General features: G+C 64.3%; 50 protein-coding genes. 30 read left to right on the top strand and 20 right to left on the bottom strand.

The window, feature by feature from the left end; genetic code table 11:
* Window positions 1-97: 97 nt before the first annotated feature.
* The 6 genes from IT350_04060 to IT350_04035 all read right to left on the bottom strand — a co-directional run bounded on the left by IT350_04060 (window position 98) and on the right by IT350_04035 (window position 8,313).
* Window positions 98-1,183, bottom strand: coding sequence for a hypothetical protein (locus tag IT350_04060; GenBank protein MCC6157203.1), 1,086 nt, complete (start codon window positions 1,181-1,183; stop codon window positions 98-100).
* Between the two features lie 388 nt (window positions 1,184-1,571).
* On the bottom strand, window positions 1,572-3,224 hold the full coding sequence (locus tag IT350_04055) for a dynamin family protein (GenBank protein MCC6157202.1): 1,653 nt from the start codon (window positions 3,222-3,224) through the stop codon (window positions 1,572-1,574).
* A gap of 94 nt (window positions 3,225-3,318) precedes the next feature.
* Window positions 3,319-5,820, bottom strand: a complete 2,502-nt coding sequence (locus IT350_04050) for a bifunctional YncE family protein/alkaline phosphatase family protein (protein ID MCC6157201.1) — start codon at window positions 5,818-5,820, stop codon at window positions 3,319-3,321.
* 86 nt (window positions 5,821-5,906) lie between these two features.
* On the bottom strand, window positions 5,907-6,377 hold the full coding sequence (locus tag IT350_04045; protein ID MCC6157200.1) for a thrombospondin type 3 repeat-containing protein: 471 nt from the start codon (window positions 6,375-6,377) through the stop codon (window positions 5,907-5,909).
* Window positions 6,378-6,391: 14 nt separating this feature from the next.
* The gene (locus IT350_04040; protein MCC6157199.1) at window positions 6,392-7,813 is read right to left on the bottom strand and encodes a hypothetical protein; all 1,422 of its coding nucleotides are present in this window, start codon (window positions 7,811-7,813) and stop codon (window positions 6,392-6,394) included.
* Window positions 7,813-8,313, bottom strand: coding sequence for a hypothetical protein (locus tag IT350_04035; GenBank protein MCC6157198.1), 501 nt, complete (start codon window positions 8,311-8,313; stop codon window positions 7,813-7,815). The genes IT350_04040 and IT350_04035 overlap by 1 nt, the downstream gene beginning before the upstream one ends.
* Window positions 8,314-8,449: 136 nt before the next feature.
* On the opposite strand from IT350_04035, the gene IT350_04030 reads away from it, so the two are divergent.
* The 3 genes from IT350_04030 (at window position 8,450) to IT350_04020 (ending at window position 10,726) form a co-directional block, all read left to right on the top strand.
* Window positions 8,450-8,812 (top strand): hypothetical protein, encoded by a 363-nt coding sequence (locus IT350_04030; GenBank protein ID MCC6157197.1) that lies wholly within the window; start codon window positions 8,450-8,452, stop codon window positions 8,810-8,812.
* 85 nt (window positions 8,813-8,897) lie between these two features.
* The gene (locus IT350_04025; GenBank protein ID MCC6157196.1) at window positions 8,898-9,788 is read left to right on the top strand and encodes a FecR domain-containing protein; all 891 of its coding nucleotides are present in this window, start codon (window positions 8,898-8,900) and stop codon (window positions 9,786-9,788) included.
* The gene (locus tag IT350_04020; GenBank protein ID MCC6157195.1) at window positions 9,785-10,726 is read left to right on the top strand and encodes a hypothetical protein; all 942 of its coding nucleotides are present in this window, start codon (window positions 9,785-9,787) and stop codon (window positions 10,724-10,726) included. Before IT350_04025 ends, IT350_04020 begins: the two co-directional genes overlap by 4 nt.
* A 9-nt stretch (window positions 10,727-10,735) precedes the next feature.
* Here the strand turns inward: IT350_04020 and IT350_04015 are convergent, their stop codons facing one another.
* From IT350_04015 to IT350_03995, 5 genes are all read right to left on the bottom strand, one after another.
* Window positions 10,736-13,426, bottom strand: a complete 2,691-nt coding sequence (locus IT350_04015; GenBank protein ID MCC6157194.1) for an Ig-like domain-containing protein — start codon at window positions 13,424-13,426, stop codon at window positions 10,736-10,738.
* Between the two features lie 10 nt (window positions 13,427-13,436).
* The gene (locus IT350_04010) at window positions 13,437-14,693 is read right to left on the bottom strand and encodes an outer membrane protein transport protein (protein MCC6157193.1); all 1,257 of its coding nucleotides are present in this window, start codon (window positions 14,691-14,693) and stop codon (window positions 13,437-13,439) included.
* Between the two features lie 239 nt (window positions 14,694-14,932).
* The gene (locus tag IT350_04005) at window positions 14,933-16,111 is read right to left on the bottom strand and encodes an acetyl-CoA C-acetyltransferase (GenBank protein ID MCC6157192.1); all 1,179 of its coding nucleotides are present in this window, start codon (window positions 16,109-16,111) and stop codon (window positions 14,933-14,935) included.
* 102 nt (window positions 16,112-16,213) lie between these two features.
* A complete protein-coding gene (gene mce / locus IT350_04000) occupies window positions 16,214-16,633 on the bottom strand; it encodes a methylmalonyl-CoA epimerase (protein MCC6157191.1) in 420 nt (139 codons plus the stop codon).
* Window positions 16,634-16,696: 63 nt separating this feature from the next.
* A complete protein-coding gene (locus IT350_03995; GenBank protein MCC6157190.1) occupies window positions 16,697-17,347 on the bottom strand; it encodes an MBL fold metallo-hydrolase in 651 nt (216 codons plus the stop codon).
* Between the two features lie 199 nt (window positions 17,348-17,546).
* Between IT350_03995 and IT350_03990 the strand changes: the two genes are divergently transcribed.
* From IT350_03990 to IT350_03895, 20 genes are all read left to right on the top strand, one after another.
* Window positions 17,547-18,626, top strand: coding sequence for an SMP-30/gluconolactonase/LRE family protein (locus IT350_03990; GenBank protein ID MCC6157189.1), 1,080 nt, complete (start codon window positions 17,547-17,549; stop codon window positions 18,624-18,626).
* 316 nt (window positions 18,627-18,942) lie between these two features.
* Window positions 18,943-21,588 (top strand): S8 family serine peptidase, encoded by a 2,646-nt coding sequence (locus tag IT350_03985; GenBank protein ID MCC6157188.1) that lies wholly within the window; start codon window positions 18,943-18,945, stop codon window positions 21,586-21,588.
* A gap of 11 nt (window positions 21,589-21,599) precedes the next feature.
* Entirely contained in the window at window positions 21,600-22,121 is a 522-nt protein-coding gene (locus tag IT350_03980; protein MCC6157187.1) for a hypothetical protein, read from the top strand.
* A 164-nt stretch (window positions 22,122-22,285) separates the two neighbouring features.
* Window positions 22,286-22,777, top strand: coding sequence for a hypothetical protein (locus tag IT350_03975; protein ID MCC6157186.1), 492 nt, complete (start codon window positions 22,286-22,288; stop codon window positions 22,775-22,777).
* Window positions 22,778-23,004: 227 nt separating this feature from the next.
* Window positions 23,005-23,433, top strand: a complete 429-nt coding sequence (locus IT350_03970) for a hypothetical protein (protein ID MCC6157185.1) — start codon at window positions 23,005-23,007, stop codon at window positions 23,431-23,433.
* A gap of 141 nt (window positions 23,434-23,574) precedes the next feature.
* Window positions 23,575-25,485 carry a DNA mismatch repair endonuclease MutL gene (gene mutL / locus IT350_03965; protein MCC6157184.1) on the top strand — a complete coding sequence of 637 codons (1,911 nt, stop codon included), beginning with the start codon at window positions 23,575-23,577 and terminating at the stop codon, window positions 25,483-25,485.
* Window positions 25,482-26,474, top strand: a complete 993-nt coding sequence (gene meaB, locus IT350_03960) for a methylmalonyl Co-A mutase-associated GTPase MeaB (protein MCC6157183.1) — start codon at window positions 25,482-25,484, stop codon at window positions 26,472-26,474. The genes mutL and meaB overlap by 4 nt, the downstream gene beginning before the upstream one ends.
* Window positions 26,475-26,489: 15 nt before the next feature.
* Complete coding sequence (locus IT350_03955; GenBank protein ID MCC6157182.1) at window positions 26,490-28,055, top strand: hypothetical protein; 1,566 nt, start codon at window positions 26,490-26,492, stop codon at window positions 28,053-28,055.
* A 16-nt stretch (window positions 28,056-28,071) separates the two neighbouring features.
* Window positions 28,072-29,022, top strand: coding sequence for a tRNA (adenosine(37)-N6)-dimethylallyltransferase MiaA (gene miaA / locus IT350_03950; GenBank protein MCC6157181.1), 951 nt, complete (start codon window positions 28,072-28,074; stop codon window positions 29,020-29,022).
* Window positions 29,019-30,110, top strand: a complete 1,092-nt coding sequence (hisC, locus tag IT350_03945) for a histidinol-phosphate transaminase (protein MCC6157180.1) — start codon at window positions 29,019-29,021, stop codon at window positions 30,108-30,110. The genes miaA and hisC overlap by 4 nt, the downstream gene beginning before the upstream one ends.
* The gene (gene aroA, locus IT350_03940) at window positions 30,107-31,402 is read left to right on the top strand and encodes a 3-phosphoshikimate 1-carboxyvinyltransferase (protein MCC6157179.1); all 1,296 of its coding nucleotides are present in this window, start codon (window positions 30,107-30,109) and stop codon (window positions 31,400-31,402) included. The genes hisC and aroA overlap by 4 nt, the downstream gene beginning before the upstream one ends.
* Window positions 31,399-32,091, top strand: coding sequence for a (d)CMP kinase (locus IT350_03935; GenBank protein MCC6157178.1), 693 nt, complete (start codon window positions 31,399-31,401; stop codon window positions 32,089-32,091). Before aroA ends, IT350_03935 begins: the two co-directional genes overlap by 4 nt.
* A gap of 224 nt (window positions 32,092-32,315) precedes the next feature.
* On the top strand, window positions 32,316-34,046 hold the full coding sequence (locus tag IT350_03930; protein ID MCC6157177.1) for a 30S ribosomal protein S1: 1,731 nt from the start codon (window positions 32,316-32,318) through the stop codon (window positions 34,044-34,046).
* Between the two features lie 22 nt (window positions 34,047-34,068).
* Complete coding sequence (gene sppA / locus IT350_03925; protein ID MCC6157176.1) at window positions 34,069-34,959, top strand: signal peptide peptidase SppA; 891 nt, start codon at window positions 34,069-34,071, stop codon at window positions 34,957-34,959.
* Between the two features lie 31 nt (window positions 34,960-34,990).
* The gene (locus IT350_03920; protein MCC6157175.1) at window positions 34,991-35,338 is read left to right on the top strand and encodes an integration host factor subunit beta; all 348 of its coding nucleotides are present in this window, start codon (window positions 34,991-34,993) and stop codon (window positions 35,336-35,338) included.
* A gap of 19 nt (window positions 35,339-35,357) precedes the next feature.
* Window positions 35,358-35,870: a metallophosphoesterase family protein gene (locus IT350_03915; GenBank protein ID MCC6157174.1), complete on the top strand. Its 513-nt coding sequence runs from the start codon at window positions 35,358-35,360 to the stop codon at window positions 35,868-35,870.
* The gene (locus IT350_03910) at window positions 35,867-36,367 is read left to right on the top strand and encodes an HIT domain-containing protein (protein ID MCC6157173.1); all 501 of its coding nucleotides are present in this window, start codon (window positions 35,867-35,869) and stop codon (window positions 36,365-36,367) included. Before IT350_03915 ends, IT350_03910 begins: the two co-directional genes overlap by 4 nt.
* Before the next feature lie 27 nt (window positions 36,368-36,394).
* The gene (locus tag IT350_03905; protein ID MCC6157172.1) at window positions 36,395-36,877 is read left to right on the top strand and encodes a hypothetical protein; all 483 of its coding nucleotides are present in this window, start codon (window positions 36,395-36,397) and stop codon (window positions 36,875-36,877) included.
* Window positions 36,878-36,884: 7 nt separating this feature from the next.
* Window positions 36,885-37,937, top strand: a complete 1,053-nt coding sequence (locus IT350_03900) for a tetratricopeptide repeat protein (protein MCC6157171.1) — start codon at window positions 36,885-36,887, stop codon at window positions 37,935-37,937.
* On the top strand, window positions 37,934-38,842 hold the full coding sequence (locus IT350_03895; protein ID MCC6157170.1) for an SUMF1/EgtB/PvdO family nonheme iron enzyme: 909 nt from the start codon (window positions 37,934-37,936) through the stop codon (window positions 38,840-38,842). The genes IT350_03900 and IT350_03895 overlap by 4 nt, the downstream gene beginning before the upstream one ends.
* On the opposite strand, the gene IT350_03890 is transcribed toward IT350_03895, so the two are convergent.
* The gene (locus IT350_03890; GenBank protein MCC6157169.1) at window positions 38,839-40,398 is read right to left on the bottom strand and encodes a phosphodiester glycosidase family protein; all 1,560 of its coding nucleotides are present in this window, start codon (window positions 40,396-40,398) and stop codon (window positions 38,839-38,841) included. The genes IT350_03895 and IT350_03890 overlap by 4 nt on opposite strands.
* Before the next feature lie 47 nt (window positions 40,399-40,445).
* On the opposite strand from IT350_03890, the gene IT350_03885 reads away from it, so the two are divergent.
* Complete coding sequence (locus IT350_03885) at window positions 40,446-40,826, top strand: septal ring lytic transglycosylase RlpA family protein (GenBank protein MCC6157168.1); 381 nt, start codon at window positions 40,446-40,448, stop codon at window positions 40,824-40,826.
* 4 nt (window positions 40,827-40,830) lie between these two features.
* Here IT350_03885 and IT350_03880 read toward each other — a convergent pair whose 3' ends face one another.
* The gene (locus IT350_03880) at window positions 40,831-41,223 is read right to left on the bottom strand and encodes a hypothetical protein (GenBank protein MCC6157167.1); all 393 of its coding nucleotides are present in this window, start codon (window positions 41,221-41,223) and stop codon (window positions 40,831-40,833) included.
* 152 nt (window positions 41,224-41,375) lie between these two features.
* On the opposite strand from IT350_03880, the gene IT350_03875 reads away from it, so the two are divergent.
* Window positions 41,376-43,667: an HDIG domain-containing protein gene (locus tag IT350_03875; GenBank protein ID MCC6157166.1), complete on the top strand. Its 2,292-nt coding sequence runs from the start codon at window positions 41,376-41,378 to the stop codon at window positions 43,665-43,667.
* 26 nt (window positions 43,668-43,693) lie between these two features.
* Here IT350_03875 and IT350_03870 read toward each other — a convergent pair whose 3' ends face one another.
* The 4 genes from IT350_03870 to pcnB all read right to left on the bottom strand — a co-directional run bounded on the left by IT350_03870 (window position 43,694) and on the right by pcnB (window position 49,738).
* Window positions 43,694-44,263 (bottom strand): VOC family protein, encoded by a 570-nt coding sequence (locus IT350_03870; protein MCC6157165.1) that lies wholly within the window; start codon window positions 44,261-44,263, stop codon window positions 43,694-43,696.
* Between the two features lie 95 nt (window positions 44,264-44,358).
* Entirely contained in the window at window positions 44,359-47,073 is a 2,715-nt protein-coding gene (gene secA, locus IT350_03865; GenBank protein ID MCC6157164.1) for a preprotein translocase subunit SecA, read from the bottom strand.
* Window positions 47,074-47,160: 87 nt separating this feature from the next.
* Entirely contained in the window at window positions 47,161-48,126 is a 966-nt protein-coding gene (locus IT350_03860; protein ID MCC6157163.1) for a M23 family metallopeptidase, read from the bottom strand.
* Window positions 48,127-48,241: 115 nt separating this feature from the next.
* Window positions 48,242-49,738, bottom strand: a complete 1,497-nt coding sequence (gene pcnB, locus IT350_03855) for a polynucleotide adenylyltransferase PcnB (GenBank protein ID MCC6157162.1) — start codon at window positions 49,736-49,738, stop codon at window positions 48,242-48,244.
* Window positions 49,739-49,903: 165 nt separating this feature from the next.
* On the opposite strand from pcnB, the gene IT350_03850 reads away from it, so the two are divergent.
* The 3 genes from IT350_03850 to IT350_03840 are packed head-to-tail and all read left to right on the top strand — an operon-like array spanning window position 49,904 to window position 51,774.
* The gene (locus IT350_03850; protein MCC6157161.1) at window positions 49,904-50,221 is read left to right on the top strand and encodes a DUF4398 domain-containing protein; all 318 of its coding nucleotides are present in this window, start codon (window positions 49,904-49,906) and stop codon (window positions 50,219-50,221) included.
* The gene (locus IT350_03845) at window positions 50,218-51,261 is read left to right on the top strand and encodes an OmpA family protein (protein ID MCC6157160.1); all 1,044 of its coding nucleotides are present in this window, start codon (window positions 50,218-50,220) and stop codon (window positions 51,259-51,261) included. The genes IT350_03850 and IT350_03845 overlap by 4 nt, the downstream gene beginning before the upstream one ends.
* A 15-nt stretch (window positions 51,262-51,276) precedes the next feature.
* Window positions 51,277-51,774, top strand: a complete 498-nt coding sequence (locus IT350_03840; protein MCC6157159.1) for an adenylyltransferase/cytidyltransferase family protein — start codon at window positions 51,277-51,279, stop codon at window positions 51,772-51,774.
* On the opposite strand, the gene IT350_03835 is transcribed toward IT350_03840, so the two are convergent.
* The gene (locus IT350_03835) at window positions 51,771-54,128 is read right to left on the bottom strand and encodes a heparinase II/III family protein (protein MCC6157158.1); all 2,358 of its coding nucleotides are present in this window, start codon (window positions 54,126-54,128) and stop codon (window positions 51,771-51,773) included. The two genes, IT350_03840 and IT350_03835, sit on opposite strands and share 4 nt — an antisense overlap.
* Before the next feature lie 154 nt (window positions 54,129-54,282).
* Here IT350_03835 and IT350_03830 point away from each other — a divergent pair, with 154 nt between their 5' ends.
* A complete protein-coding gene (locus IT350_03830; protein ID MCC6157157.1) occupies window positions 54,283-54,864 on the top strand; it encodes a hypothetical protein in 582 nt (193 codons plus the stop codon).
* Between the two features lie 102 nt (window positions 54,865-54,966).
* On the opposite strand, the gene ald is transcribed toward IT350_03830, so the two are convergent.
* Both ald and IT350_03820 read right to left on the bottom strand, forming a co-directional pair.
* Window positions 54,967-56,070, bottom strand: coding sequence for an alanine dehydrogenase (ald, locus tag IT350_03825; protein MCC6157156.1), 1,104 nt, complete (start codon window positions 56,068-56,070; stop codon window positions 54,967-54,969).
* Between the two features lie 49 nt (window positions 56,071-56,119).
* The gene (locus IT350_03820) at window positions 56,120-56,578 is read right to left on the bottom strand and encodes a hypothetical protein (protein MCC6157155.1); all 459 of its coding nucleotides are present in this window, start codon (window positions 56,576-56,578) and stop codon (window positions 56,120-56,122) included.
* A 201-nt stretch (window positions 56,579-56,779) separates the two neighbouring features.
* Between IT350_03820 and IT350_03815 the strand changes: the two genes are divergently transcribed.
* Window positions 56,780-57,671, top strand: an 892-nt coding sequence (locus tag IT350_03815; protein MCC6157154.1) for a hypothetical protein, incomplete at its 3' end; no start/stop codon positions are given.

Here is a 57,671-nt window from a genome sequence, read left to right as displayed (position 1 = left end):
ATCATCTGGGAGGCGAGTCGATCAATCACTTCCCGGTCCACATCATTTGGCAGTCTCGATCGCTCGGCGGCGGCCCTCATGGCGTCCTGCCGGTGTGTCATCCGGGGTCGAATAATTCTTCCGAAAATTTTTCCGAAGTCCGCGCACGACCCTGGGTGCGCGCGACTTTTATGCTCGCGCGGGGCACCGCGGGGTCGTTCGCGGCGAGCCTTCCTTCGGCGCGGCTTTGCTGACCGGACGAGGTCGCGGTGGAGTCAGATCCGTCAAACTCGGATTCGTCGAGGAACGGGGAATATGGCGCCGTCTCCACGAAAGCCTCGCCGAGCGGGTCATCGATCAGGAACCGCATGCGTTTCGCCAATTTCCGAAGAACGCCAATGCCCTTGAGATATGCCGCCAGAGTGTCATCGGTCACCTTGGCAGCCTTGCGACGTTTAAGCGCATTGTTCACAGCAACCAGCAAATCTTCGAAGCTGACTTGGGGCCCCTTCGCGATCAGATAGCTCACCGCCAAACGGCGGACGAGGTGCTGCGTCGACTCGATTTCGCCGGACGTGCGTTCTCGGCGTCCCCGAAGTCGGCGACCGACGGCGCGAATCAGGGAGTCCGCCCGCAGGTCTTCGGCGCCCAAAAACTTCTCCCAATCCGACTGGAGCATGGTCGTAAATGCCGGCGAGGTGATCCATGTCGGGTCGGCCGTCAGAAGGCGGAGCGCCTGTTGACGATCTCCCTGTCTCACCTTCTGAAGGTTCTCGCAGCGCAGGCGGAGGAGGACACGGGCGACCTCTTGTTGCATGGGGGGCGCAAGGCTCGCCATACGCTCCGAACCAAAGAGCGCGGACCGCGTGTTGACCAAAGCCCAATTCTCGTCGGTGCGATAGAACGCACGATCGGCAAGATGTTGAAAGTTGTCTTCCAGCAACAGACTCAGCGCGTCGAAAAACGCCTCTCCATATGACGTGTCCGAGAACCGCTGGACCGGCATCGGATCCTTGGTGGCGTACACATCCAGCGCCGCGTCGATCCATGCCGCCATGAACGCCTGCTGGTGCTCAAAGGCTGGGGCTCCCGCCGGCAAAGGAGATCGAGATTTGGTCGCCGTCGAAATTTTTCGTCGGACGACGGACTCTTTAAACGTCACCGGATTGCGAGGGTCCCCGACAAGCGAGATTCGATAGGCCAACCAAGAGTCCATGAGCTCTTTGCGAAGAGGTTCTCGGTAGAGCCATCTGGCCACCCCGCGCCGTGCTTGTTCCGGAGTGAGCGGCAGGTCTGGTAAGCGCTTTTCCATACGGCCAAGATGCGCACTTTCAGCGCACTGTCAATTGCCAGTTTTGCACGTCCTGAAGCGTCCTGAACAGCCCTCAAACGACCTGAAGCGACCTGAGGTCGAGGCGTGGAAGTCCTTGAAATCATTGGCAACATGGCGTAGTGCGTCGGTTATCGGTTTGGGCTACTTGGGAGCTTCAAATCCAGTCATCCCGACTCATTCCTCAAGGCTCGCAAGTGTTTGAACTTGCGAGCCTTTTCGTTGTCCTGGAACGCCGCTCGTTTCTCCGTCGCGTTTCCGGTCACTCGGAGGAGTCGAGAAACACCTCGTCGAGTGTCGCGAGCGCCGTTCGAATGGCGTCCGCGCGATCAGGCGACGCGGCAGCCAGGCGCTCCACCGACGAGAGTTCGGACTCGATCGCCACGAGGGCCGCCGTCTGCGCGGCGTCGATGGCGTCGCACGCCCGCTCTCCCCACTGCGCGCCGAATCGAAGGAGATTCTTCTCGACGTTCCAGGCGATATTGGTGCGCATCGACCGCTCGACCCTCGACCGAAGGCGTTTCATGGGGATGATTCGCCACAACAGGTCGACGGGAATCTCGAAGGCGCGCGGAACCCGAACGTCGGGCCGCGCCATCGCGTGCAACGGGATTTCCGGGATTTCGGTTTCGAAACGACGACCCAGCGTCCGCCCGACCGCATCGGCCAATTCGCCGGTGACAAGACGCAGGACGCGCCCCACGGACTCGCGCGCCGCGTCGGCGGCTTCCCGCGCCGTCCTCTCACCTTCTTCCATCCGTGCGGCGAGCCGCGCGTTCAGCACCTTTTCCATCCATTCGGCATATCGAGCGGTCAGTTCCGCCAGATTTCCATCCCAACGCGCGAACTCTCGGTCGAATTCTTCTTCGACGCGAACGGTCGTGGCGTCGCGTTGCGCGCGAAAGTGCTCGACGCACGACTCCATCACAATCGACTTGTGGTGTTCCATCTCGCGACGCAGTTCCTCGCGCGTTTTCGCGAGCATCCGACGTTGGCGCGCCGCCAAGTCCCGAATCCGTCCGGCGGCGACCTCGCCCGCATTCGCCGCCGCGAGTTCCCGCTCCAGGTAGACGCGGCACTGATGGCCGAGTTGCCCGAGCTTGTGCCTCGCGATCCGCGCGGAGCGGTCCGCCGAGACACTGGCGTCGCTGCCCATCAGGTGCCGCCGAATCGCTTCGAGCGAAGCCGCTGAGCCTTTTTTCACGGACACCGGGATCAGCGGATATTCGACGCCGAGACGCGAGCGCAGCGTCTTGCGTGTAAACGTCTGCACGTGGTCGATCTGGGACTTCGTTGCCAGATCGGTCTTCGTGAGGAGAATCGCGACGTCAGGCGTGTGCGCGCCGAGATCGCGGATGAGATCGAGGTCCGCCTCGCCGATGGGTTGATCGACGCGGATCGCAACGAGGGCGGCGCCGATGCGCGGCAGCCACTCACGCGCACGCTCGCTGTTGTGCGAGAACACGCTCCCCAGTCCCGGCGTGTCGACAAAGCGGAACCCCGCGGGTGCGGTCGAATCACGCACGACGAGGTCGGCCCGTTCGACGCCCTTTGTGTTGTCAGGATTGGCGGCTTCAGTGACGAATTCCGCAAGCCGGTCCGTCGGGTAACTCCGGGCGGTCCCGTCGAGGTAACGGACGATCACCTCGTCCGAAGACCCCGGCATGACGCGTGTCACGACCGATGTGGCGGGGAGGACATCGACCGGCAGGAGATCGCGCCCGAGGACCGCGTTGAGCAGGGAGCTTTTGCCGGCCTTGTACTGACCGACCACCACGACATCGACGATCCCATCGCCCGCGACATGATCCCGAACGGACTCGATCCGCGCGGCGAGGGACCCGATGGCGTATTCCCCCGCGAGCCGCTCGATCGCGGCAAGTCGCGTTTCCAAGGAGTTCAGCGTGGACGTCAAGGGCGACGGACTCGCGGACATGTCATTCCCAATTTCATTTTCGAGCGCACGACAAACAGATTCGCGCACTCCCGATTCAAATTCGCGGTCCGGTCTAGCGAGCGGGCCGGACGAAGACGCTGCGGTTTTTCGGCGGCTGCGGCACCGCGATCCCGCGGGCGGCGGCGTAGGCGGTCGCCCGCTCCACCATCGCGTGGTACTCGGCGACCTCCTCTTCCTCTTCCGCTTCGTCTTCCCGCAGGTCCGGCGAAAGCGCGTGGTGATGGGGCCATGGCTCGCCGGGCCTCGTGAGCGCCCAGAGCACCTCGCCGAGTCTCGACACCGCGTCGGGCGAGTTGAAGTCCGCGTTGTCGCAGTACTCCTGCAAGGGCAGCGGGGAAGAGTTGAATTCGAGTTCGATCGGATTCGCCAACGCTTCGTAGGGCGAGGAATCCGGCGTCATCGTGAAGGCGTCGTACATCGGCGACGCGTACAGATCGTACTGATTCATCGGCGGCACGCCGAGAATCATCCCGATCGTCGCCCACACGCTCGGCATGGAGTACATCACTTTGCTGATGTAACCGCGCTTCGCGTAGGGCCCGATGACAAAGGCCGGCGTGCGGTGCGGATCGATGTGGTCCGTCCCCGACTGAGGATCGTCCTCGATGACGAAGATGATCGTGCTCTCCCACTCGGGGCGCGACGAATAGTACTCGACAAGCTTGCCGAGCGCGGCGTCGTTATCGCCCATCAGGTAGCGGGGCGTCGGCGCGCCGGACGAACTGCCGTAGGTGTGGTCGTTGGGAAGCGAGATGTACGTGAACGGCTCGAAGATTCCGGCGTCGACCTCGCGGATGATTTCGTCGACCTTCACCTCGTCCGACACACCCATATTCCAGAAGCCGTACTTGAAATCCATGTAGGGCCCGAACCGCTCCAGATCGTGGGCGAGGCCGACCACCTGCCCGTAGCTGCGGAAAGGAATCCCGGCATCGAGCAGGACCTCGAAGATCGTCTTGCCCTGCGGGCGGGTGTTCGGATCGACGTCCGGCAGCGGGTAGATGCCGCCGGCGTTATACGCTTTTTCGGCGTGGTCGTTGACGTTGTTGTAGGTCGCCCACAGGTGCCCGAGCACGCTGGTGTCGCCTTCGGTGTAGGTGTTGTCGAGTAGGACGTAGGAACGGCCGAGCTTGTAGGCGTTTGGGATGACGTCTTCGTGGAAGTTCTGGAGGCCGGTGTCACCCTCGACCCCGTCGAAATCGGCAAGCACCTGATCGAAGGTCTTGTTCTCGCGCAGCACATACACCACGTGCTTGATCTGCTCCGACGCGACGCCGCGCACGGTGGGGATCGGCGAGGACACGCCGGTTAAATCGAAAAATCCCAACGCCCACGCGATGTTGTCCTCGACCTGCTCCGTGTACGCGGCCAATTCCCCGTCGTCGGGCAGGTCGATGATCGAAAGTCCGCCCTGCCACCCCGACCACAAACTCAGCCCGGCGGACCCACGCCCCTTGCCGTTGGCGACGACCAGGCGGCCGTTCGCCTCGTCGAGAAATGCGTTCGTCGGATACCAGCCCGTCGGGATGCGGCCCAACATCGTCCCATCGGCGGCGTCCAGCACGTCGATGGAATTGTAGGTCGACGAGGTGACGTAGAGCCGCGTGCCGTCGGCGGAGACTTCGACCGCGGTCGGTGAGGCGCCCTTGGGTTCCATCGGAGAGGCGTTCAGCTCATACGCGTCGATCACGGCGAGCGACGACGTGTCGATGACGCTGATGTCGTCGGAATCGGAATTCGCGACATACAGCCGGCTCCCGTCGGTGCTGAGCGCCATCATTTCGGGATTCGCGCCCACGGTGATCTCCTCGATCTCGTCCCCGTCGTCCGTGAGATCGAGAACGGAGACCGTGCCCGGCCCGTGATTGGCCGCGTAAGCCCGCGTACCGTCCGGCGACAACTTCACGTCGTACGTGAAGAGGTGCGCGGCGTAGCTGTCGATCTCCTCGCCGGTCGCCGTGTCCACCACCGCGACACGTTTGCCGAGATAACAAGCGACGTACAGCTTCGACTCGTCCGGAGAGAGCGCCATCCCCGACGGCATGTTGTTCACGGGAATCCGCGCCTGCTCCGCCGCCACGCCGCCGGAAAGCGAGTACTCGAGCACGAGATGAGACGCGCCCCCCGCGATCCAGAACCGATCCCCCGCCGCGTTGAACACGATGCCCGAATAGCCGTGCGAGAGATTGATGGTCTGCGTGATCGATGCCGTATCGAGGTGAATGAGGTGCAATCCCGCGGTCTTGGCCGTCACCACCACGGCGGTCTCGCCGTCGGGGCTCACGGCGACATCGATCGGAAAACTCGCGGTTTCCACGTAGGTGCCCGCGGGGGTGATCCGCCGTCCGTTGGAGAGCAGGTACTCGCCGCCTCCGAGATCGCCCGGGCGCAGCAGCGCCTGCGGGTTGGGCACGGGGTCGCCCGCGCGGGGCGGCGACGGGGGTGCCTGCGTCAAGGGTTGAGCCGAAGACGACGTGTCGCCGTCTTGTTCTCCCTGCGGGGAACAGGCGACGAGGACAAGCCCCAGAATCGCGAAAAACGCGAACAAACGCATGACCAACCCCCACGTTCCATACCTCGATGCGATCGTCGCCCGGTGACGTCGCGCCGGCGCCGCTCGATCGGATCGTCATCACGTTATCAAACGCCGCCCCGTCCGACAACGCGCTCCCGAACGCGTTGCTTCGCCGCGCCGCGATTCGTTCGCGCGCGAAACCCGAACGCGACGAGGACTCCCACGACGAACGCCGGCGATATGGAAGCGGGATAGATCAACTCATCGACGGGATCTTCCACGCCCTCGCAAGCGTCTCCGCGGTCGTCTTCGTTGGCGTCCGCCTGATCCGCGTTGGCGTACCACGCGCAGTTGTCCACGTCATTGGGCACTCCGTCGTTATCCCAATCCGCATCGAACACGTCGTATTCGCCGTCGCCGTCCCAATCCATCTCCATGAGCTTCTCGGCCGTCTCGGACGCGCAGGCGTCTTCATCCGACTGACCGACATCCTTGGGCTCCGCGGTCGGAACCTCGACGGTTTCCGAATTCTCGCCCTCGGTGCAGCCGGCGAAGACCGTCGCCAGGAGCGCAACCGCAAGTGCACAACGCAGCATCAAGCCTCCACCGCTCAGAATTGAATCGACAGCGTAAACTCGAACTGGTGAATCTGGCCGCCGGTCCGGATCCGGTGCCAATCGGGATCGCGATCGTTTTCGGTCACGCGATCGACCAGCGCGTGCAACTGATACGCCACGTCGAGACTCATCGGCATCAACACCAGTTCCGTGGGGTCATAATACTCGATTCCGAATCCCGTGGTGACGACGTGTTTGTCGTTGTCGAGAATGTTCAGCGCACCGCTTTGATCCGGCGCGGGCGTCGGCTGAAAATAGTATCCGCCACGCAGCGCGATCGATTCCGCCCACTCGACATTCGGATCGAAGACGTGCTCGTAACCGAAGCGCGCGTCAATGCGGTCTCGAAAACGCGGATCGGTGTAGTTTTCGGTCTGGTCGCGAAACTCCGACCACCGCCGCCAGTTCACGTCGACCTGCACGTTGTCCGCGGGCAGCGCGAGCCCCGCGCCGAGCGTCACCGCCATGGGGGAAAAGCCCGTCAGCGAACGCAGAGGGTTGTCGGTGGACGGCAGTTCCAGCACGGTCCCGCCGCTGTCGGTCACGAGCCGGGTCGAGGTGCGGATGCGGCCCGAGCCGTCCACGGTCGAAACTTCGTCGCGCCAGACGAGGCCGAAACGCAGCGCGGTCGGGTCGCCGAAGGCCGGCGCGCGCGCGAGCAGACCCAGCGACGGTTTGACCTTGGAAAACGTCCGCGACAGAATTCCCTGATTCGTTTCGAAGCTCTGATCCGACGCCCGGATCTCGGTCTTCGCGGTCACATCCGTGTACGTATCCGACGGAGCGGTCGCGCCGCCCATGCCGAAAGACATCCAGTCGAAGAGTTTGAACGACGCCGAAAAAAACAGCGGCAACAGCGCGGCGTTGCGGTCGCTGTACCGGTACATGTACGGCGTGTTGGGGTCGGCGTAGATCGTGAACGATTTGAGATAGTCGCCGAGTCCCAGCACGAGACCAACGGCGAAACGCTCGGTCAGAAAGCTGCTGAACCGCCCCTCGAAATTGAAGTCGGTCGTCAGCGCGATGAGCAGCACGCCCGCATCGGGGTAGGTCTCGGCATAGTTGTGGCCGGGCGTGGTTTCGATCTCGAGATACAGCTCCTTGTACATCGCTTTCCAGCCGAAGACCGCGTGGTGTCCCTTCTGAAACGCAAGCCCGGCCGGGTTGTAATAGACCGCGGAATAGTCCTGCCCGAGCGCGACACCCGCGTTCCCCATCGCGCCGTCGCGCGGGCCGACCCCGAACTCCTCGAAGAGCTGATTCGTCCCCCCATACGCGACCGTCGTCCACACGGGAGCAAGTGCGATCAGCAATGCGACCTGCCCGGCGGCGCGCGGCCCGAACGACATGTAGGCTCGCAGCGCGATCATCATGCAGGCTCGCAGCGCGATCATCCTGTAGGCGCGCAGCGCCATCATCGCGCCGTCGAATCGTCGTGACGCTCGCCGATCGCCGCGAGAATCTCCCGCGCGAGCGACCCGCAACGGTCGTGGTCGTCGAGAAGGAAAACGGATCGAAGAACGGCCGGCTCGAAGACCCAGTCCACCGCGAGCGCCGGTTTACCGCGATGCGCGCCCGTTTGTCGCGTGCGCACCGATGCGTTCCGTACCCGCGCGAACGGGATGTGAATCGGCGACAGCGCGTGATCGACGAGAAAATTGACGCCCTTTTGATCGACGAAAAACAGACCCGGCCCGGGGGCTAGGAATCCCTGCGCGGCCTCGGCCTTGTCGCCGTCGCGGGTCCGGCTGCCCAGATACTCGCCGCGCGCTCCCCCGCCGACCGGCAGATCGCCGTCGAGCATATCCGCGGGCAGCGGATCGCGCCGTCGCCAAAAGCCCGTCAACGCACCGATCACCACGACGGCCGCCATGGCGATGGACAAGAGGATGACGATGACGAAAGCGGCGTTCATGTCGGCGATTCTTGAGCCCGATTGGTGGCGAACTCTATCGTGGACCGCTTGCAAAATAAAGGGCGTGCCGCCATCATGCGTTCGCGCCATCGAGTCAACGCGCTTCGCGAATTTCCCTTCGTTTTCCGGAGTGTTCATGGAGGCGATTCTTCTTGCGATCAGTTATCTCGCCGTGTTCGCGGGCGCGGTGACGGGTGTGGTGCGGTTGGTTTCGCCCAACAACGCCGTCATCCGTCAGCTTCATGCGGCCAGTTCGCCGTTCGCGAATTTCGTATTCGCCATCTACTTTCTCCTCTTCCAGTTTTCCCCCGCGGGACCCGTGCAGCGCGTCGCCATGGCTCTGTGTTTCATGTCGCTCGCGTACACCGGGTTCGCATCCGGAAAAAAAGATCCGACACCTTCGGAAAAGCGGCTTCACATCGCGCTCGGCCTTGTCACGTTTCTTCTTTTTTCTTTCGTGTTCTTCTCGTTCGTTCTCATCAAGATCTCGCCCGCGTAAGCCGCCGCGCGCGACAGCGGGCGGGCACTTTGTCCAGCCGATCCGCTGTGATAACCTCCTTTTGTTTTCCAACCGCGGTAGGGTGATGCTCCGTTTTCGACTGCTCATCGCCGCTGTTCTCTGTTCCGTCGTCGTCGGGAGTGCGCCTACCGCGGCTCGGGCCGATTCGGAGATCGTCGCCTTGGCCGTCGAAGGCCGCGTGACGATCGTTCGCCCCGGCGTGGGCGACGTTGCGCTCGCGCCGGGCATCGTGATCGAGCCCGGCGACCACTTGGTTTCGGATGATGAGGGACGGGCGCTCGTCCGGTGGGCGGACAACGCGCTCGTCACGATCGGTCCGTACACGCAGGTCCTGTTCGACCGGGTTTCGGGCGGTGGTTCGATCGGCGACATCGCGATCCTTTCCGGCGACGCCCGCGTCCTGGTTCGCCCGAACGAAGCTGCGATTCCGGCCCGCATCGCGACGAAGTCGGCCAAAATCGTCACGGGCGACGGGTATTTCGCCGTCCGCCACGAACGCAACGAAGAACGAACGCAGATTCTCGGTCTCGCCGGATCGATCGACGTTTCCAGGCCCGAAGACGACCGGGTGAAGTACACGGTTTCGCCCGGTCAGTGGTGCGCGGTGGATCGTGCGTCCGGCGTGGCGATTCCGCAGTCGGCAAACCCGGAATTCACGGAATCCCTGAAGAGCAACACGGCCATTCGCTATTTCCCGCCGGCCGAATCTCTGCCCGGCCAGGTGAAAAACCTCGGGGACAGTCCGCTTCGCGATATCCCGACCAAGCTGACCGGAACCATCGGCGGGACCGGGGTGGAGACGTCGACGCTGGCCGAGTTCGAACCGTTTCCATCGAACGACGGTCGATCGCCGGATATTCCGGAGGGTCTTGAGATCGATCGAGAGTCGGACGTCTCCCTTGTCATCATTTTCAACGACCTGATCGAAAAAAACCGCCCGCTGGTGAAGAAGTGACCCGCGTTCTCGCCGCGATCGCCCTGGCCGTCTTGTCCGTCTTCGGATCGACGGGCTGCCTGTACTCCAACGACACGCCGGAAAGCGATGCTGCCGTCGTGTCGATACAGTGGGCTCTGGTCACCCCGAGCGCGACCGAGCGTTTCTACAATGTTCTCATCGAGGTCCGGGCGGACGACCTGCGCACCGTGCGGCGCAGCTTTCCGCTGACCAGCGGCGATACGCCGCAGCCTTACGAGATCCGAATGTCGATCCCGTCCGGCCGCGATCGCGAGTTTCTCGTGAAGGTCACGGACAACATGGGCGAGCGCGCCTACGACGGGCGAACCAAAGTCGATCTTTCGCCTGGTTCGCAGAGCGTGGCCGTGTCCCTTCAGGGCTGGTCGCAGATACGCGGCACGTTTCGGAAATACGACGCGGCTACGGGTGGCCCCGGCGATCCCGTGGCCGATGCCGAAGGCGCGGTGGTCGGGTCCGACCGCATCACCGTGACCACGGACGCCGACGGCGTGTTTTCCTACGAGATGCCGAACGGCGTCGAGATCGAGATGACCGGCCCGGTCGGGAACACGGAGTTGGGACTCGCGCGCGTGATCGGTGCTGTCGGGGGCGAGGACCTCTTCGTCGACCTGATTGCGATCGACCCCGAAACACGTCCTCATCGCCACACGATCCAGGGAGCTTCGATTTCGTCCGCTAACCCGGGAGAGCTTCAATTGTTCGGAAGTTGGGTCCAGCGCGCGGGCGATCCGATCGTCGCGATCATCGAAGATCCGGATGGCGGCGGATTCCGTCTGGATACGGTCGCTGACCCGGATGACGAGACCCGCCTCGTGGTCGCGCTTCCTGAACTCGAGGACTCTCTGTTGCCCTATCGGGTTGTCCTGCGCAACGACGCCGCGGGCGACTCGAACTGGATCGACCTGAACGTTCGATGACTCCGCGCCTTACGGCGCGGGGCTCACCGCCTGAAGGTTGATCGACGCCGGCAGCGGAATCTCCCAACTCGTCAACGGAATGTTCAGGCGGATGCTGGTCGTCCCGCGGATGTCGGCGATGATGCGTCCGTCGGTCGAAAACGCCACCGCGCCCGTCGCCTTGAAGTCGACCTCCGGCACGATGAGCCCCGCAAAGAGCGGGTTCGACACGGCGAACTGCGTCGGCAGATCGACCGCCATTTCGGGCAAACCGTCCACGCCCGTGGAAACGTCCGCCGAACCCTGCGTGGCCGCGTCGATGCGGATCGGGCCGGTATCGAGCGGGCCGTAATCGGCGCGTCCGAACGCCTTACCCAAATCGATGCCCGTATTCGTCGAGAAGATCCGCGTGCCGTCCACCAGGGCGATCGGCAGCGCCGCGTCGTCGTCGTTGGTATCCAGCGGACGCACGTGGCCGACCATGAATCCCGTCGCGTAGCTCGGCGTTCCGAACAGGCCGAAGAGGTTGATCGCGAAGTAGTTCACGTCCGTCGCGGTCTCCGCACCGTCGACATATCCGGAGGTATCCGAGTCCGCCGCGGGATTGAGTTCGAAGATGAGTTTCACCACGTCGTCGTCGCGCACCGCGCGGAACGTCGTCGCCACGCTGGAGTCGGCAATCGACCCGCCGGGCAATCCGTCTCCGTCCACGTCCAGCGCGATCCCCGCGATGTTCATTGCGCCGTCGGTCACCCGCCATTGGTACGTGTGTTCCGGGTCGAAGGGCTCGTTTGGCGTGAAGACGATGCTCGTCCAGTTCGCGTCGAGCGTCCCCTCGACCGGCCCCCCGGCCGTCAGATCCGTCACGAACACCGTGTCACCCAGCGATAACGACGCGGGGTCCATGATCTGCGTAAACCAGATCTGCACGGGCAGGTGCGCGGGATGCGCGACCAGCGAATTCAGCCCCGGATCGCTCGTGCCGAGCTGCGGCGGAACCTGCGTCGCCTCCGCGGCGCCGGTCGTGAACCGCCAGCGAATCGGCTCGATGCTCGTATTGCCCGCCAGATCCGAGATGGACGTATCGAGACGCACCTCGTATTCCGTGAGCGGCGTGAGCGGCCAATTCGGTTCGAAAGTCAGTTTCGGTCCGTTGATCGAGATCCGCCCCGCGACGCCGGTTTGGGATGCGGCGCTCCAGAGCGAGATCGGTGTCGATGACGAACTGCGAATCGGCTCGTTGAAATAGATGCGGATCGGGTCCCCGAGGCGCACGCTTTCGGCATACGGGCGGGGCGATGACGACTCCACGCCCGGCGCCGTGCTGTCGCCGTCGCTCTGATACGCGCCCTGCGGGGGACGCAGGCCGAGAGACACGGTCACATCCATCGACTCGCCGAAAATGTCCACGGTCTCGTAAGTCGCGACCTCCATCGAGAGAACGCCGTTGTCGACCGTCTCGGCGTGCCCCACGAGACGCAGTCCCAGCAGAGCCTGTCCCATCTGCGCGTTGGCGGTCGAGTTGTCCGTGTTGATGGCGGCGTCGAGCGTGAACTTCAGACCGACCTTTCCGCCGCGGATGCCGTAAGTCTGATCCGGGCTCTGCATGAAACCGAACGCATCCGTGAGAACGGTCAGCGTAATGTCGCCCGTTGCGAGGCCTGACGGAATCCGACCTCCGAACAACGCCTCGAGGCTGCTGGCGTGAAGTTTCTGCCCGCGGCGAATGACCACCGGGACCGAACTCGTGTTCGCAGCGGTATTGCCCATCTCGACGCGCAACTGTCCGCCGAGAAACGCCTGCGTTCGCCCGAGCAGGGTCGAGTTGATGACCATGGAGTTTACGGGCTCGCCGGTGTAGTTGCTCGAATCGAGTTTCGCGACGTCGGTCACCGGTTCGCAGCTCGACGCGTTCGACATCGTCGGGCATTGCTCCACCACCAGGGTCGCCCGCGGCGTCGAATCCCGAATGTCGAAAACGTACGTGATGTCCTCGCCGATCGGCTCCCCTCCGGCATCGCGGAGCGCACCGGCGATGAAGAGTTCATACTGCCGCCCGGGCTCGAGATCGGAGGTGGGATCGATGGCCACGAGCCCGCCCGCGACGAACAGGTCCGCCGGGATCGGCGTCGTGCTGCCGACGCGCCGGATGGCGATATTCGCCCCGTAGCGCAGCGTCGGGTCCACCGGCTCGGAGAAATAAACGTGGAACGTGCTCCAGTCGTAGACCTCTTCGCTCGGATCGGGGACGAGCGTCGTGACGCTCATGGTCGCGCCCGCGAGGGTTCGCTCGCCGCGCGTCGAAAACGCAACGGCATGAGAGGTTCGTCCGTCGAGTTCCGGCGCCGCGCCTTCGGAGTCGCGGACCGTGTCGTGGACGACGGCTTCGTAAGTGGAATTCGGCATCAGCCGCTCGAGCGGCATGAGCAGCAGGTTGTCGCCCGTCGCACCCAACCGGGCGGGGACCGCGATGCGCTCGCCGCCGGGTTCGATGCGGAACAGCTCCGCTTCCATCCCGGACAGGGCCGCGAGGTCGATCGGGCGATTGAAATGGAAGATCACATTCGTCGCCAGCGCCACGCCGCCGGTGCCGTCCGCGGGAATCGTGGCGTGCAACTCGAACACCGACGATTCCTTTTTCTCGTATTCCATGTCCTGGGCGCAGGCCGCGATCATCGCGACCGCCACCAGGACCCCGATGATCCATCCGCGTCCGATCATGTCCGGCCCCTTAGAATCGGAGGGTGAGGGAGCCAGAGGCCGCGTTGACGTTGCCCTTGCTCTCGAATTTCGCGCCGTCGCCGTCTTCGTATTCCGCCGGTACCAGGTACTGGTGGAAGTACGTGAGATCGAATGAAACCGGCAGCGCGAGAACCGGCGGCTCCTGAATCGTGTATCCGACGCCGATCGAACCCACGTGCCGATCGTTGTCGAGGAAGATGTTGCCGTCGCTGCCGGGCTTGCGCATCGGCGTCGGCTGGTACTGATATCCCACGCGCAGTGGCAGGTTCTCCACGACGAAGTATTCGAGCCCCGTTCGAGGCTGATACACGTCGACAAAGTCGATCGTCGCATGCTTGCGCGGCAGATCGCCTTCCGTGATCTGCGAGTCGAACGCACCCCAGTTGATCCAGGTGCCGTCCACCGCCCACATCAGATCTTCGGTCAGATCGAACGATGCGCCGATCGACACGTTTTGCGGCACGAAGGTGTCCTGAAACGACAGAACCATCGGCAGTTTCGTCAGGCTCGACTCGCCGACCGTGGCGTCGGCGTCCACGATGATGTCGCCGAATTTTCCGTAGTTCTCCATGCGGTAGGTAACGCCGAGGTTGGCCTTTTCGAAGTCGAAGAACACCGACGCGATCAGCGAGTGCGCCAAACGCGCGTCGAGGATCATGCCTTCGTCCTCGGTGTTGCCGCCGAGGTCCGTCGAGACGGTGAAATCCGTCGTTCCGCGGAGGGTGATGAGCGTGCCGCCGCCGATGTAAAGCCAGTCGGTGATGCCGAGGCCGAGCGTCGTCGTCGCCATCGTGCTCGTACGACCGTAGCGGTAGAAGTACCCGTCCGGCCGCTTCACATCGATGAAGTTGATGAATCCTTGCCCGCTACGGTCGAAGTTCATCGTGAATCCAAAGGCGAGCGGGCGCTTGTTCCGAAAGATCGAACTGAGATCCAGGACGAGATTCGAGAAAACGACGTTATTGCCCTCGTCGAATTTTTCGAGTTCACCCTTCGGGCCACCTTCCAGGTTGGGGCCGGTCCACAGGTAGGTGAAATTCATTTCCGACGAGTCGATGTTCGCGAGCGCGGCCGGGTTGTGGTAGGACAGGCTCGGATCGCCCGCCACGGCGGTCATCGCGTTTCCCAGCGCCATCGCCCGAGCCGTCGTTCCCCAGTCGAGGGGCGGGGTCAGTTGACCGGCCGTCGAGAAGGTCGCCGTGAGCACAAAAATCCCCATCGCCAGTCCACACACCGCTCGCTTCACGGTTCGCCTCCGTTCGCGTCGCGCCGACGCGGCGGACCCCTCGGTCCTCGCGATCATCCGGCTCGATCAATGACAAGAAAATGACGGAACAAGCCCTCGTGGTCCATAACACGCGCTTTCGCGGGGTGTCAACGAAAAGGCACGAATAACTTACGCGCGCGTCGCCCGACCGGCGGGGCTTCGGACCGAAAAACGGCGACCCCTCGCGAGGTCGCCGTCATCGACCGTTGCGGCCCTGCCTACATCAGTTCCACGATCGTCGCGAGGCCCATGCCGCCGCCGACGCACAGCGTCGCGGCGCCGACCGACAAGTTTCGCTTTCGCATCGCGTAGATGAGGCTGATGACGATACGCAGCCCCGTGCACCCCACGGGATGACCAAGCGCGATGCCCGAGCCGTTCACATTCGTGATCGCGCGGTCGAGCCCCAGCAGGTGCTCCACGGACAGATACTGAGCGGCGAACGCCTCGTTGCACTCGATGAGCTGAAGATCCTTCAGGTTCATCTTGGCCTTGGCGAGCGCCTTCGTCATGGCCGGCACCGGACCGTATCCCATCAGTTCCGGCTCGACGCCCGCGAGCCCATGCGCGATCACGCGAGCCAGCGGCTTGAGACCGAGCGCTTTCGCCTTGTCGGCGGCAACCACGATGGCCGCGCTCGCCCCATCGTTGAGCCCCGAGGCGTTGCCCGCGGTCACCGTGCCGCCCTTTTTGAACACCGCCGGGAGCTTCGCGAGGCTCTCGCGCGAAACCTCGCGACGCGGATGCTCGTCGGTCGTGAACATGACCGGATCGCCCTTCCGCTGCGGAATCGGCACCGGCACGATTTCGTCGGCGAATGCACCGGAGTCGATCGCCGCGAGCGCCCGCGAATGGCTCGTGTACGCCACCTCGTCCTGCGCCTCGCGGGTGAAACCGTATTTTTCGGCCAGATTCTCCGCCGTCACGCCCATGTGGAAGTGACCGAGCGGGTCGTTGAGCCCTTCGACGAGCATGTCCACCGCCTTCACGTCGGCCATGCGCGCGCCCCAACGCATATCGTAAAGGGCGTACGGTACGCGGCTCATGTTCTCGACGCCGCCGACGAGCACCATGTCGGCGTCGCCCATGCCAATCTGCTGCGTCGCGAAGACGAGCGCCTGCATCGAGCTGCTGCACTGACGCTGAATCGTCGCGGCGGGCGTGGTGTGCGGAATGCCCGCCTTGAGCGCGATGCACCGCGCCGTGTTGATTTCGTCCGTGCGCATCATGCAATTGCCGATGAGCACGTCGTCGAGATCCTTCGCGTCCACCCCCGCTCGCTGGATTGCGGCCTTCACGGCGACCACCCCCAGATCCGTGGCGGAAACGTCCTTGAGCGATTTTCCGAAACTGCCGATGGGCGTCCTGGCGGCGCCGACAATCCAAGCCTCACGCATGGCGAGCCCCAAAGAAAGTGTGTGAAACGTCGGCGCGGGCAAACCGCTCCGCGCCGCTCATCAACGCAAGACCGCCCATCCGAGGATCGGCGGCGAAAAACCTCAGACGTGATGGTGGTGCGGGTCGTCCTGCGACAGCTCGATCAGAATCCCGCCCGTGCTCTTGGGATGAACGAACGCCACGAGCTTGCCGTGCGCGCCGCGCCGGGGTTCCTGGTCGATCAGCGTGTAGCCCTGCGCCTTGAGGTGCTCGAGCGCTTCCTTCACGTCCGTCACGTCGTAACAGATGTGGTGGATGCCCCCGCCCTTCTTCTCGATGTACTTCGAGATCGGGCTTTCCGGCGACGTGCCTTCGAGCAGCTCGATATTCACCTCGCCGACCGGCAGGAACATGGTGCGCACTTTCTGGTCCGGCACCTCTTCCTCGTGCACGCTCTCCAGACGCAGTCCCTTCGTCCAGAACGGCATGGCGTCGGCGAGGCTCGTGGTGGCGATGCCGATGTGGTCGATCTTCTTGAGCATGAATTCTCCTTCGGCGAAGTCGGGATCGCGCCGCGATTCCCGCTACGACTCGTTACGCGTGTTCTATAGGCGGTGCTTCAGCACCAGAATCTCCGTCTCGCCCGGAAGGCGATCGGCGAACAGTTCGATCTCGTCCGTGTCGATGCGCTTCACGTTGGTCTTGCCCGCCAAAAATCCGTCCACCGGGTCGATGGTGAAGCCGCACTTGTCGGTCTTGTAGTGCATGGGGATCACCACGCGCGGGCGCAGCGTCTCGACCACATCCGTCGCCTCGTTCGCGTCGATCGTGTAGAAGCCGCCGACCGGCAGTAGCAGCACATCGACGCCCGAGAGCGCCGACGCCTGCTCCGGCGTGAGCACGTGGCCGAGGTCCGCCGCGTGGCACACGCGGATGCCGTCCACCGTGAAGTCGAACATCCGCACCTTGCCGCGCTGCGATCCGCCTTCGCCGTCGTGATCCGCGCCGACCACGTCGAAGCGAATGCCCTTCGCCTCGCCCGGTTGGCGCATCAGGGCGAAGTCGCCCGAAAAGCCCTTGGTGTAGTTGTGATCCGGGTGCTCGTGCGAGATCGTGACGACGTCGGGTTTCGAATCCACGGGCAGGTAGCCGATCGCGCCGCCGTAAGATCCCGTTTCGTATGGGTCACAGACCACGCACGTCCCGTCCGCCGCGAAGATCGAAAAGCACGAATGTCCGTTGTAGCGAATCTTCATGGTGATCCCCCCGCCCGGTCGGAGCCGCAAACGGTCCGCCGAATTGCGGCCGAATGAGTGTAGAAAATTCGCCGGGGGTCTTCAAGGCGGGACTTCTTGGCGCGCGCCGCCCGCGCTATGCTCCTCACAGTTTCGCGGAATCCGGGCGCGAGTCCCGGCGAGACCGCGCGCTCGATCTCCTGATTGGATGGGAAGTTCCATGCGTCATATCTCGATGTGGGCTCTCGCGGCGATCGCGATGGTGATTTGGGTTCCGGGCTGCGGCGACGATGACGACGACGCCTCGACAGGCTCGGGGCAGGCGGTCGACGACGACAACGACGACGATGTCGACGACGACGCAGATGATGACGACACGGACGATGACGCGACGGACGACGATGTCGATGACGACGCGGACGACGATGTCGATGACGACGATGAGGTTCCCCTGCCCGTGACGCCGGACGTGCTGCTGGACGGCGAGTTCGGCGAGACCGAGGGCCTCGCATTCCTGCCGGACGGCCGCATGTTCGTGCAGGGCGACGATGGCGTCCACGAAATCTTCGGCGACGGAACCTACGCGACGCGCGCGACCTTCGTCGATCCGCTCGGCCTCGCGCACGACGGCGACGGCAACATCCTTGTCGCCGACTACGGCGATACCTCGGGTTTCGATTTCGGCGATTACGAGGTCGACGGCTCGATCGTTCGTATGACGCCGAACGGCGACAAGACGACGATCGCAACGGGGATCGCCGACCCCAACTTCATCGCGGTGCGCGACGACGGGTCCTTGCTCGTGTCTGACGATTTCGTGACCGACATGTTCCTCGTCCCCGCCGGTGGGGGCGCGCCCTCCGTGTTTACCGACGCGATCGAGGCGGCCAACGGGCTCGTCTTTTCGCTCGACCGGTCCGTGCTTTACGTCTGCCAGACCTTCATCAACGCGGGCGGCATCCTGCCCGACCGGCGCATCTGGTCCGTCGCGCTGGACGAAAATGGCGATCCGGGCGACGTGTCTCTCTTCGTCGAGCTGCCGGTCGGTTCCGCGCCCGACGGAGCGGCGCTTGACGAAGAAGGTCGCCTCTACGTCGCGGCGAACCTCATGGGCACGATCTGGCGGATCGACCCGGCCGGCCCCACGGTCGAAAAAGTTGCGGACGGCATGCCCTTCGTCGCCAGCCTCGCCTTCAGCCGCGGCGGCGAGTTCCCCGAAACCACCCTCTACGCCACGCAGCTCGTCGGCGGGAAAATCTGGTCGCTCGATCTGGGGGTCGCCGGCGCGCAGCTGCCGTGACAGGGCGACTTCTAAAAATCCGAGTGTGTAAAAGCGATTCCAAGAGTTTTGCAGTTGTTGATTTTCGTTGACACACGCCTTCGTACGGTGATACCTTCAGCTCACGGAGGGAAGCGTCATGAAACGACGAATCACGGTGCGTTGGATGTCATGGGCAAACGCAGGTCGTGAGAACGACGAGAGAACACGAAATTCCGAAAATGCCGGAATAAATAGCAAAGGGGGGGGGGGCATTCGGCCGATTGCGATTGGGATCGTCCTAACCCTGCTTTTTTCCGCCCTCAGTTTTCTCGCTTCGGTAGCGAGTGACGAACAGGTGGAAACCGCTATCCGTTATGCGTCTTGGACCGTGTATGACAACAACAATCGCCTCGTGGATGAACAGGAAATCGGTAATCCCGACTACGCGCTCGATCAGCCGGTCGAATACTCCGAGGAAAATCCTTACGACGAGAATGGACGCCTCTTCGCGTGGCGGAACTTCAGTTACTCGGCTGAGGACGGTCGATTCGTGGCGGGGAATGCGCTGGAGCAGGTTTCCTTCGTGCGTCGAACCAATGAAGAAATGAAGGAGTACCTGCGCGAACTCGAATACACCGACGAGGAAATCGAGAAGCTGCTGCACCCGGCCTACGCGCCGGTTGAAGTTCCGAGAATCGATCCGAAATGGTACGAGGAAATTCACGGGATGGCTGAAAAGGACATCATTCCCGCGATCATCGTATTTCGCGAGAAGTTCGATCTCGATCTCGGGCCATTGCCGTCGGCATGGGAGGACTTCGGTCCGGAAGCCGTCGAAGGCGCTCGGCAGGAGCGCGGTGAGGCCGTCGAAGAGCAGAAAGAATATGCATGGCAGGCGCAGGCACCCGCGGTGGACGCGCTCGAGCGAGCCGGAGTCGAGATCGCGAGCCAATACTGGGCGATCAACGCCGCCTCGGTGCGGATTCCCGCCGGGAGCATCGATGCTGTTCTTGCGATCGACAACATCGCGCACATCGAGGCGATGGGCGAAGAGCGCGACGCGGACATTTCGAACACCCTCGACGCCGTATTCCTGCCTTACAAGACGCTTCTCGACAATGCGCGGATGCTGGGAATCAATCAGCATCATTTGGCGGGGTATACCGGGATCGGGACAGGTTCGGACGGATCGTACACGGGTCGCATCATCATCGGCATCAACGAACGGGCGAAGTTCGACGACGAACACCGCGCGTTTTTCGACGGGTCGGGGGCGTTCTCCCGCGTGCGTTACACGTTTAGCTGCGACAACGTGTTTCCGCCGTACTGCGGTGAGGATCTTCCCGAGACCATTTTGTGCTCGGGCAACGTTCCGCAACACGCCATGTGGTCCACGGGCGTCGCGGCGGCGGATTTGACCGACGGGCAGGACTCCGGCGTGCCATCCGGCATTCGCGCGCACTACACCGGCGCAGCACCCGAGGCGTTGATCGCGATGATGCATTCGTCGGAGAAGGAGAACAACATTCACGCCTTCGAAAAGGTCATCGAACTCGGATTCGATGTCTACAGTCGATCGCGCGTCGGCACGGCCAACGGCGCGTGCCCGAACGAGGAGCAGTGGGGCGCGAACGACGCCCTGAGCGCCATCGCCAATACGGCGGCCGAAGAGGGGATCATCGTCGTCAACGCCGCCGGCAATGGGAACCAGGAGTGCCCGGATGAAGCGCCGCAGAACTCCATCGGCTCGCCGGGCAACTCGCCCTACGTCGTCACGGTCGGGGCGATCGAATACATCGACCATCCCCGTACGGCGGCGACGACCGATACGCTGTGGAACCCCCAACGCTTCCGCGACGTCAGCCTCATCACCGGCTACAGCAGCCGGGGTGTCACCCAGCAAGGCTATCGCAAACCCAACATCGCGTCCTACGTCGGCATGGTCCACACGCCGCAGGTCGACCGCGACGGCGCGAACCCGGTTGAGCACAACCGATATGCGGACACCAACTGGTGGAACTCAGGAATCGATTGCGACGCGAACCCGGACAACGGCACCCTGATTCGCAACGACCATTACTGGGTCCGATCGCCGAATCAAGATCCGCAGAATGCGTGCATTGAGTGGGAATCCTACGAGGATTTCGACAATCACGCTTGCGACCACGGGCTCGGCGACTGGCAGGACGCGAGCATCTATTACGAGAGGTTCACCGGCACCTCGGCCGCCACGCCGGCGGTGGCGGGCGTCTTCGCCGTGATGAAGGACTTTTTCCTGCGTCGACACGGGTCGTCGTTTGCGTCCGATCGAGTGCGTGTGGTGGCGAACGTCCTGAACTTCGGCGACGGCATGATCGACCAGACCGAGACGCCGCTGTTCGGAGCGGACTACGTCGGGCACGGAGACTCGACCTACGGCGCCGGGCGGCTGCACGCGCGGCTGTTCACCGAGGCGGGGATGGATGCGCCGTGGTTTCAGAACACGGTCGTGATCCCCGAGGTGCAGACGGGCGTCACCTACTCCATGAACCTGAATGCCGAACCGGGCGCGCAGGGGAATCCGATTCCCTCGGCGGCTTCGCTGCTCAAGATCTTCGTGTACTGGGACGAACCCTTCTACAACAACTATCCGGCCGAAATTCAAGCGACGGTGAAGCGGACGATCAGCACGAACTGCGGCGGGGTCTATTTCCCGATCGCCTCCCAGAACAGCCTGAGCACCGACCCGGACGAGTACACGAAGGGCAACTGGCTGCACTTCATCGGCGACAACTCGGTGACGGGCCTGCACCAGAATTTCTCGAACTTCGTGACGAACCGGTGCTACAAGATCGAGATCACGGGCGTGAGCGTTCCGAATGGCAGCGGGGGAGCTGGGACGCGGCGCGTAGCCGTGGCGTGGTTCTGGGAGGCGAACGATCGCACCGACGCCGACGGGCCCTGCCGCCACGGCGCGACGAGTTGCGCCCCGAATGATCCCACTTACCTCTACTACCGATAGGAGGGAGAGTCATGACTGACGTCATTCGAATTCGCTGCAGCGTCGTCGCCTTCGTAATATTAGCACTTGTCTTCGTCACCTGTCGGGGTGCCGATGAGGACGCAGAATCGGAGAAAATCCCGCCTTGCGGTTCGGTGGCTGTTTTCGACGATCTCACGGTCGAGGTTGAGTTGAACGAGTCCGCCGTGGCATGTGTCGAAGCGGGAGTAGGTATCGAAGTTATTGCTGCCCGATATTCCGCGGATTTCCAAAGATATGAACTTGAAGGAACCTTCGACGGGGCAGACGCGAGAGCCTTCCTGTATCCTGTCACCGACCCAAAGGGACGGCGATGCTATATGAAGTTGGTCGACGGACCGTTTCGAGCAGCCATAGAATATCGTAAGTGTCTCGAAGGGGTTTCGTTTGCCGTCTTGAATGAGATCCCGAAGAGTGATTCTCCCTCCTCCTATGAAGAACACGTGCTGTGTCGATTCGGCTTCGACAACAGCGAGGCGGAGTGCGAGGAGCAGCCGGCTGGAGAGGACGACTGAAGTCGCCGTGGCGTGGTTCTGGGAGGCGAACGATCGCACCGACGCCAACGGACCGTGCCGCCACGGCGCGACGAGCTGCGCGCCGAACGATCCCACCTACCTGTATTACCGGTAGGAGGGAAAAAGCAATGAAGAACCAACCAGGCGTTTGCGCATGGCGGTTTTTGCTCTTCGCCATCGCCCTTTGCTTCGCTGCGTGCGATTGCGACGACAACGGTACGGATTCTCAGGACGACAAACCCGCTCCCTGCGAGTCAACGCCACAATTCGACGATTTGACGAGCGGCGAATACGAGTCCTATGGCGAGTTGTGCAGCGAGGCCGGAATCGACATCGGCGTGCTGGAGTTCGGTTATTCCGAAGAGCGGAAACGGTTTCGGCTCCGCGGAACCTACGCCAGCATCGATGCACCACACTACGTCTTCGGCCAAAACGCCGACAAGAAATGGTGCTTCGTGGAACTGGACGGCGGCTCTTTTGAAATCGGGGTGGCATACGAACACTGCACCGACGAGTTCTCCTTGGACATCATGTCTGAAAAGCCGACTCGTTTTCGGGGCACTTGGTCGGCGATGAATGTCGTCTGCCCGTTCTCCGTGCGGATGTTGCCGTTCCCTTCGGACTGCGAAGAACAACCGGCCGGAGAGGACGACTGACGTAGCTGTGGCACGGTTGTGGGAGGCAAATGACCGCATTGACGCCGCCAGGTCGTGCCGACATGGCGCGGCGAGCGGCGCGCCGAACGAACGCGTTTCCGGAAAAATCTCTGGGGAATGGCTTTTCCTGACCCGAAATTTTTGCGGGCGTGGGTTGCCATGATGGATGGGATCTGATAGAAACCGGTCAAATTTCGTGGGTCCAATCCGGTCCCGTGGGAGAGCCGATGCAATCTCGTTACATGGTCGTCGCCGCCGTTTTCGCCTTCGTGGCCAGCTTGGCCGTCGTTTCCTGCACGGGAGACGAATACGACCAGCAGACCCGACCGATCAACAACGACGAGGACGACCACGCCAAGGATCGCGCGGGGGATCAGCGCTGCGACGCATACGACTACGTCATCACGGACTGCTTCGACGCCTGCAACTGCTGCATTCCGTATGACGGCAACGAACCCGCGCCCGGGTCCGACCCCCTCGGCCAGTGCATCCAGTACTGCGACGGCGTGCTGATCAAGATCGACGACGTCGAAAACCCGACGAAGACCGACATCGACAACTTCAAGGAGTGCGTCGTCGGGTGCTTCTCGATCTGCGGCAAGGACGACAAGGACATCGCCTGCTGGGACGAGTGCAAGGGTTATCTCGGCGAATAACGCCGACTGTCCGAGTCCCGACTCGGTTGTTACCGACCTTCCTACCCCCGCTCCGGCGGGGGTTGTTTTTTTTCAGCGAAGCGACTTGCGTCGTCGCCCGTTTGAGGGCACCCTTCGCCCTCCCCGATTGAAGATTTCACGATGACCGCAAAGATCCGCATCCTTTCCGAAACCGTCGCCAACATGATCGCCGCCGGCGAGGTCGTGGAGCGGCCGGCGTCGGTGGTGAAGGAGCTCGTCGAAAATTCGCTCGACGCCGGGGCGCGGCGGATTCTCATCGATGTCGAGCACGGCGGAAAAAAGTCGATCCGCGTGGTGGACGACGGCGCCGGCATGAGCCCCGAGGACGCCCTGCTCGCCCTCGAACGCCACGCGACCAGCAAGATCCGCAGCGAGAAGGACCTCTTTTCGGTCATGACGATGGGGTTTCGCGGCGAGGCCGTCCCCGCCATCGCCAGCGTCTCGCGTTTCATCCTGCGGACGGCCACGCCCGGCGCGGCGATCGGGACGCGGATTTTCGTCGAGGGCGGCACGGTCATGGACGTCGCAGAGGAGGGTGTGCCCGCCGGGACCGACATCACCGTCGCGGACCTGTTTTTCATCACCCCCGCGCGGCGCAAGTTCCTGCGTTCGCCGGAAACCGAACTTACGCACCTGATCGAAATGCTCACGCGCCTTGCCCTGCCCCGCACCGGGGTGTTTTTCCGCCTCCGCGCCGACGGAAAGACGCAGTTGCAGGTCTCCGAAGCCGCGAGTTTTCCCGAGCGGATCGCGCAGCTCCTGGGCGAGGACGCGACGGTCGGTCTCGTCCCCGTCGATCATGAAACCTCGATGTTTCGGCTTCGCGGGTTCGTGTCGAGCCCGAGCACCACGCGCTCCACGGCGAGTCACCTGTTCGTGTACTGCAACGGGCGATTCCTGCGCGATCGGCTTCTCACGCACGCCATCAACACGGGATATCGCGGCCATGTGCTCCGAGGGCGTTACCCCGTCGTGGTGCTCGACATCGAGATCGGGCCTGAACTCGTGGACGTGAACGTGCACCCGACGAAGTCGGAGGTCCGGTTCCGCCAGCCGTCGGGCGTGTACGAGGGCATCGTCGCGGCGATCGACCATGTGCTGCGCGAGCGGTTCGGCTCGACCGAAACCGCGTTCGGCCTGCCGTCCGCGCCGACGACCGACGGCCGCCCCGTCGTGCCCGCGACCTGGATCGACGAGTTCGCGCGAACCGAAAGCCCATCCGACGCCGGCACCGATCCCCCGCCGCCGCAATCCTTCGAAGCGGCTCGCGAGCGCGACCGCGTGATCGACGCGATCGATCGGCTCGGCATGTCGCGGACCACCTCGTTTCTCGATCCGCCGTCTGTGCCCGGCACGCGCACGGTCGAGGTCGTGGACCGGACACGCGGTGAGGACGAGGCTGAGGACTTCGGGCGAACGAGCGACGACCTCGGCGAGGGGATCTTCGGACCCATGTCGATCGTGGGGCAGGTGTTCGACAACTACATCGTGTGCGAGACGCGTCAGGCGGGCGGACTCCTCGTCATGATCGACGCCCACGCCGCGCACGAGCGCATCCTCTTCGAAAAACTCAAGGGCGACTATTTCGCGACGCGCATTCCCGTGCAGGCGCAGCTCATTCCGATCACGCTGAACCTGCGACGGGTGGAGGCGGCATCCTTGTTGAAAGCGATCCCGGCTTTGACTAAAGTCGGCATCGAAGTGGAGCCGTTCGGCGGCGAGACCTTCCGGATCACGGCGATTCCCACCATCTTGTCCGCGGGCGAGGCCGAAGCGGCGGTGCGGGAATGTGTCGAGCGGTTTCTGGAGTCCGGGCAGACCGCCGGGCTGGACCACATCGCGGATGATTTCCTGTCGGTCGTCGCTTGCCATTCGGCGGTGCGTTCGGGTCAGGAATTGACGACCGCCCAGATGCGGGAGATTCTGCGCGGCCTCGACCGGATCAAGGGGCCGGGTAGTTGCCCCCACGGGCGACCAACGGCATGGACGATCCCGCTCCTCGAGATCGAGAAGAGGTTCAAGCGAAAATGAGCGTGGACGATCTCATCACCCGATTGCTGGACGGCAATCGCCGCGCGCTGGCGAGGCTCATCAGCCTCGTCGAGTCGCGTGCGGTCGACGTCGCGGCGGTCATGTCGCGTCTGTTTCCGCACACGGGGCGGGCCGACATCCTCGGATTCACGGGCCCTCCCGGCGCGGGCAAGAGCACGCTGGTCGACAAGGTCACCGAGTATTACCGGCGCGCGGGCAAGACCGTGGGCGTTGTCGCCATCGATCCCAGCAGCCCGTTTTCGGGCGGGGCGCTGCTGGGCGACCGCATCCGCATGCACCGACACTCGCAGGATACGGGCGTGTTCATCCGCTCGCTCGGCACGCGGGGTTCGCACGGCGGACTCTCGCGCTCAACGCGCGACACGGTGCGTCTGATGGACGCCGCGGGGCTCGACATCGTGATGATCGAAACCGTCGGCGTCGGGCAGACCGAGCTGGACATCATGGAGGTCGCGCATACGACGACGGTGGTGCTCGTGCCCGAGTCCGGCGATGTGGTGCAGACGATGAAGGCGGGGCTCACCGAGATCGCCGACATCTTCGTCGTCAACAAATCCGACCGCGACGGCGCCGACATCATCGAAAAAGAACTCGTCGGCATGATCGAGCTCAACCCGCCCTCCGCGTGGAAGATCCCGGTTCTGAAAACGCAGGCCACCAAATCAGTCGGCGTCGAGGACTTGTGCGCGCGCATCGACGAGCACACGACGATGGTCAAGGCGGGCCGCGTCGAACGTCGACGCCGGAAGCTGACGGCCGACAAAGAGATGGTCGAGATTCTCGCGGGACGCCTCGAGGACGGGCTCATGCGCGCGATGAACGAGCGCGACGACGGCGTGGGCCGGATTGTCCACGACGTGCTCGCCGGGCGCGAGAACCCGTACGCGGCGGCCGCGTCGCTGTCGGCCGACCCCGAACTGCTGCGGCGGATTTTCGCCGTCCCCGCAAACCCAACCCCGAACCCGTAGAGCCCGGAGATCGACGTGCGCATTCGGATCGCCGCAGTCCTTGCGTTTGTTCTCCTGGCCGTGCTCCCGGGTTGTCCCGAGGAGCCGGGCGACGAGGACGAGAAGCTCCCCGACATCAACGGACCACTGACTCCCGAAGATCTCCGCGTCTGGAATCAGTCGGATTCCATTCGCATCGAGTGGGTGCAGCCGCGCAAGAACGACAGCATCTTCAATCGTGATCTTCTCGGTTTTTTGATTCTCCGTGCCGAGGGAGAGGCCGATCACACGCAGCCCTCGCGCGAAGATCGTTTCGAGGAGGGAGACGCGCTCGGTACGCAAACCGCCATCGCCGTGATCGAAACGGAACCGGTGGGAGACCTGGAGCGGGAGTTCTATTTCATCGACGATACCGTGACGCCCGGTGTCACCTATCACTACCAGATCTTCAGCTTCGACGAGATGCCGAACTACTCCGATCCCATCCCGTTCGAGGCGACCGCGGGCGGTCTCGCGCAAGCCCGGCTCACGCACGCGCAGACCTTGCTCGATGACGGTCGGCTGCTGCTGACGGGCGGCGTGGGATTCGGCGGCCCGCTCGATTCCGCGGAAGTTTTCGATCCGGCCACGGGGGAGTTTTCGCTACTCTCTGACCGCATGGCGAAAACGCGCTTCGGCCATGCGGCGACGCTGCTGGCCGATGGCAGAGTTCTCGTCACCGGCGGATACGAAGAAGGCTTCGCTGCGATCCTCGACTCCGCGGAAATCTTCGACCCCGCGACCGGCGTGTTTCGGCTGCTCAAGGCCGACATGATCCACGGGCGGGCGCTGCACTCCGCGACATTGCTCCCCGATGGGACCGTGTTGATCGTGGGCGGTACCGACGGCACGTTGGGATTTGAGTTCGCGGAGATCTTCGACCCGGCAACGGAAACCTTCACCGCTGTCGCGGACACGATGACAACGCCGAGATTCGCCCATACGGCCACGCTGATGACGGGAGCGCAGAGCGGGCGCGTACTGATCGCGGGCGGACTCGACGGCTTCGCCACGAGCGAAACCGCGACGTGGTACACGGTGGCCACGAAGGACTTCGGCCGCTTCGTCGCCGTGCCCGACGACGAGGAAGACCCCATGGCGCGGGGACGGATGTATCACTCGGCCACACTGACAGGCGACGGCACGGTCGTCTTCGCGGGGGGTTTCTCGGGCGAAACCTCGGCGGGCGACCCCATCGACTCGATCGAGGTGTTCGATCCGGCGACCGGATTGTTCGAGGAGGCGGCGACCCTCTCCCGCGCGCGCTCGGGCCATCAAGCCGCGCTGGACGCCGACGGCCGCGTCGTGATCGTCGGCGGCATCGACCCGGCTCTCGAAATCCTCGACACGTCGGAGATCTACGATCCCATCGCGGCGCAGGTGCTCCCCGGACCAATGCTGAACGTGGCGCGCACCGTGGCGCAACTGTCCGTCCTGGACGACGCGCGCATGTTCGTCAGCGGCGGCAACGCAAGCAGCGATCCGTTCCTTCCCGCGCCGCTGTCCACCGCGGAGATTCTGGAGCCGGGCGCGTCGACGTGGTCGCTCTGGCCCGCGCCGTGACGGATCGGCCCGGCCGATGGACGCCCGAATCCCCATCGTTATCATCCACGGCGAAACCGCGACCGGCAAAACGCGGCTCGCGGTGGAGCTTTGCGAGGGCTTCGGCGCAGAGGTCGTCAACGCCGATTCGATGCAGGTCTATCGCGGCATGGACATCGGCACCGCCAAACCGACGGCGGAGGAACGCGGGCGCGCCGCGTTTCATCTCATCGACATCGCAGATCCGATTGTGGCCTATTCCGCGGGAAAGTTTCGCGACGACGCCGACCGTGCAATCCGCGAGATTCACGCGCGCGGTCGGTTGGCGATCGTGGCGGGCGGCACGATGATGTATCTGAAAGTCCTCACGTCCGGCCTCATCGACGGACCGCCGCTCGACCGGGCGTTCCGCGACGAGCTCAAGGCGCGGGAAGCGCGAGAGCCGGGATCGCTTCACGCGCGTCTGACGGAGGTCGATCCCGAAAAGGCCCGCGAACTTCCCCGCCGCGATTCGATTCGCATCATCCGCGCGCTCGAAGTTTATCGCGCGACGGGAATGCGCCTGTCCGAGATGCAGCAGGCGCATCGTTTCGCGGACAAGCCTTACGACGTGCTCAAGGTCGGAATCCGGCGTGAGGGCGACGATCTGCGAGAGCGAATCGAACGCCGCGTGCGCGAGATGGTGGCGGCGGGATTCGTGAACGAGGTCCGCAATCTCTTGGCGCTCGGCGTGACGCGCGAGACGCCTTCGATGGGGGCGGTCGGCTACCTCGACATGATCGCGCACATCGAGGGCGAGTTGACGCTCGAAGAGGCGATCACGAACACGATTCAAAAGACCGTGCGTCTGGCAAAGAAACAGCGCACCTGGCACCGGGCCGATTCTGAGATCCGTTGGTTCACGCTACCGGGCGAAAGAAACGACGTATTTCGAACCGTCGCGGATTGGCTCGCCGATCGACGTTCGAACGGGGAGATGTCGGCATGACGTGGCGAAACCCCGTCCTCGACCTCATCCCCGATTACGTAGCGGGCAAACCCGCCGAGGAACTCGCGCGCGAAAAGGGGCTATCGCGCGTGCTCAAGATCGCGAGCAACGAAAACCCCCTCGGGCCTTCGCCGCGCGCGATTCGCGCCCTTCGTGAGGCCGCGTTGCGCGCGCACGTCTACCCCGACGATCACTGCCGCGATCTCGCGGGCGCGGTGGCCGCGCGCCTCGGCGTGTCGGCGGACATGCTGCTCTTTGGGACGGGCTCCGACGACGCGATGCACCTGGCGACCTGGGCGTTCGGCGAGCCGGGGCGAGCGGCGCTCGTCCCCTCCCCCGGCTTCGGCGGATATCCGATCTTCGCGCACAGCTTCGGCCTGCGTCCCGTGCCGGTGGAATTGCCGAATCGCGAGTGGGATCTGAACCGTTTTCTCGACGCAGCCAGACGCGAACGGGCCGCCGTGGTGTATCTGGCGTCGCCCAACAACCCCACGGGCACGGGACTGCGTCACGCGGATGTCGCGAGCTTTTGTGAAGCGATCGGCGGCGACGTGCTCGTCGTGCTCGACATGGCGTATCGCGAATTCGATCCCGATCCCGATGCACCCGACGACGTCGCGATCGTGCGGGCGTTCAGTCACGTCGTCGCGTGCCGGACGTTCTCGAAGGCTTACGGCCTCGCGGGTTTGCGGCTCGGGTTCGCCATCGCGTCGCCGGCGCGCATCCGAGACATGAAGCGAGTGCGAACGCCCTTCGCGGCGAACGGCGTCGCCCTCGACGCCGCCCTCGCCGCGCTCGGGGACGCCGATCATCTCGCGAAATCCGTGCGTCTGGCGCGCGACGGAGTCGCGTGGTGGACCGAGCGCCTCGCCGCGCGCAACATTTCCGTCACGCCCTCGCGCGCGAACTTCGTGATGGCGGACTTCGGCCGCGACGCCGCACCGATCTACAGCGGCCTGCTCGATCGCGGCGTCATCGTGCGCCACCTCAAGTCGTTCGGCGTACCGACGGCCCTTCGCATCACCGCCGGGCTTCCGGACGACAACGAGTTCGCGCTCGCCATGCTCGACGAGGTTCTGGGCACATGACCGAAACCCTGATTCCGCACCTGCCTTTCTTTCACGGCGTCGTGCGGGTGCCCGGCGACAAGAGTCTCGGCCACCGGGCGCTGATGCTCGCGGCGCTCGCCGCGGGTGTCAGCATCATTCAGAATCTTCCCTCGGGTGCGGACGTGCGGGCGACTCGTCACGTCCTCGAACAGCTCGGAACGCGGATCGAGGATCTCGAAGACGGCAGCGTGCGCGTGCATGGCGCGGGCGGTCGATTCGACACTCCGACCGGGCCGGTCGATTGCGCAAACTCAGGCACGACGATGCGTCTCATGGCCGGGATCTGCGCGGGCGCGGGCGTTCGCGCGCGGCTCGTGGGTGATGAATCCCTCATGAAACGGCCGATGGAGCGCGTCGCCGCACCGCTGCGCGAGATGGGCGCGGACGTGAGAACGCAGAGTGGGAAGCCGCCGCTCGACATCTGGCCCGACCGATCCCCCGTGGCCTTGCGCGCCGGTGCGTTCGAGACGAGCGTTGCCAGCGCGCAGGTCAAGTCCGCCATTTTGCTCGCGGGCCTTTTCGCGGGCGGCCGAACGTCCGTGCACGAACCGTCTCGAAGCCGCGATCACACCGAGCGTTTTTTGCGCCACCTCGGACTGACGTGCGCGTATTCCGGAACTCGGGTCGAGATCTGCGGCCCGGCTCGCCCCGCGCCCTTCACGTTCCAGGTTCCCGGCGATCCCTCGTCCGCGGCGTTTCCCGCGGCCATCGCCGCGATCCGGCCCAATTCGCGGGTGCGGATCGCCGGCGTGCTCGCAAATCCGTTGCGACTCGGATTTTTCCGGGCGCTCGAACGAATGGGCGCGACCGTGGATTACAGCGCGTCCGTTCCGTGCGGCCCGGAGGACGTCGCGGACATCACGGTATCGTCGGCACCCCTGAAAGGGGTCGAGATCGTCGGCGATCTGGCGCTCGACGCCCTCGACGAACTGCCACTCCTCGCCCTGCTCGGTGCGTTCGCAGCGGGCAAAACGGTCATCCGCGACGCGGCGGAACTGCGTCACAAGGAAAGCGACCGCGTGGCCTCGACCGCCGCGATGATCCGCGCACTGGGAGGGCGTGTCGATGAGCGCCCCGACGGCTTGATCGTCGAGGGCGGGCTGGAACTTCGTGCGGGGGTCATCGATGCCGGGCGCGACCACCGAATCGCGCTGTGCGGCGCGGTGGCGGGCACGCACATCCCCGGCGTGCGCGTCCGCAATTTCGATATCTCCGAGGTCAGTTATCCGGGATTCCTCGGCATCCTGAGGAACGCGGCGGAGGAAAGATGAGGACGCGGCCGATCATCGCCATCGACGGGCCGTCGGGCGCGGGCAAGAGCACCGTCAGCCGGCGCGTCGCGACGGAACTGGGATTTACCTACATCGACACCGGAGCGATGTATCGGTGCGTCGCCCTGCTGGCCAAACGCGGCGGCTTGCCCGTGGCGGACAGCCCTGCATTGCGAGAACTGCTCCGCCCGATCCGGATCGAGTTCGGCGCGGCTTCCGGCGGCGAGCAGCGCGTGCTGTGCAATGGCGAGGATGTGAGCGCGGCCATCCGCGAGCACGAGATCAGCGGACTCGCGTCGGCGCTCTCGGCTCTGCCGGTCGTCCGTGAGCGGCTCGTCGAACTCCAGCGCGAGATGGGTCGCGACGGCGGCGTCATCATGGAAGGCCGCGATATCACGACGAATGTCTTCCCCGATGCCGAGTTGAAGGTCTTCCTGACGGCATCGGCCGATGAGCGTGCAAAACGGCGTCACTTGGAACTCGCGGCGAAGGGCGACGCGCCGGACCTCGCGTCCGTCCTGCGGGATCAGGCGCGCCGCGACGAAGCAGACTCGACGCGCGCGGCGAATCCGCTACGCCGGGCCGACGACGCCCTGTTCATGGACACGTCCGTCATGGACATCGGGCTCGTCGTCTCCAATATCGTGCTGCTCGCCCGCAAGATCATGCAAGGCCGCGAACGCGCTTGATTTTTGGATACCGAGCGGATAGAATCCGCCCGCCTTTCACGGGCACACGCGTAAGTTATTGATTATTAGGGGTTTTCATACGCGTCGGCGCGCGAGTTTCGCGCGAGGCGCGTATTCGTCCGCGAAACGGCGCGCCGCCGACGGCGACCCGAACCACGACCGAAACGAAAGGGCTTGCCGCTCTTTCGATTTGGAATATATGCCAGAAAGGGGACCCGAGTTTCATGTCGAACGTGACACCTTCCACCCAACCTCAAGAGGAGCTCTCCTTCGCCGAGCTTCTTGAGAGCAGCGAGATCAACAGCAAGCGAGAGGGCGAAGTCGTCCGGGGTAAGATCATTGCCTTGCACGGCGACCAGGTCGTCGTGGACATCGGATACAAATCCGAAGGCGTGATCGACATTTCGGAATTTCGCGCCACGGACGGCGGTTACCGCGTCAATGTCGGCGACGAGGTCGATGTCCTGCTCGAGGAGCAGGAGGACGAGGACGGCACGATCGTTCTCTCCAAGGAAAAAGCCGACAAGATGAAGATCTGGGACGAGATCAGCGAAGCCTACGAGCGCGACGGCGTGGTCGAAGGCCGGATCATCTCCCGCGTCAAGGGCGGCCTGAACGTCGATATCGGCGTCCGCGCCTTCCTGCCGGGCTCCCAGGTCGATCTGCGCCCCGTCCGTAATCTGGACAAGCTGATCGGCGAACTCACCAAGTTCAAGATCCTCAAGTTCAACAAGCGCCGCGGAAACATCGTGCTTTCGCGCCGCGCTCTGCTCGAAAAAGAGCGCGAGGTCGAGCGCGCCAAGACGCTGGAGCGCTTGCAGGAAGGCGCGACCCTCGACGGTCAGGTCAAGAACCTCACCGATTACGGCGCATTCATCGATCTGGGCGGCATCGACGGACTGCTGCACATTACCGACATGTCCTGGGGCCGCGTGAATCATCCGTCGGAGATGTTCGAGATCGGCCAGGACGTGAAGACGATCGTGCTCAAGTACGACCCCGAGCGGCAGCGCGTGTCGCTGGGCCTCAAGCAGATCCTGCCCGACCCGTGGCAGCAGGTCGAGGAAAAATTCGCGATCGGCCAGCGGATCGAGGGCAAGGTCGTCAGCCTCGCCGACTACGGTGCCTTCGTGGAACTCTCCGAAGGCATCGAGGGCCTGATTCACGTCTCCGAGATGAGCTGGACCAAGAAGATCAAGCACCCGAACAAGGTCGTGCAGGTCGGCGACGTGGTCGAGTCCGTGATTCTGGACGTGAACAAGGAAAACCGCAGGATTTCGCTCGGCCTCAAGCAGCTCGAGCCGAATCCGTGGGACGTGATCGAACAGAACTATCCGGTGGGCACGCACATCGTGGGCTCGATCCGCAACATCACCGATTTCGGCATCTTCGTCGGAATCGACGAGGGCATCGACGGCCTCATCCACATCAGCGACATTTCGTGGTCGCAGCGCGTCAAGCATCCCGGCGAGCTGTACAAAAAGGGTCAGGAAGTCGAAGCCATCGTGCTTTCCATCGACCGCGAGAACGAGCGGTTCTCGCTCGGCATCAAGCAGATCATGGAAGACCCGTGGGTCCGCGTGCCGCAGCGTTACCACGTGGGCGATATCGTCGCGGGCGACGTCATTCACATCACGGATTTCGGCGTCTTCGTGAGCCTCGAGGACGGCGTCGAGGGTCTGATCCACATTTCCGAGCTGTCGGCGAAGAAGGTGGAAAACCCGGCCGATGTCGTTTCGCTCAACCAGCGCGTGACCGCCGAGATCATCAACATCGACACGAAGGAGCGGCGTATCCGCCTGTCGATCAGGTCGATCGAGTCCAACGACACCAAGTCGGATCTCGCGTCGTTCCTGGAAAAGCAGGGCGATTCGCGCGCGCACATGGCCGATCTGCTCGTCGTGGCGTCGACGCCGGAAGATGAGCCGGTCGCCGAGGAGACGGACGGGGAGTAGCCCCGCCCGCACCGGAGTCAGGATGCGAACCCGTACGGTCCTCCTCGGCTTTGCGCTGGGGACCGTTCTTATTCTCATGGTCTTCGGCACGGTGACCCTGATCGCGGTCACCGTGCCGCAGTCCAGTCGTATCTCTTTTTCCAGCAATGCCGTCGGAGTCATCGACGTGTTCGACGTCATCACCGACAGCCGTCGCGTGCTGGAGGAACTCGCCGAATACCGCGACGACTCGTCGGTGCGCGCCATCGTGGTCCGAATCGACTCCCCGGGCGGAGCGGTCGGCCCTTCGCAGGAAATCTATTCCGAGATCGTCCGCACGAAGCAAACCAAGACCGTGATCGCCTCGCTCGGCGGCATGGCCGCCTCGGGCGGCTATTACATCGCCTGCGGTGCGGACATGATCGTCGCCAATCCCGGAACGTTGACCGGCTCCATCGGCGCGATCATGGAGTTCATGAATCTGGAAGAGCTGTACAAGTGGGCCCGCGTCCAGAACGTCGTCGTGAAAAGCGGGCGCTACAAGGACATGGGGTCCACCAATCGTCCCCTGTCGGCCGAGGAACAGGCGCTTTTGCAGGATATGGTGGACGACGTTCTGGGGCAATTTGTCGAGGCCATCGCGCAGGGCAGAAATCTCCCCGCCGATCAGGTCCGCGCCATCGCGGACGGGCGCATCTTTACCGGGGCGCAGGCACAGAAACTCGGGCTCGTGGACCGGCTCGGAAATTTCAACGACGCCATCGATGCCGCGGCGGAAATGGCGGGAATCGAGGGTCGGCCCCGCGTGATCCGCGTCAAACCCAAACCCGTGGATATCCTCGACCTGCTGCTCGACAGCGTGGCCTCCCGGTTCTGGCAATCGGTGGAAAAGGCCCGGGTGCGGGCGATACGGCCCTGGAATCTCCAGTCGTGATCGGGTCTCTTTCGTGGGAGGAACTTCGGCCATGACAAAGTCCGAATTGATCGAAATGGTGGCGGACCACATTCCCGGCGAACGCAAAAAAGACGCCGAGGTCATCGTCAACGCGGTTTTCGATCGCATGGTCGAGGCCCTGCAGCAGGGCGACCGCATCGAGATCCGCGGATTCGGCAGTTTCCACCTGCGCCAGCGGCGCGAGCGCGTCGGGCGCGATCCCAAGACCGGATCGCAGGTCGAGGTCGCGGCGAAAAAAGTGCCGTTCTTCAAGGTCGGCAAGGAGCTTCGCCTGCGCGTGGACGGCCAGTGGACGGGTCCGCGCCCCGAATTCGGCTCGATCCTCGACGTCGACAACGAACCCGACCAGAAACCCTGAGGTCTTCGAGAGCCTCGGCGTGACGCGCATCGGCGTCATATCGGATACGCACCTCAGCCTGACGCAAGACCTGCGCCCCCTGGCCCGTCTCCTCGCAAACGTCTTCGACGGCGTCGAACTCATCCTGCACGCCGGAGACATCACCGACCCGGATATCTTCTTCGAGTTGTTCGCGGACATGCGCGTGCTCGCCGTCGCGGGAAACATGGATCGCTTCAGGGACGACGCGTTGTCGCCTCCGACCCGCACCGTTCACGTGGACGGCGCAACGATCGCCGTCGCGCACGGCCACGGATACTCGGGATCGCTCCCCGACGCCCTGCTCCCCGTCTTCCCCGGCGCCGACGCGATCGTCTACGGACACACGCACGTGGCCCTGTGCGAGCGTCGCAAAGGTGTGTTAGTGTTCAACCCCGGCTCACCCCTGCGTCCACGCGACCATCGCGGAGGATCGGTCGGCATCCTGACCGTGAAAGACGGACGCGTGGACGGCGAGATCGTGGAACTGCGTTCGTTGCGGGGAACTCGATGAATCGAATCTGGGCGCCATGGCGAATCCCCTACCTGAAGGGACCGCGCGAAGCCGGCTGCATTTTCTGCGACAAACCCCGCGTGACGCGCGACCGGGAGAATCTGATTCTGCATCGCGGCCGTGAGGTGTTCGTCATCATGAACCTGTATCCGTACTCCAACGGACACGTGATGATCGTTCCGTACGGGCACACGGACTCGGTGGAGGCGTTCTCGGCGTCGGCGGCGACGGAAACCTTCGACCTTATCCGGCACGTGCAAAAAATCCTGATTCGCATTATGAAGCCCCAGGGCTTCAATATCGGCATCAACATGGGCAAACCGGCGGGCGCCGGCATCGACGAGCACATCCACCTCCACGTCGTTCCCCGTTGGAACGGCGACACGAATTTCATGCCGGTTCTCGCGGACGTGCGGGTGATCTCGGAGCACATCGAGGACACCTACGGCCAGATGAAGCCGTTTTTCGAGGATTTTTCCCTGGTCGACGCCGAATAGGGCGCGAACCCGACGAGAGGATTGGGGATGCGGGTCATCAAGGTATTCATTGCCCTGCTGTGCGCGGTGTTTTTCGGGTTCGTGATTCATTTCAACTGGGCGTGGCTGAATCACGCCGAACCCATCGTCATCTTTTCGTACGTGCAGACGCATTCGGTCGAACCGGATGAGCCCGCCGCCGACTCCGACGCCTCGGCTGACTCCGATGCCTCGACGTCCGCGGACTCCGAATCCGGCGGCGCCGCCGGAGCGGGAACAACGCAGGTCGAGCGGCGCATTCAGACGATTCCGATGCCCATGTGGGCGTACCTGCTGATTGCCCTCTTTCTCGGCGCGCTGTTCATGCTGGTCGGATCGCTCCGCGAAATCCTGCTCACCCGGCGCGAACGCCGCCGTCTCGCCCGCGAGCGAAAGGACCTCGTGGAACGCTACGGGCAACTGCGCGGCGCCGACGATCAGGACGTCGCCTACAACGTGGGCGATTCCGGCCGCGACGAACTGCGCCCCTGAGGACTCCGTGCTTCGCGCATGCATCATTGCATTCGCCGCTGTGCTGACCCTTGCCGCGGCGAGCGCGGCCTGGGCGGGGGAGTCCGACCTCGAACGACTCCTCGCGGAGCAGATCCGCAGCGGTTTTGAGTCCGGCCGTATCGAACCTGCCGGCCGCGACCTCGACGAATTCACCCGCAAATTTCCCGACTCGCTCGAAACACCGAAACTGAAACTGCTTCAGGCGCAACGGCAGACGGATCTTTTCGCCGCCATGCCGCTCTATCGCGCTTTGGTCGAGTCGCGACCCGACTCGCCGGAAGCGGCGACGGCGCGGCTCGATCTCGCGGGGCTTTATCTCAACACCGGAAACGCCATGGCCGCCCTCAAGGAAGTCGACGCCCTGATCGCCGCCAAGCCGTCCCCCGCGGATTCCGCGAAAGCCCGCTGGATCGCCGCCCGGGCGAACGCGTCGCTGGGCCGGCACGCCGCGGCGGCCGAGCACTACGCGGCGCTCATCGCACTCTATCCGGACTCCGAGCAGATTCCCGCCGCCATGCTCGGGCTCGCCGAGGCGCGCCTGCAACTCGGTCAGGCGCCGGAGGCGCGGTCGATGTTTTCGCGCCTGCTGGAAAAGCACGCCGCCGCGATCGACGCGCCGCGCGCGGGTTTCGGTCTTGCGCAGGCGATGGAGCGCGCGGGGGATCGTCGCGGCGCGATCGGCGTTTATCGCAGAATCGTCGAGCAGGCTCCGGCCAGTCCGTATGCCGCTTCGGCCCGGGAACGCCTGACGGATCTCGACGCGAATCCCGACGCCCGCGCATCCCGGTCCATGCGCCTGACGCGGGAGCAGTTCACCGTGCGTCTCGGCGTTTTTCCGAACGCCGAAGCCGAGCGCACCGCCGCCCAGTTCGTGCAGCAGGGCTTCAAGACGATCGTACGCCCCGTGGACGACACACGGACCGAGGTGTTGGTCGGGGAATTCGGAACGCAGTTACAGGCGAATTTTTTCGCCGAGGAACTCGCCAACAAATTCGGTCGCGCGCTTGAGGTCGTCCCGCTCGTCGAGGGGACTCCATGATTCGTCGCGCGCTCCTCGTGTCGATCGCGATCGTCCTGCTCACCGCGGCATGCTCGAAGCTGCCGGACGATGATGGGGACTGGGATCGCGACTACGGCCCCGCCGCCGCGTCGGGACTGATCGTCATCCCGGCGGGAACGTTCTGGATGGGCGCCGACTCGGACCCCGAATGGGACCTCTTCTCGCCCGGCGTGGACGAAGGATTTTCGGACGAGCACCCGGTGCACCAAGTGGACCTTCGCGCGTACGCGATCGAGCGGACCGAGGTCTCGAACGCGCAGTATCGCGCGTGCGTCGATGCGGGCGCGTGCGACGATCCGCACGATGGCGCCTCGCGAACGCACGCGGATTACTACCTGAATCCGTCATTTGGTGCCTATCCCGTCGTCCACGTCTCGTGGCATCAGGCGGCGACATACTGTGCGTGGCTGGGACGTCGCTTGCCCACCGAAGCCGAGTGGGAAAAGGCGGCGCGTGGCCCCGGCGTGCGGCGGTACCCTTGGGGCGACGAGCCTCCCGACTGCCTGCGCGCGAATCTCCGTCTTGCAACCGCGGGATACGATGCCGGCGGGAAGGTGATCGTCGACGACGAAGGGTGCGTCGGAGACACCCAACCGGTAGCGGACTACGACTACGGCGCGTCCCCCTACTCGGTCCAGAATCTCAGCGGAAACGTCTTCGAGTGGGTCGCCGATTATTACGCGGCCGACTACTACGATGACGCGATCTGGCCGGGCAACTCGACCGATCCGGTCGGCCCCCAGACGGGGATTCGGCGTGTGATTCGCGGGGGGTCCTTCATGACGGTCGCGACGCTCGGTCGCACCGCGTATCGCAACGCGCTGCTGCCGGAGAGTTTCACGTCGGACCTCGGGTTTCGCTGCGCCGCCGACGTGACCGACTAGGCTTTTACACTTCGGAACGCGAGGACGCTGCGGATCGGCCGCGTCGCCGCGCCGACCACGCCGTCGTCGCCCCGCACGATCATGCCCACGCCGCCGCCGCCGTCGAGATTCATCGCCTGCACGCACCCCAGATCGAGCATCAATCTCGCCAGCGAATCGAGATTCATCCCGACCGAGTGCTTGAAGTCTCGCCCTTCCACCGCCACGATCACCACCTGATGATCTTCGGTCACGCCCGCGGCCAGGCGCGGCGCGAAGCTCTGGGCAAAAAAGCCGAACGGATGAAGCGCCTCGGGAATGGCATTCTCGCCGTAGTCGCCCTGCGCCCAATCGACGGACGATTTTCGCGCGGCGAGAATCATCGGTCCCCCGGCCACCGCGCCGACCACGCGGCCGACGCCGGGGATGGTGGGGAGATCGAATTCCCATTCGTCGCCCATCGAGACCAGTCCCCTATCCGGGACGACTGAACCCGGGTGCATCGCCACGGCGATCCCGCCGAGCGGAATCGCCACGCCGTCGTTCATTGCGGTCTCCACCACGCGCCGTCCGTAGACGGCGAACGCGATCGGCGCGACCGGTGTTCGCGCTCCGTGCAACGAATTGTAGAAGACGATATCGCCGGGATTCAGTTGGGGCCGGTTCACGAGCCGAGCCGCGAGCTTCATGTTCCCCCGCCGCATCGTCACGCCCTTCAGGCCGACAACGCGCAGGTGAACGTGAAACTGCTCATCCTGCAGCAGGGCGGGGCGGCGATAAATCGGCGGCGTCAACACGACGCCGTCGCGCACGGCCAGTCCCGCCGGGTCGCCGAGTGCGCCATGAGGCGCGCCGGGCACCTCCGAGTAGAGGTAATAGCCGCCGTTCGTCGCCGCGACGATATTCGAATCCGCGCTCAGCACCGCGCTCAGCGACCGGCCCTCGGGTCCGGGCCAGGACGGCTCGATCCGCCACTTCCGCGACGCGAAACGCAGCGCTCCGAGACGCACCGGGCCCGAACGCGTCATGACCGACCATCGGGCCGCGAAGACGTCACGGTCCACGAGTTCCCACTCCACGTCCGCGGCGCGAACGCGTTTGACCCGGCCCGCCGCGTCGTACGCGAAGTGAAGTCGCGCAAACGCCGTGTGCGCGAAGTCGAGCAGATCGCTCGCCCGCCACGAAACCGCCTCGGGGTGCGCGGCGAGCTGGTCGGCGAGCGCGACCGCGAACCGCCCGACGACCCGCGCGGCGAGCGCGGGTTCGGGGTGACGCCGCAGGCGTTCGTACGACTTGCGGACGCGCTCCATGCGCGCAAACAAACCCTCGCGACGCTCCGGGTCGTTCACGACCTGCAGAACACGCGTCCACGCGCCGATCCAATCCGGTTCGTTCTGAATCGGCGTCCACGACCCGTTGGTTTCCCGATCGTCGAACGCGTTGCCGTAATCGAGAATGAGACGCGATACGTGGACGTTGGCGGCGACCGGATCGGCGCCTTCCAGGTCCCTCGCTTCCGCCACGAAATGCGTCAGAATGAACCGGGGGAACCGATGCGCGACCGGTTTTCTTGACACGCTTTTCGATTTCCCCGCAGGATCGCCGTCAGATGCCGACACGTTCAATGCTCCCCATCTGTTTCGCTCTGCTCGTCACCGTCGTATCGGCCTGCGCGCCGCGATACACCGTGCGCGAGCGGTCCGAGGGCTGGAGCCAGTCCGGCACCGCGTGCTGGTACGGCACGGAGTTTCACGGCCGGCGCACGGCCGGCGGCGAAATCTTCGACCAGAACAAGCTCACCGCCGCGCATCCCTCGCTGCCGTTCGGAACCATCGTGCGCGTCACGAATACATCCAACGATCAGTCGGTGCTCGTGCGCATCAACGACCGCGGGCCGTGGAAACGCGGGCGCATCATCGACTTGTCGAGGGCCGCCGCCGAACAGATCGACATGGTCAATGCCGGGCTCGCCGAGGTCGAGATCGAGGTCGTTCATACGCCGTGACCGATCAATGGGACGCGTCGCAAAGGCCGAGCGACTCCAGATAGTCGTGATCTTCCTCCGTCACGCAGTACGCTTGGTCGAATGATCCGATTTCGCAATCGTCCACGCACGAATACCCGTCGGGGCACTGCGTATCGAGGTCGCACAGTTCGGTGCAATACGATTCCGGCGTCGTCCGCCCCACGCACACCCACGACACGCACGTCGCCTGATTCTTGTCGTAGCACCACCCGTCCTCGCCGCCGACGCACGCCCCCTCGCAGGCCTTGCCGACGTCCTGCGTCGCGCCGACGCCCGTGCCCGTGCCCTGCGGACCGTCCGATCCGCAGGCCACCAGCCACGCCGTGCCCGCGAGCACCAGCGCCGCGACGACGAATTTCCAGTTGTGACGGAACATTCCCCGGATGACTCCCCGACGACGTGCCCAATTCGCCGCGCATCTTCGCGGCGGCCCGCCGTTCCGTCAATCGCCGAGAACCGGCGCGTCGGCGCGGCTTGCCCGTATCGAGCCGGCTCGGTTAAGGTAGCCGGGCAGGATTTCGAACACGAATGAGCAACTCAACCCCACCGCCCGAATCCGGCGCTTTGGCCGCGAACGCCGGAGATTCGCGCGCCAAATTGCGCCTCGGCCTCGTGATCCTCGGGCTCTCGCTTCTCATCGGGCTGTTGATTTCGCAGGGTTTGGTGACGGGGACGGCCGTGCTTCGCGAGGGCACTTACGCCCGCAAGAGCGTCCGCGCGCCGGCCGACTTCGAGATCGAGGACGAAGCGGCGACCGAAACGAAAAAGCGCGAGGCGATGACGGCCGTCCCGATCGTCTTCGATCATGACCCGGAACTTTTCGAAAAGGCGAGGCTGCGCGTTCAGGGCGCGTTCGTCGAGATTCAATCCGCTTACGTGACCGACAGCGCGGGCGAAGAGGCCATCCGATCGCGCGCGCGCCGATTCGCCGCCGAACTCGGGATCTCGCTTCAGGACGCGGATTTCGAGCGGCTGCATGCGATTCGCTTTTCCCAAACGCTCGCCGACGAGATCCTTCGCGTTTTGGAAAAATTGGGATCGCTGCGCGTCGTGGAAGATCGCGCCGAGTTCGCCGAGACGCTTCGAGGATTCGATCAGGATCCGGAAAAGGCGCAGATTCACGTCCGAAACGTCCTGACGCAGGATGAGGCGCTGGCCTCGGCCGCGCAGGGCGTCGTGGACATGATCGGCGCGCGCGAAGCCGCGGAGACGCAGGCGGTCGCGACTCTATCCGATGCTCACGGGGAGTTTTCCGACTTCGCGACGCAGGTCCTGAAGAGCCAGATTCGCCCGAATCTGACGCTCAACCGCGAAATGACCGAGGATCGTCGCCGGGCCGCCGCGGCCGCCGTTATCCCGGTCAAACTCGTTTACAAGAAGAATCAACTCATCGTGGGCGAAGGCCGGGTCGTCACGGGCGAGCACGCGCTCGTCATGCGCTGGCTCGCCAGGCAGGAGTCGCGCAAGACCGCCCTGCCCCGGTGGATCGGCGTGTCGGTGCTGATCGCGCTGCTGATCTTCTTTTCGTTCACCATCGCCGACATCAACTTGCCCGACTTCGATATGACGAACCGCGACTTCGTGTTCCTCGGCGTCATGTTGATCGTGTCTCTCGCGCTGTTTCGCCTGTTGTTGTTTCTCGGCAGTCTTCTCGCGGAAACGTACGTCGTTTTTCCGTCCGCGGCGATGCTGTTTCTCTATCCCGCCGCCTTCGCGCCGATGCAGGTCCGTTTCGTCCATCGGTTCGAGATCGCGCTCGTTTTTTGCGTCGTGTTCGCCCTGGTTGCGGCGTTGATCTCACCGTTCGAAATCCCGATGTCCGTCTATCTGTTCGTGTCATCCGTCGTCTCGCTTCACGCCGTCGGCCGGGCACACCGACGTGCCGACGTCATCCAGGCGGGCGTGACGGTCGGACTCGTCAACGTCGGGATGGTCGGCTGCTGCCTGTTGCTGGGATTCGCCGTCGAACACGCGGTCGCACTTTTTATCACCGCCTTCGCCGGCGGACTGCTGGCGTCGCTGTTCGTCATCGCCTTCTCGCCGATCGTCGAATACGCCTTCGGTTACACGACGCCGGTTTCGCTGCTCGAACTCGCCAACTACGAGCACCCCCTGCTCCGCGAAATCATGACGAAGACCCCGGGCACCTTTCAGCACTCGGTGACGATCGGCTCGCTGGCCGAGGCCGCCGCGGAGCGCATCGGCGCCAACGCCCTGCTCTGCCGGGTCGGCGCGCTGTTTCACGACGCGGGCAAGAGCGCGAATCCCGACTATTTCGTCGAAAACCAGGCCGCCTCGAATCCGCACGACGCGGTAAACGATCCTTATCACAGCGCGGACATCATCAAACGGCACGTTTCGGACGGCGTGGAACTCGCGCGCACCCATCGGCTGGGCGAGCGGATCATCGACTTCATCCGCGAGCACCACGGCACGGGCAAGATCGCGTTTTTCCTCGCGAAGGCGGTCGAACAAGAAGGCGGCGACGTAAGCCGCGTGGACGTCTCGCGTTTCACCTACGACGGTCCCCGACCGCGTTCGAAGGAAACCGGGATCATGATGTTCGCCGACGCGGTCGAGGCCACCAGCCGCTCGCTGAAGGACCGTTCGCCCGAGGCGCTGCGTGACATGATCGACCGGACCACGAGCCGGATTTTGCTGTCGGGGCAGCTCGATGATTGCCCGCTCACGCAAAGCGATCTCGCGCGGATCACCGACGCGTTCGCACACGTTCTCGCGGGCATCCACATCAATCGCATCGATTACAGATCCGCGAAAAACATCAACTTCGACGAGCGCCCGGAAACCGGACCGCGATAAGGCCGGCGCGGGAAGATCCCGTTGGATCAGCGCACGGGGGGCCCGGTCCCCTGAGGCAAATCGGAACACGACATCGCGGTCCCCACGAGTGCGTGGGCGCGCCGGCGGCGCGACCGACCGAGCCACAACCTCGCCGGCAGCGCGATGCGCGACAGGCGCGCCGTCCAGCGATTCTCCTCGATGAGTTGGAGGACGACGCCGTCGGGGTCACGGACGAATGCGATTCTTTCTCCCGTCGGCGTTTGAAACGGCGCGGCGACGATCTCCACCCCGTCCAGTTCGAGCCGTTTGCCCAGTTCGTCGAGGTTCTCCACGCCGAGGCCAAGGTGCTGGAACCCGGGCCGGTCGAACTGGAGATCGGGCCGTGAATTCTTTCCCGAAGAGAACTGATGAAGGTCGAGGCGATGCCCGCGCTCCGTAAATAGAAGCGCCGAACGCACCGTCACGCCGACGATGCCGAACATGCGGTATGCCGCCTGCTCATCGAGGGCGAGCGTGTCGTCGTGGATCAGACCGAGCTCGCGCGTATAAAAACGCACGCTCCGCTCCAGATCCTTGACGGTCAGCGCGACGTGATGCTGCTTCGAAACGGACATGCCCGGACAAACCCCTCGAAATTCATCGTCGAACACGAATCCCGGTCAGAATATCCCCCGCCTCGCGTCAAGGGAAGAGCGCGCGGCGCGTCCTGTCATGCGCCCGCCGCGGCCTTGTCCTTGTCGCGGCAGCACTTCTTGTATTTCTTCCCTGAACCGCAAGGGCACGGATCGTTGGGGCCGACCTTCACGCCGGTGCGTTTCACCGGCATCAGCCGGGCCTTGTCGGGCGACGCCTCCGGGCGCTGTGTCTGCCGGAGCGCTTCGCGACCGTAGTTGACGGGTTTTTTCGTGACGGGCTTGCGCTGGAACTGCGTCGTGTCGTCCGTCGCCACGACGAACCTCATCACCTTGTCGAACGCCTGTTCGCGGATGCGACCCATCATCTCCTGGAACATGGCGAAGCTCTCGCGTTTGTACGCCAGCAGCGGGTTTTCCTGCGCGTATCCGCGAAGACCGATGCCGTCGCGCAGGTGGTCCATGTGGAACAGGTGTTCCTTCCAGTGCTGGTCGATCGTCGTGAGCATGAAATAGCGCTCGGCGTCCCGCATGATCGCCTCGCCGACGGCCGCTTCCTTGTTCGTGTAGTAGTCGATTAACGCGGCTTTGAGTTTTTCGCGCAGATCCTCGGCGGTCGCCTCCATGCGATCGTCGTCTTTCTGATAGTCGACGAAGGGATCGAGGTCCCAGCGCGCGCGCACGAGGTCGATGAGTTCACTCCACGGCCAGTTCTCGGGATAGGCTTTTTCGTCGCAGTGCTGCGCGATCACCTCCGCGGCCAAATCCTCCGCGATCTCCAGGTAGTCGCCACGAAGCGCTTCGCCTTCGAGCACCCGCAGGCGCTCGGAGTACACCACCTCGCGCTGCCGGTTCATCACGTCGTCGTACTCGAGCAGCCGCTTGCGGATATCGAAGTTGTGACCCTCGACCTTCTGCTGCGCGTTGGCGATCGCCTTCGTGATCCAGGGATGGAAGATCGGTTCGTCTTCGCGGACGCCGAGCTTGGCGAGCATCGAGTCCATTCGCTCCGACCCGAAGATGCGCATCAGGTCGTCGTCGAGCGCGAGAAAGAAGACCGATTCGCCGGGGTCACCCTGCCGGCCGGACCGACCGCGAAGCTGATTGTCGATGCGGCGCGACTCGTGACGTTCGGTGCCGAGCACCATCAAGCCTCCCGCCGTCAGCACGTCCGCGCGTTCCCCTTCGCACTGGTGCCGGAAGCTGTCCTGCATGGCCTGACATTCCGGGCGGGCCGGATCGTACGGCTCCTCGGGGTTTTCATACCGCCACCGCGCTTTCGCCATCATTTCGGCGTTGCCGCCCAGAATGATGTCGGTGCCGCGGCCGGCCATGTTGGTGGCCAGCGTGACCTGTCCCCTCCGACCGGCCTGCGCGATGATTTCGGCCTCGCGCTCGTGGTTCTTCGCGTTCAGAATCTCGTGGGGAACTCCGCGCCGCTTGAGCAGCACCGACATCATCTCGTTTTTCTCGATGCTGATCGTGCCGACGAGAACCGGCTGCCCTTTCTCATGGCACTCCGCGATCCGCTCCACCACCGCCTTGAACTTTTCCTTGGCGCTCCGGTAGATGATGTCGGCCTGGTCGATGCGGATCATGTCGCGGTGCGTGGGCACCACGAGCACGTCGAGGTCGTAGATCTTCTTGAACTCCACCGCCTCGGTGTCGGCGGTGCCCGTCATGCCCGCCAGCTTTTCGTACATGCGGAAAAAGTTCTGGAACGTGATCGTCGCGAGGGTCTGATTCTCGCTCTCGATCTTCACGCGCTCCTTGGCCTCGATCGCCTGGTGCAAACCGTCGGACCACCGCCGCCCGGGCATGAGGCGGCCCGTGAATTCGTCGACGATCATCACCTCGCCATCCTTGACGATGTAGTCGCGATCGACCTGGTACAGCGTGTGCGCGCGAAGCGCCTGATTCACGTGATGCAGCGTCTCGATATGTTCGGGGTCGTACAGGTTTTCGATCCCCAGCGTCTTCTGCACGCGTTCCACGCCGGCCTCGGTGAGCACGACCGAACGCGCCTTCTCGTCGATGGTGAAGTGTTCCTCTTTGTGCAGCCCCGGGATGACGCCGTTGACCTGGTAGTACATCTCGGTCGAGTCTTCCGTCGCGCCCGAGATGATGAGCGGCGTGCGCGCCTCGTCGACCAGGATCGAGTCCACCTCGTCCACGATCGCGTAGAAGTAATCGCGCTGCACCATGCCCGCGCGATCGAGCTTCATGTTGTCGCGCAGATAGTCGAAACCGAACTCGTTGTTGGTCCCGTAGGTGATGTCGCAGTGATACGCCTCGCGGCGTTCGCGGTCGTTCAGGCCGTGAACGATCACGCCGACCGAAAGGCCCAGGAACCGGTAGATCGTCCCCATCCACTCCGCGTCGCGCCGCGCGAGGTAGTCGTTGACCGTCACGACGTGCGCCCCGCGCCCGACCAGCGCGTTCAGGTAGAGCGGCAGCGTCGACGTCAGCGTCTTGCCCTCTCCGGTACGCATCTCGCAGATGCAGCCTTCGTGCAGCGCGAGACCGCCGATCACCTGAACGTCGAAGTGGCGCATGCCGAGGGCGCGCTGCGAGGCTTCGCGCACCACGGCGAACGCCTCGGGAACCAGATCATCGAGGGTCTCGCCGTTCGCGAGCCGCTCGCGGAACTCCACGGTCTTCGCCCGGAGGCCGTCGTCGGACAGCGGTTGAACGGCGGCCTCCTGCGCATTGACGAGATCGGCGATCTTGCGCAGGCGCTTGATCTCGCGGTCGTTCTTGGTGCCGAAAATCTTCGCGAACAACGAAGGCATGGTCATCACCCCGTTCTCATGCCGTGATTTGACTCGTAAAAGTTCAACGCGCCGGGCCGGCTCCGCGGACCCAAAGCCGGACGCGCCTCACGGACCCTGCGCGAAGTCGGTCGGTTCCTCGGGATCTTCGGGAAGGTACGGCGCCGGATTGACGGGAATATCCATCATCCGGATCTCGTAGTGCAGGTGGGGACCCGTGGAGCGCCCCGTGTTGCCGACGAGGGCGATCGGCGCGCGCGCCGAGATGCGAACGCCCTCGGCGACCAGTGACGACGCCAGATGGCCGTAGTGCGTGGTCAGTCCGCCGCCGTGGTCGATCACGAGATAGTTGCCGTAGTTGTCGTGCGTGCCGACGTAAACCACGGCGCCGCCGGCGGGCGCGCGCACGACCGTGCCGATCGGCGCGGCGATGTCGTAGCCCTCGTGCATCGCCGTCTCGCCGGTGAACGGGCTGGTGCGCATGCCGAAGTTGCTCGTCACCCAACCCTTGATCGGCCATAGACTCGGTCGCTGGGCGACCTGCGCGCCTTGATCGCGGAAGTAGCGCGACAGCGTGGCGAGGCTCGTCTTGCGAATTCCGGCGCGCTCGATGAGCTCGCGGATCGCCGCGTGCATGCGCTCGATGTCGCGGTCGTCGAAACGATCGGCGAGCGGGACCTGGATCTCCGCGCCGCCGGCCGCGATCACATGCTCGGCGGGACTGGCGAGTCCCTGCTCGCGACGCAGCGACTGATCGAGCTTCGACGACGCGTTCACCGCCCGGCGAAGCTGCAACACCTCGTCACGCAGCGCCGAGAGTTGCGTGAGACGCTCCTCGGCGTTCGCACGCTCGTCGCGCACCTGCGTGATGAGGGTCTTCTCCCGGCGCTGGGCGACCATGACGTCCATCTTGGTCTGGACGTAATCGAAAACCCCAACCCCCAATCCGATCGCCGCGAAACCGGCGGCGAGCGCGGCCCGGCGAACAGCCCGGCGGCTGACGACGAACCGACGCGGTTTCGCGGGATCGCGCGTGAGGATCAGAATCGTCCAGTTGTCGTTCGTCGGTTTCATCGATTCACGTTACGGCACATCCGGGAAGTCCCCGTCAGCGCCCTCGACCGTGGAAAACGCGCAAAAATGTAAGGCATCGGGTCGGATAAGACAATGCGAAGGGAGCCGGGGTCGGTCAGACGGCGGCTTCGGCCGGGCTCTTGGGACGACGTGAGCGGCGACGTCGGCGTCGATGCGGCCCGCCATCTCGACCGGGTTCCGGAGCGGGGACGTCCCGTTCGGCCTCGGCCGGCCCTCCGTCACGTCGCCTCGTGAACTTCTGTTCCCATTTGCGAAACGCCTGATGAAATTCCGGGGGGAGGCGATCGCCGCGCCCCTCGCATTCCACGCAGTAGAGCTTGTAGCCGTCGCCGAAATAGACCTTGCCCACGAGAGATCGCGGCAGCGGTCGGTCCTCGCGGGCGGCGGTTTCCATGAGCAGCATGCCGATCACGGTCTGGCAGATGTTCTCCGCGTGGGCCTTGGAGAATCCGAAGCTGCGGATGATGGGCTTGATGACCTCGCGCACTTCACTGTGAAAGTACGGAACGCGGGCCCGTTCCTCCGGCGCGCGTTCGAGCACGCGGGCGTGGCGCACGAACGGGGCCACGAAGGCGGCGAGCAGCATCGGGTCCGAGAGCGGCGGTCCCTTGCGGTTGAGCGCGTCGATGCCGCGCAGGTTGCGCAGGAGCCACTCCTTGGTCCGCTCGCCGTCCTCCCCCGCCAAGACCTCTTCGTAGGCCGGGAAAAGAACGGGCAGCAGGCCCGTTTCGACCATCATCTGAAAGCTCAGGTGCGACGCCCCGCCGCGCAGATCGCGCAAAAATTCCTCGCGCACGCGCGCCGGAGAGCAATGAACAATCAGCCGGGCGTGTTCGAGAATCGCCTCCCACGTCGCGGGATCGATCGCGAAGCCGGTGCGCGCCGCGTGGCGGATCACCCGGATCATGCGGACCGGGTCTTCCTTGATGCTGCGGTGCGGGCAGCCGACGGAGCGAACCACCCTGTTCTGCAGGTCGTCCATGCCGCCGACGTAGTCGATGATCGAGAAGTCGGCAATGTTGTAGAAGAGCGCGTTGATGGTGATGTCGCGGCGCTTCGCGTCTTCCTCGGCGGTGCCGTAGTCGTTTTCGGTCGGCGGAATCCGGTGCTCGTCCGACGAAGCCGTCTCGAAATCATCGGCGCCGTCCTGATCGCCGTTCGGACCATGGTCGGGGTCGTCGATGGGGGCGATCGCGTCGTCCGGCGGATCATCCCCGTTGGTCGGTTCGAGCTCGATCGCGGGAAGGCTCGTCACCGAACGCCGGAATGTGGAGACCTCGACGATCTTGTTGCCGTGAAAAAACACGTGGGCGAGGCGAAAACGCCTCCCGATGATCCGCGAGTTGCGGAAGAGGCGGCGGACCTCCTCGGGCTTGGCGTCCGTCGCGACGTCGAAGTCCTTGGGCGTTTTCCCGAGCAGCAGGTCGCGCACGCCGCCGCCGACCAGATACGCCTTGTACCCGTTGTTGCAGAGGCGATAGAGCACCTTGAGCGCATCGGGGTCGATGAGCTTTCGCGAGACGGAATGATCTCTTCGCCCAATGATGCGCGGTTCGGCGTATTCCGAATCGCAGTGAGGATCGTCGATCAAGAACTCACATCCCAATTCGATCGGCGAATCGGCCGCCGACAATCGCCGTGCTTATAGCACCGCGCGATGCCCGGTTCAATCGCGTTTCGGCCCGGACCGACCCGAAATTGACGCCCGCGACTTGGGCGTGCTACCACTTGGCGCGTGTCTCCCGGGAAAACGTCAATGAAGGTGCCGGTGCGTTGGAGAGCCCTGTGCACGGGCGTTCTCGCGCTATTGTGCGCGCATTGCGCCGTGGTGCCCGGTCGGAGCCCCGTCACGATCGACGAAACCCGCTCGCTGTTCGCTTCGGCCAAGTATTCGGGGGCGCAGGAGAAATCACCCTACGAGTTTTTCGCGGCGGAACTCTATCTGGCGCAGGCCGATCGGGAGTACCGGGAGGGTCGCGCGGCGCTCGGCGACCAATATCTCGCCCGGGCGCACGAATTCGCGGAACAGGCCTACAAGAACGCCAAGAAATTCCGAAAGATCGAACTGCGATGAACGCGAACGGTCGAATCCCGCGTCCGCTGCCGGTCGTCCTCCTGCTCGCGCTTCTGACGGCGGCGTGCGCCAAGAACCTGGGACCGGAGCTGGACGCGGCGCGAACGCGAGTGGATCTCGCCCGTGAGCGCGGAGCAAAATGGTGCTCGCCGCGGGAGTTCGCGTCGGCGGAGGCTTACCTCGACTTCGCCCGCGACGAGGCGGCCAGGGGGCGGATCGGCATCGCCGAAGAGCACCTCGCCCGCGCCAGGGAAAATTCGACCGCCGCGATCGAGAACAGTGCGGATTGCCGGAGCGACCTCGACGGGGACCGGATCGCCGATCCGAATGACGGAGACCCGTACCGCGCCGAGGACTACGACGGTTGGGACGATTCCGACGGCGTGCCGGACTACGACAACGACGGCGACGGACTCCTGGACAAGGAGGACGGCTGCCCCGACAGCCCCGAGGACTTCGACAGCCACAACGACCGCGACGGATGCCCCGATCTGGACAACGATCAGGACGGTGTTCCCGACGCCCTCGACCAGTGCCCCGCCCTGAAGGAAGACCTCGACGGGTGGCAGGACAACGACGGTTGCCCCGACCCCGATAACGACGGCGACGGTTTTCCCGACGCCCTCGACAAGTGTCCAAACGGCGCGGAAACGCCGAACGGATTTCTCGACGACGACGGATGCCCGGACATTCAGCCGCGCATCTTCAAGATTTTGGTGCCGCCGGAGGTTCATTTCGCGCCGCGGTCGAACAAGCTTTCCCCGAACGACCGCCGCGCGATACAGGAGTTCGCTGTGCAACTGGTGGCGAACCCGGAGCTCGGCGTTCGCGTCGAAGCGCATGTCGAGACTTCCGGCAATGCCGAGCGCGACCGGCAGCTCACCCAGACGCAGGCCGACGCGGTCGCCCGCGCGCTGATCGACGCCGGGATCGACGCGGGGCGCGTCATCGCGATCGGTTTCGGCGGCGATCGGCCGATCGAAGGCGCGCCGCCGTCCGAGAACCGTCGCATCATTTTCGCCATCTACCAGACGCAGTAATTCACGGAAATGAGCATGAACGCGCCGCGACCCGCCACGTCGAAGATCCTCACCCGCGAAGCCCTGGTCGAAGTGCGGCAACGTCTGCGCAGCAAAGGACGAAAGCTCGCCTTCACGAATGGGTGTTTCGACCTGCTGCACTCGGGGCACATTCGCACGCTCGAATTCGCGCGCTCGCGCGGCGATGCCCTCGTCGTGGCGATCAACGCCGATGCCGGAGTGCGCGGGCTCAAGGGGCCGGGACGACCGATCGTTCCGGAGCATGAGCGCGCCGAGGTGCTGGCCGCGCTGGCGTGCGTGGACTATGTGGTGATATTCCCGGAGGCGGACCCCGGCGACCTGATCCGCGCGGTGGTGCCGGATGTCCTCGTCAAAGGCGGCGACTGGGCCGAGCACGCGATCGTCGGCCGCGACACGGTCGAGGCCGCGGGCGGGCGCGTCGAGCGGGTGCCGCCGGTCGAGGGACGCTCCACAACCAACATCATCGTGAAAGTGCTGGAATCGGATCGCTAGTCGATCGTGACGAAACTCCCGCCGTCGCGCCACGTCACGTCCGGGCCCCCGCCGTCCGACCAACGCACGTAAACGACATCGGCGTCGCTCGTCACGCGCGCCGCGCCGGTAAAGCTCGCGGGCAGATCGATCATCGATCCCTCTCGCGCGAAACCCAGCACGTGTCGCGTGACGCCCGACACGACGACGAACGCGACCTGATTCGGATCGCCGTCGAGCGTCGTCACCACCGCCTCGTCCCCGCCTGCCGGGGAAAATGCTCCGATCGCGCCGATGAGCGGAGTTGTTCCCGACACGATCGCTTCGAGCACCGCGTGGTTCGCGATGTCGCCGTGACCGAACCCGTGAACGGATTCCCCGACCTGCAGAGTCGGCGAAACGGGCGATGCCGCCACGTGCACGTCCATCATCGCGAGCGGTCGAACGATGCGCGCGCCGTCGGGCGTGGACACGAAGACGCCGTCCGTCTCCGGCCCCGCATTCGTGTGAAAAAGCCACGTGAACGTCCGCGCGGAATTCGCCGTGATGCGATCGAGGACGTAGAAGAACGCGCCCGGGGCGAGCCCGACGCGTCGCTCGAAGTCCGTTTCGCGATATCGTGCACGCACGCGGACCTGTCGGATCGCGGGTGCGTCGACGAATCCGTCGAGGAACGCATCGACATCCACGCCAACGCCGCGCACACCCTCCGGCGCGCCGACGCCGTCCACCAGAATCACGTTGTGATTCGCCGCGTGCGCGACGAGGTCGCGATCGCGAAACCCGATGTAGCCCGAGTCCATCGCAAAGGTCTCGCCGAGCGCGTGCCAGATGAAGCTCGTCGCGTCCGTCTGCTCGTGGCCGAAGCCATGCACGCGCGCGCGGCCGTGCTCGCCCTGCACCAGGGCGAATGCGTCGTCCGCACCCCATCCGGTTCGCAGCACGGCTTGCCCCGCTTCCGGCAGGCAAATCGATGGCGATGTCGGCGTCTGGGCAACCGGAATCGCATCGGCAAACGCCAACAATTCCGCCTCGAGCCCGCCCGACGCGTGGCGGCACTCGGGCGAGTTCTCGAACAGGTACGCCGAGAGCGGATCATCCGTCAGCGCCGCCGCGAGCCCGTGGTATCCGCACGCGTGATTGGAATCGTCGAACGGCGCGGCCCACCCCGTCGGCATCGTCACCTGCTGCCGCCAGCGCAGAATCTCGGCGAGACGCGGGTCTTCCATGGGGTCCGCGATATCGAGGATTTCGTCGCGGCATAGGTGCTCGAGCCTCGTGGCGCACGTCTCGTGATACGGATAAGCCTCGCCCCGTGCGAAGTTGTGGTACGCGATCGCAAACGGCCAGAAGGTGAGCATCGTGTAGTCGAGATAGTTCGGCCCCTCGGCCTGACACCCACCGACGCAGTTCTGCCGGTCGAGCAGATAGTAGGTCGCCTGCGTCAACGCGTGATTGACGTAGCGCGCCGCTTCGGGTCCGTCGTTCAGCACGAATCCCGCCATTCCAAACCCCGAGGCGAGCTTGATGTTGTGGTTGTTTTGCGTGAGACGCAGGATCACCGGCCACGAATCGACGTAGTAGTCCCACAGATCCGCGGCGATCTGATCGATCGCGTCACGGCAGTGATCGCGCCATGTCGGCGACGCGAGTCCGAATCCCTCCAGAAGGTCCCACGTTTGGGCCAGCGTCGCCAGCGCCTGTCCGCCTTGGATCGTCCCCTTGTCGTAGTCGATCAGCTCCACGGCGCGCATGTCCGAATACGCCTCGGCACAGATGCGGGCGGCTTCGAGGGCTAGTACGGGGTCGTCGTCGAGCAAGGCCGCCGCCGCGCGAGCCTTCGCCCGTTGCGCGTTCGCTTCCAAAACCCCCGGATCGTAGGGATCGGCAGGATACGCCAGCGGCGCGGCACCCGCCGTCGCGCGAATCCGGTCGCGCAACGCGGTCGTCAACTCGTCCGATTCGTTCCAGCGTTCACGCACCGCTTCCCATCCGTCGCGGTCGAGAATCAGGCGGGGCGATGCGGACCACTCCGGGTGCCATGCGGGCGCGCTGGCGGGGTCGCGGGGATCGGTGCCGGCCGTCGTTTCGTCTTGGGTGGAAACGCCGTCACGGTCGGGGTCGGAAGCGTCGTCGTCCGCGGTGTCATCACCATCGTCGTCCGCGGTGTCGTCGCCATCGTCGTCGGGCCAAAGATCGTCATCGAGTTCGCCATCGTCGTCGATAAGCTCCAGTGAGGGCCTCGGGGCGTCACCGCTCCAGACCGACCAATCGGTGTGGCCGTCCGGCCCGTCGTAGGAGCATGCCGAATGAGCGACCGCGAGCAAGAGAAACACCGCCACGTACCGGGCGGTCTGCCGCAACCAAATTCTCAACGAATTCCAAATTTTCCCTTTGCCCACGCGGGTTTTTTCGTGACATTTAACACGTTGCGTCAAATTCCCCTTGCATTCGTCCGTGCCCGAGCTTACAGTTCGAGCGTGCTCCACCCGAGCGGCCCCGCGCCGCGGGTTTGAAGGAGGATTGGTCATGCTGACTGCCGTATCCGGACCGCTGTCGAAGGCCGCTTCGACCTACGTCAGCGTCGTGAACGCCGTGAATTTCGGCCTGCTGAAAAAGCTCGGAATCCTGAAAGAAGGCACCTTCCGATTCGTCGAAACCCTGTCCTCGTCCGAAGAATACAGTCACCGGGTCGATACGAACAGGCCCGTTTCCTTCGGCTTCCACGCCGAGGCGGTCGCCAACTTGGCCGGATTCCTCGATCCGACCAACGAGGACGACTTTCTCACGTGGAGCATGGGCGAGACCAGCTACGTGACGCTGCCGGGCATTGCCGAGAGCGCACCGGTCGTTCGCGGCACCATCCGCCTCCACCAGTTGCAGGACGTGGAGTACTTCTTCACGTTCCTCGGCAACGACGAGAAGAACTACTACTTCCGCGGTACGAAGAACCTGCGCGACCTGCATCAGGTCCGCGCGTGGACCACGCTCACCGGCAGCGTCTACAAGCGCGAGACGGGCGAGAAGATCCTGGAGACGACCGTGTTCACCGGCGGGATGTCGAGCTTCGACTCGCTCCTGCCGACGTGGAAGAGCGTGTCGTTCCGCTGAATCCGAAGATCCGCCGATCGTCCGGGAAACCGTAAGCACGTGACCCGGATCGAAAAAACAGGGCGCCGCAAGGCGCCCCGTTCGTTTGCGTTTCGATGAGAATCACGCCTCGTACGGCGTGTACGGAAGATCCCAGGCTTCGGCGACGCCGCGATAGGTCACCTTGCCCTTGTAGATGTTGATGCCCTTGCGCAGCGGCAGGTTGTTCGCGACGGCCGCCTCGACGCCCTTGTCGGCCAGTTCCAGCGAGTAGCTGAGCGTCGCATTGGTCAGCGCGTACGTGCTCGTGCGCGGTACGATGCCGGGCATGTTTGCCACGCAATAGTGTACGACATCGTGGACAACGAAGGTCGGATGGCTGTGCGTCGTCGCGTGCGTCGTCTCGAAGCAACCGCCCTGATCGACCGAGATGTCCACGACCGCGCTGCCGGGCTTCATCCGGCGGATCATGTCGCCCGTGACGAGCTTGGGCGCCTTGGCGCCGGGGATCAGCACCGCGCCGATGACGAGATCGGATTCGAGCACGGCTTTTTCGATGTTGCCGCTGTTGCTCATGAGCGTGATGAGCTTGCCGCGATGGATGTCGTGGATGTAGCGCAGCCGCGTGGGATTGATGTCGAGAATCGTGACCTGCGCGCCCATGCCCACCGCGATCTCGCACGCGCACTGACCCGAGACACCCGCGCCGATGATGGCCACCTTGGCCGGCGCGACGCCCGAAACGCCCGCGAGCAGGATGCCCGAGCCGCCGTACGCGGCCTCGAGGCACTGCGCGCCGACCTGTGGGGCCAGCTTGCCCGCGACCTCGCTCATCGGCGCGAGCAGCGGCAGCGATCCGTCGGCGAGTTCGATCGTCTCGTACGCCACGCCGACGCACCCCGAGGACAGCATGGCGTGCGTGAGTTCTTCCGCCGCCGCGAGGTGCAGGTAGGTGTAGATCAGCTTGTCCTTCATGAAGTCGAACTCGGCGGGCAGCGGTTCCTTGACCTTCACGATCATCTCGGAGCGCGTCCACACCTCCGCCGCCGTGGGCAGGATCTTCGCCCCCGCGTTTTCGAAGTCCTCGTCCGTGATGAGGCTGCCGACGCCGGCCGATCGCTCCACGTAAACCGTGTGGCCGCGTGCCACCATCGTGGCCACGCCGAGCGGCGTCATCGCCACGCGTTTCTCGTCCGATTTGATCTCCTTGGGCACTCCGACAATCATGTTCATCCTCCGAAATCGAGAAGATTCCAAATGCGCATAATCCGCTGCATCAGCGGTGATCTCCGAGAATCAGATGGGCGAAACCCGATTCCTCCAACGATTCGCGGTACGTCCGAAAGAGCGGCCGGATCGCGGGAAACAACACTAGCGCGCGCAGGTAGTTGCCCGTCGCGCGGATCATGCCGTTGACGATGGCGATGCCCGGAGATTCGAACCCGCACCAGAATCGGTGAAAGAAATCGGCGCTCTGCGCGAAGGTCGCGTGCGGCGTCTTGTGATCGGCGAGCGCGCAGTCGTCGTCGATCTGGAACGTGAGGAAGCGTCGCCCACCGTCCGCCGGATCGCCCAGGTGCAGCGTCACGTTCGCCTCGGGGTCCCAGGTCGAGAGCCGCACCACCATGTCCGCCTGCTGGAGCTTGGGCCCGACGACGCCGTGCTCCGACGCCCGCGTCAGAAACAGCCGCATCACGCGATGGAGTTCGTCCTGGGAAGGAAAATACTGGCCCATGTCGGCGTCGTCGAAGGGGTGACCGAGTTGCGCGATTCGGCGGTGCGGGAAACGACCTGCACGTCGCGAATGATCCTAGAGCAAAGCCGAAACACGGTCAAATCCGTGCAACCTCGGGAGAGGTTCGCACTTGCCGCGCACCCTTGCGGGTGCTAACTATCGCGCGTGCGGCCCGAGCTTCCGGCCGCCGGGGATGCATGCATGTCGGGCACGTTTTTCGCCGGGGCTTCGCGGGTCGATATCACTCCCACCGATCTTTCGCGCGTCTATCTCGCCGGGTTCGGGACCGATCGCAAGGCCGATCGCGTGCTCGATCCGCTGCACGCGCGCGTGTTGTACGTGCGTCAGGGGGACGAGGAATTCGCGCTCGTCATGCTCGATCTCATCGGCGTGCAGGGGCCCGACAACCGGCGCCTTCGCGAGGCCGCCGGCGATCCGCCCGCTTCGCGCGTCTGGGTCGCGTGCACGCACACCCATCAGGGTCCCGACACGCTGGGGTTGTGGGGCAAGGCCGCCGCGCCCGGCGTACCGATCGTCAGCGGCATCGACCGGCGATATATGTCGTCGCTCGCGTCGGAGGTGGCGTACGCGGTGCGTCGCGCGAAGCGGCGCGCGCGCCCGGCGACCGTGGCGTGGGCGGTCGACCGATCCGACAAAAGCGACGTGACGTGGAACGTGCGCGACGGCCGCTGGTTCGATCACGACCTGTGGACGCTCGTCTTTCGCGACGCATCGCGCGGCGATGCGATCGCCGTGCTCTCCAACTACGGCAGCCACCCGGAATATCTGTGGTCGGCGAACACGGGCGTTTCGCCGGACTGGGTCGTGGGTCTGCACAAGGTGATCGAGAAGGACCTCGGCGGCGTTTCGATCTTCGCCCACGGCGCGCTGGGCGCGATGGTGACGCCGGGCGTCGCCGAGGAGACCGGGCTCGACGAGCGCCTCGAGCGCTACGCGCACTACGGGCGTAAGATCGCGCAGATGGCGGTGAAGAGCGCGGCGAGCGCGACGCCGGTCGCGAATCCGACGCTGCGCGTGCGCGAGAAGGAGATCGTGGTTCCGCTCGACAACGTGCAACTTCGCTTCATCAGCT

This window comes from Deltaproteobacteria bacterium, assembly GCA_020845895.1.
GTDB lineage: Bacteria > Lernaellota > Lernaellaia > JACKCT01 > JACKCT01 > JADLEX01.
The sequence above is the reverse complement of the archived record's forward strand: the minus strand, read 5'-3'. Positions and strand labels throughout refer to the sequence as shown.

Bases quoted from the DNA above. Each gene is read 5' to 3' on its own strand.
- IT350_04050 (MCC6157201.1), bottom strand. From the start codon at position 5,820: ATGCGTTTGTTCGCGTTTTTCGCGATTCTGGGGCTTGTCCTCGTCGCC.
- IT350_04045 (MCC6157200.1), bottom strand. From the start codon at position 6,377: ATGCTGCGTTGTGCACTTGCGGTTGCGCTCCTGGCGACGGTCTTCGCC.
- IT350_04040 (MCC6157199.1), bottom strand. From the start codon at position 7,813: ATGGCGCTGCGCGCCTACAGGATGATCGCGCTGCGAGCCTGCATGATG.
- IT350_04035 (MCC6157198.1), bottom strand. From the start codon at position 8,313: ATGAACGCCGCTTTCGTCATCGTCATCCTCTTGTCCATCGCCATGGCG.
- IT350_04030 (MCC6157197.1), top strand. From the start codon at position 8,450: ATGGAGGCGATTCTTCTTGCGATCAGTTATCTCGCCGTGTTCGCGGGC.
- IT350_04025 (MCC6157196.1), top strand. From the start codon at position 8,898: ATGCTCCGTTTTCGACTGCTCATCGCCGCTGTTCTCTGTTCCGTCGTC.
- IT350_04015 (MCC6157194.1), bottom strand. From the start codon at position 13,426: ATGATCGGACGCGGATGGATCATCGGGGTCCTGGTGGCGGTCGCGATG.
- IT350_04005 (MCC6157192.1), bottom strand. From the start codon at position 16,111: ATGCGTGAGGCTTGGATTGTCGGCGCCGCCAGGACGCCCATCGGCAGT.
- mce (MCC6157191.1), bottom strand. From the start codon at position 16,633: ATGCTCAAGAAGATCGACCACATCGGCATCGCCACCACGAGCCTCGCC.
- IT350_03995 (MCC6157190.1), bottom strand. From the start codon at position 17,347: ATGAAGATTCGCTACAACGGACATTCGTGCTTTTCGATCTTCGCGGCG.
- IT350_03990 (MCC6157189.1), top strand. From the start codon at position 17,547: ATGCGTCATATCTCGATGTGGGCTCTCGCGGCGATCGCGATGGTGATT.
- IT350_03980 (MCC6157187.1), top strand. From the start codon at position 21,600: ATGACTGACGTCATTCGAATTCGCTGCAGCGTCGTCGCCTTCGTAATA.
- IT350_03970 (MCC6157185.1), top strand. From the start codon at position 23,005: ATGCAATCTCGTTACATGGTCGTCGCCGCCGTTTTCGCCTTCGTGGCC.
- mutL (MCC6157184.1), top strand. From the start codon at position 23,575: ATGACCGCAAAGATCCGCATCCTTTCCGAAACCGTCGCCAACATGATC.
- meaB (MCC6157183.1), top strand. From the start codon at position 25,482: ATGAGCGTGGACGATCTCATCACCCGATTGCTGGACGGCAATCGCCGC.
- miaA (MCC6157181.1), top strand. From the start codon at position 28,072: ATGGACGCCCGAATCCCCATCGTTATCATCCACGGCGAAACCGCGACC.
- hisC (MCC6157180.1), top strand. From the start codon at position 29,019: ATGACGTGGCGAAACCCCGTCCTCGACCTCATCCCCGATTACGTAGCG.
- aroA (MCC6157179.1), top strand. From the start codon at position 30,107: ATGACCGAAACCCTGATTCCGCACCTGCCTTTCTTTCACGGCGTCGTG.
- IT350_03935 (MCC6157178.1), top strand. From the start codon at position 31,399: ATGAGGACGCGGCCGATCATCGCCATCGACGGGCCGTCGGGCGCGGGC.
- IT350_03930 (MCC6157177.1), top strand. From the start codon at position 32,316: ATGTCGAACGTGACACCTTCCACCCAACCTCAAGAGGAGCTCTCCTTC.
- sppA (MCC6157176.1), top strand. From the start codon at position 34,069: ATGCGAACCCGTACGGTCCTCCTCGGCTTTGCGCTGGGGACCGTTCTT.
- IT350_03920 (MCC6157175.1), top strand. From the start codon at position 34,991: ATGACAAAGTCCGAATTGATCGAAATGGTGGCGGACCACATTCCCGGC.
- IT350_03910 (MCC6157173.1), top strand. From the start codon at position 35,867: ATGAATCGAATCTGGGCGCCATGGCGAATCCCCTACCTGAAGGGACCG.
- IT350_03905 (MCC6157172.1), top strand. From the start codon at position 36,395: ATGCGGGTCATCAAGGTATTCATTGCCCTGCTGTGCGCGGTGTTTTTC.
- IT350_03895 (MCC6157170.1), top strand. From the start codon at position 37,934: ATGATTCGTCGCGCGCTCCTCGTGTCGATCGCGATCGTCCTGCTCACC.
- IT350_03885 (MCC6157168.1), top strand. From the start codon at position 40,446: ATGCTCCCCATCTGTTTCGCTCTGCTCGTCACCGTCGTATCGGCCTGC.
- IT350_03880 (MCC6157167.1), bottom strand. From the start codon at position 41,223: ATGTTCCGTCACAACTGGAAATTCGTCGTCGCGGCGCTGGTGCTCGCG.
- IT350_03875 (MCC6157166.1), top strand. From the start codon at position 41,376: ATGAGCAACTCAACCCCACCGCCCGAATCCGGCGCTTTGGCCGCGAAC.
- IT350_03870 (MCC6157165.1), bottom strand. From the start codon at position 44,263: ATGTCCGTTTCGAAGCAGCATCACGTCGCGCTGACCGTCAAGGATCTG.
- secA (MCC6157164.1), bottom strand. From the start codon at position 47,073: ATGCCTTCGTTGTTCGCGAAGATTTTCGGCACCAAGAACGACCGCGAG.
- IT350_03860 (MCC6157163.1), bottom strand. From the start codon at position 48,126: ATGAAACCGACGAACGACAACTGGACGATTCTGATCCTCACGCGCGAT.
- IT350_03850 (MCC6157161.1), top strand. From the start codon at position 49,904: ATGAAGGTGCCGGTGCGTTGGAGAGCCCTGTGCACGGGCGTTCTCGCG.
- IT350_03845 (MCC6157160.1), top strand. From the start codon at position 50,218: ATGAACGCGAACGGTCGAATCCCGCGTCCGCTGCCGGTCGTCCTCCTG.
- IT350_03840 (MCC6157159.1), top strand. From the start codon at position 51,277: ATGAACGCGCCGCGACCCGCCACGTCGAAGATCCTCACCCGCGAAGCC.
- IT350_03830 (MCC6157157.1), top strand. From the start codon at position 54,283: ATGCTGACTGCCGTATCCGGACCGCTGTCGAAGGCCGCTTCGACCTAC.
- ald (MCC6157156.1), bottom strand. From the start codon at position 56,070: ATGATTGTCGGAGTGCCCAAGGAGATCAAATCGGACGAGAAACGCGTG.
- IT350_03820 (MCC6157155.1), bottom strand. From the start codon at position 56,578: ATGGGCCAGTATTTTCCTTCCCAGGACGAACTCCATCGCGTGATGCGG.